Here is a 57,671-nt window from a genome sequence, read left to right on the forward strand (position 1 = left end):
TCCGGTGGCGCATCGCCGAACAGGCGTTCAAAAACCGCACTGGACTCTTCAGGGCGTCCGGCGGCGGCCAGCAGACGCGCTTCTTGCAGTGCTTTCTGGTTCTGCGGGTCTTGCAGCTTCATCAGGCTTTGCGCCTGGCGCAGGGCTGCTGAGTCGGGTGCGACCTGTTGCAGGTGAGCCAGACGCTCACGGGCCAGGTCCGGTTTTTTCTCCAGCAGCGCCTGACGAATCGACGCCACCAATGCCTGCGGGTTATCCGGGGCAATCAGTTCCAGCCGCGCCAGGGAGTCACGCACCAGGTCTTCGCGGTACATGGCTTCGCCGATGCGCACTTGTTCCAGCAGCCATTGCTGCTGGTCCTGAACACTGGAGGGTTGCGCCATCACGGCGGTGGACAGGCCACTGAGCACAAAGGCCCATGTTTTTATTGTTCGCATGTGTCAATCCAGGCCGGTAATAACTGTCCATTCTTGTCGAAGCGGTAACGCTGTTCATCCCAGCCCTGACCAAACAAGGCCAGCGACTGGTTGTAGTACGCATCGGTGGCCAGCGGCTCTTGCTGCACACGCTGTTTTTGTACCGCGTAGGCAGGTGAGCCTGCGCTGGCCAGCAGGGGCAGCAACGCAGCGGAGAACCCTGTTGGCCCTTTCCCTTTGTAGGCGCCGGTCACGGCGTCCACTGTTTCGGGAGGATAGCCCAGGGTTTGGGTGAGGGAGACCATGGGCGCGAAATGCTGCTGCAAGGTGTGGCGGTTGGCGGCATCCTCCGCCAGCATGCCCACCCACAGATAGACCCGGATCGCGTCGTAGTCACCGGCGCTGCCGTTCTGCGTATCGGGCGCCCAACCACTGCCGGATTTCCACATCAGCCAGTCCGGGGCAAACCCCTTCGGTGATCCTTCCAGCAACATACGCTGCTGATTGTTCGCCACTTCAGCCCACACCGGCGACAACTGGGCAAAGCGCGCCATCAATTGTGGCGGCGTGTAGCTGGGGTTGAGGCGCCAGCCATCAGCCTTATCGAAGCCCACGTCACCGGGCAACATCATCAACCCCAGCTTGGGCAGTTTGCGCACACTTTGCGCTGCACTGCGCCAGAGCATGTTTTGCCCCAGCGTGCTGTACCTCGGCTCATCCCACAGGCGACCGGCTTCGAGCAGTGTGTAGGCGATCCACAAGTCCGAGTCAGTGGCGTTATTGGCGTCCAGCACTTGCCACTTGCCGTCCTTGGAACGCCCCCACAACCAGGCAGGCAGGTTGGCTTCCAGATTGCCACCTGCCAAATTGTTGCGGGTCCAGTCAAGGATGCGTTCAAAGCTGGCTTTGTCATTGGCCAACAGGGCAAAAAACAAACCGTAACTCTGGCCTTCGGAGGTGCTGATCAGTTGTTCGGTCGAGCGATCGATGATGCGCCCGTCAGGACTCATCATCGCCGCTTTGTAACTGTCCCAGGCGGGCCAGTCACAGGTGACCGCGACCGCTGAAGCGGGCAATCCGATGGACACGCTCAGGACGAGTGCCGCCAGTGTTTTCATGCCTTATTCATCCTTGTGCAGACGACGGTCCGCAGCCCAACGCAGGGCACGCCACAACAGGAACGCTGTCAGCAAAATGCTGATGACGGCCAGGGCTGCCAGCAACACCGGGTGCTCCGACAACTGGTACCACAGCAGCAGCCACCAAGGCAGGCTGCCCACGTAGTAGGTATCACCCACCAACTGGCTGTACACGCCGCTGTTACGGATCAATGACACGGAACCGGCCACGGCGTTGAGCTTGCCCGAATCGCCCAGGGTTTCACGTATCAGGCTGTAATCGGCGTCGTCGTTGCCCAGCAGCGCGACGACACTGCGTTGGTTGTGGTGCGGCGACTGCATGCCCATGATCGCGGCAATCGGCGCCTGGGCGCTGACTTCAACCCGATTGGCAGGCTGGTTGCTGTCGATATCCGCCGGTCCGCGACGGTTGCTCTCTTTGATACCGCTGTTGTTATAAGGCTGTACCAGCATGTCGCGCTGGCGTTGCAACACCACATTCAAGTCCGGGTTGTCGCGCAGGTCTGGCGCCAGTTGCCCCAGCAGCAGCAAGTCGGCGTCTTCTTTGGACGCGCTGTTCCAGTCGTCGCTCAGGCGCAAGCCAAAGGCCGGGTAGCCGGAGCGTGCAGAAATGCCCGCCACCGCCTCCAGCAACGTGCTGACCAGTGTCGGGGTGGTGTGCTGGGGTACGACGACAATGGATTCGGACATGTCCGCCATGCGGCTGAACGGGAAACCACTGCGGGCAAACGCTTTGAGGTCCGGCATGTTGATGTAGTGGTGGTAGCCCGACAGGTCAATGGTGGAGTCTTCGTCAATGATTGCCTGGGTGTTGGCCGGCAAGATGGTCTGGCAACGGTCGCGTTGGGCGCTGCCGACGGTGCTGGCGAAGTTGAAGTCAAAGCGCAGGCGGTTACGGTCACCGATTTTCAGCGACGGAACGATGAGTTTGTCCGTGGCGTTGGCCGAGTCGTTGGCCAGCACAGCCAGGCGTAATTCTTCCAGGCTGCTGGTGCCTTTGGCCTGCAACGGCAGGCTGGTGATGAACTGGTCGTTGAGGCTGATGTTCAGGCGCGAATCATCGTTGGCCGACGGCGCGGTGTAACGGTATTGGGTGCGCAGCGGGATGCCCTGGTTGCGCCATACGAACAGGTCCGGTGGCAGGTTGACGTCCAGCGTGATTGGGCGCGGTTGCAGGCCACTGACTTGCAGTTGTTGCGGGTAGGTAATCAACTCGGCGAAGCGAACCGGGCGGTCCGTGCGCATCCAGGCCGGGGCATCGTACGGTTTGCGCGGCTGCAGGGTTTCGACCTTGTCGATGGTAGCCCGTTGCCCGCGCAGCAGGTGCCCGCCCAATGCCAACGCCTTGGCCGCGGTGGCGAGGTCTTCTTCATTACGGCCCATGACCAGCAGGATTTTGCTGTAAGGCGCCTCGGGGTGATCGATCAACTGCACCACCGGCGCTTGCACGGCCGGGAATTTCTCCAGATCGCTCATGAACGCGGGGCGGTGCTCATTGGTGGCGAACACGATGGAAGGCTGAGTGGCTTCCTTGCTTTGCACGCTGGGCAGCGTGTCAAAGAGGACCGGGAATTCGGCACCGCGCCAGTTGGACTGGCTGCCGAAATAAGACGCCAGGATGGCCGCCGCCTTTTGTTCGCCCAACGTCGGGTTCGCCGCGAACACAAAGGGCAGCACCAGCTTGTTGGAGTTGCGTGGGTCGAAAAACGGTAACGGGAAGAAGGCGAGGTCGTTTTTCAGGCTCAGCGCCTGTTCCTGCAAGGTGATGCTGCTGGCCCGGCTGATGTTGATCCACAGGGTGCTGTTGGCCGGGTCTTCACAGATGTCGGTGTAGTGGCCCACGAACTCAAGGCGCAGCCGGTTGAAGTCGGCGATCAGGCGCGGGTCGAGTGCCACCTGTTGAGTGGTTTGACGGCCCAACTGGTCTTTTTCAATCGGAACGACAGCCGCCAGCACATCGTTCAGATAAATGCGCAGATGGGAAATGGTCGGAATCAGCGACGGCGAAGGCGTGTATTGCAATTGCAGGCGGGCATCCGTGGCAATCCGGTCGCGGCGCAGGCTGAACTCGACCTGCTCGGCGTTGTTAATCCCCAGCAGCAAGGTATCGCTCAAACGCCCCAGTTGCTCAAACGTGCGCGTGACCGTCCAGCTTGGCAAGGCCTGTGCGGTAGGCTCGGGCGTTTGCGCCAGGGTCGCCGGGGCCGCGGCAGGTGCCACCGGCAGGGCCAGGGTGGCGGCCACCAGCTGTGAAGTGAATGTCATCAGCGCGAGGCTGGCCAACAGGTTCTTTTTAGAGAAACGACTCATGATGTGCTCACTGGCCGGGAGTTAAGAGGGGTGGATGCTTTGGGCATGCGCGGCAAAAAGCTGCCCAGCCACTGAAGAATTCGCATGAACGGTCGTGCAATGTGTCGCACCCAGGCAGGCAGGTATTCGTAAAGGCGGTAATAGCCTTTGACGCCGAGCGCCAGAATTTCTCTGAGGCTCTGGATGGGTTTGTCGGCTTCAAATTCGCTGTTGTGGTCGAGCCAGGCATCCGCCCGGCCAAAGGTGCATTGAACGAACTCGACCCGCTGCTGTGGCGTCAGTTGCGACAGGCTCAACCCCATGAACAGCCCGCCGGAACGGGTCAGGGTGCCGGGGAACAGAAATTCCCGATTGCCACGCTGCACGATCAGCGACACTGGCGTGCCCACCGGCAGTTGCAGCGGCTCATTGAGTTGCAGCCCGGCGCCGCCATCGGAGTAGTCCACCAGTTCGCAGGGGTAGCTGTGCCCGTCGCTGAGTTTGATAGCGCCCGGCAGTCGGGTTTGCACCCGGTGGGTCTGGCGGACCTGACGCACTTCCGCGGCAACAGCCACGGCAGCCCCGATAATCAACAGGTTGTAAATCACCCACAGCACACTGACAAAAATAGTGATGATTTCGTCTTTGGGCCCGGTAAAGATCCGCCATACCGCAAACCCCAGGCCCAGCATGTTGAGGGCTGACAGCACCAGGTAAGGCCGTGCGGTTCGCCAGTCGAACTGGTTTTCCTCCATGATGCCGCCCTTGGCCGTGACGTTGAACTTGCCCCGAGACGGACTGAACAGGGCGACGGTGGTCGGCCGTGCGATGTACCAGGCCAGCACTGTTTCGTAGACCTCGCCCCAGAAGGTCTGGCGGTAGGCCCCCTGCATTCTGGAGTTGGTCAGGCTGGCGTGAATCATGTGCGGCAACACGTACAGCAGGATCATCACGGCCGGGGCATAAATGATGTAGGCGTGCAGCAACAGAAACGCCAGCGGCGCGGTGAGGAACACCAGCCGAGGAAGGCCCACCAGAAAGTGCATCATGGCGTTGGCATAGCAGATGCGCTGGAACAGGCTAAGGCCCTTGCCCAGCAAAGGGTTGTCGGTGCGGAAGATCTGCACCATGCCTCGGGCCCAGCGAATACGCTGGCCGATATGCGCCGACAGGCTTTCAGTGGCCAGCCCGGCGGCTTGCGGGATGCGCAAGTACGCCGAGTTCCAGCCCTTGCGGTGCAGACGCAACGCCGTGTGGGCGTCTTCGGTGACGGTTTCGACGGCAAAACCGCCGATTTCCTCCAGTGCCGAGCGCCTCAGAATGGCGCAAGAGCCGCAGAAAAACGCCGCGTTCCACATGTCGTTGCCATCCTGAACCAGCCCGTAAAAGAGCTCCCCTTCGTTGGGACGGTTACGGAAGGTGCCGAGGTTGCGCTCAAACGGATCAGGCGAGAGGAAGTGGTGCGGGGTTTGCACCAGTGCCAGTTTGGGGTCGGCCATAAACCAGCCGACCGTCAATTGCATAAAGGAGCGCGCGGGCATGTGGTCGCAGTCAAAAATCGCCACCAGCTCGCCGTCGGTAAGCGTCAGCGCGTGGTTGAGGTTACCGGCTTTGGCATGGCGATTATCGGCACGGGCGATGTAGTTGATGCCCACTTCTTCAGCAAAGGCTTTGAAGCTTGGACGATTGCCGTCGTCGAGCAAGTGAATGCGCAGTTTGTCTTTGGGCCAGTCGATACCCATGGCCGCATAAACCGTGCCCCGGGTGATCGCCAGTTCTTCGTTGTACGTCGGGATCATCAGATCGATCACCGGCCATTCACGCGTGTCTGCAGGCAGGGGCGCAGGCTTGCGGTTGAGTGGCCAGGAGGTTTGCACATAACCCAGAATCAAAATCAGCCACGAGTAAGTTTCGGCGGCCAGCAAGATCAGACCGCAGGTCAAGTCCAACCCGTCGTTCCAGTTCAGTGTGGAGGTGTAGCGCCACCACAGGTAGCGGCAGGAAACGATGATCGACAGCACGATCAGCAGCAGTGTCGGGAAACGTCCCGGCATCCTGCGCACCAGCATGGCGATGGCCCATAACAGGATCACGAACACCAATTGGGCCAGGTAATCGAACGGTTCGGTGACGCAGATCAGAATCAGCACCGAGGCCACGATCCCGATCCCGATCGCGATGTACAGCACCTTGCGCGTTTTCCAGCGCATGGCGCTCCATTTGCGCGAGCCTTCATCCAACTGCGGGCTGATGGTCGAGGGCAGGCGCGCAAATGCATCGGACAGCGCATTCCACGGGCGCTGCACGACTTTGAGGAGGTCGAAAAGGCGCGCTCGGAAGCGACGTCGCGCCCGTTGGCGGCGCTGATGGTTTTCGTCAATCGGGCGTACAAACAGCAACCACACGGTTTGAATCGCATACCGCAGCGGGTCGCCAATGGACGGGCGCTTGTTGGCCAGATGCGGGTACAAGCGTTTGTGTTGTGCCTGCAGTGCCTGCCAGTTGGGCGATTCCAGGCGCAAGAAGATCCAGCCCAGTGCTTGCAACAGCGCAAGGATAAAAGCGGTCACGCGCGTGCAGTTCTGATCGCGGCGCAGGCGGGTGTAAGGAAACCACTGACCGATCATTCCAGCCTCCGGCCACGCACCAGGCACCAACTGGCGAAGCTGATGATGTCTTGCGTGATCAAGCTGGCGGGCGCATAGCGGCCTACTGGCTGACGACAGGCCAGCGCCTCACCCATGGCTTCATCGCTGTGCAGGTTGATGGGGATCAATGAAGCGGTGTAGCGGTTTTGCCAAATCAGGGTCAGGTCGCGTTGCAATTGACTGCCGGGATCAAAACGGTTGACCAGCAGCCAGTTGCTGTCCTTGGGACGGGTTTGCAACAGCACATGGCAAGCGGCATCGGCGTTAATCACGCTGAAGGCGAAGTCGCACGGTGGATTGCTCGCATGGCCCGGCAAACGTTGCGGCAAGTCGAACAGCACCCAGTCAAATGCGTCACCCAACGCGGCCTGACGCTGGCGCCACAATTGAGGGTGTTGCAACAGCCAGGCATCCAGCTGAACGTGTTCTGTTTCTGTGACGTGCCCGTAAGGCAGCACGTACAACCGGTCGCTGACACACCAGGCTGATTCATTCCAGGGCTGCTGATCCAGCGTGGCCCGCGCCCAACCGCCGTGGGGTGCAAGGTCCAGATTGAAGTGCAGGCCCAAGGTGTTCTCCGGGCACATGTCCACCACCAGCACTCTCTGCTCCATGGCATACAGCGCATACGCCAGGGCTGCCAGGCTGGCGCTGGTGCCCACGCCGCCACGAATACCGCGAAAGCTGGCGGCGATCATGGCTTTTTCTCCAAGCGTGTTTGCAGACCGAGCGATTCAGCGCCGGGCGTCGCCTTGTACTGTGCTTCCAGATGGGCCAGCAAGGGCCAGCGCTCCAACGACTGCATAAGCTCCATTTGTGCAGAGACGTCGACATAGCGCAGATCAGGCAAGTCCATCATCGACTTGAGCCGGGCGATGTCATCGGCACGCTCGTTGCGCGTGAGGATATCGGCACTTATTTGAAACGCTGTGGGTAGGGCAGCCATCCGCCGTTCTCCTTGATACGCACATAGGGCTTGCCGTTGTAATCCAGTACAACCGTCCCCGAGTTTTCAGACACTTTTGCTGTTTGCGGCAGATCGGCCAGCACCTTGGACCAGTCGATGCGCTGGCCTTCGCTCAGGGCCGGGTCGGCGTACAAGCGCGCAATGATCTCGGCAATTGCCAGGTAACTGCTGGGCTGGGTGACGTGCACGGGAGACGTCTGCTTATCGTCGCCCATGTTGATCAGCTTGATGCCCACCGGCACATGGGTGATCGAGTCGCTGGGAATTTCGCGCATGCCGGAAATCTGCATGCGGTCGCCGTGCAGGGCGGCACCGTGCTCGGGCACGATCATGACCACTACGCGGCGTCCGCTTTTTTTCAACTCATTGATAAAAGCGTCCAGATCATCGAGCAGCACTTGCGCCCGGCTGCTGTAATCAGCGCGTTGAGTGCCGCCATCAGCCGTGACCATACGGTTACCGTCGTGCAAGGTGGTGGTGTTGTAAAACAGCGCGGCGTGGGGGGTGTTCTGCTCCAGACGGTGTTTCCACCACTTGCTCAGTACATCGCGGTCGCGCCAGATCGGTGAGCCATCAAAGCTCACGTAAGCACGCGGCACACCGGGCGAGGTGCCCAGCGCAGGGGCGGGTAAATGACCCTGATCGCGGACTTCCTGCAAGAAACCGTCAAATTCCCCGGTGTGGTTAAGCATCAGCTCGTTGCTGAAGCCCAGCTTGCGCAGGTCTTCGAAGAGCAGGCACTGATCGGGCGTGGCTTTATACAGCTGGGCATGGGAGACCTGACCGCAACTGGCGCGCAGCAAACGGATCGCCGCCGGGCCGCTGTAAGCGGTGGCCGAGTTGAAATTGTCAAAAATCACGTCCATCTGATTAAGCAGCGGGTTGTCACGCATACCCACTTCATCCAGGTCGTCCCAAGCCAGCGAGCAAATGTTCAGCACCAGCAGGTCAAACGGCGGTGGCTCGACGGCGGGCGTCTTGAAATCGACTTTGCGCTGGGCTTCGGTCTGGTAGAACTTCTCCAGGTAGGCATTAAGCGTCGCATCGTCTGGCTCGCTGGTGACCACGGCAGGCGCTACAACGCCGGGCGTTACGCTGGCCACCGGTGCTTCTGTGGTTTGCAGGGTTTGGGGCAACAAGGCTTGTACGTTGCCCACACTCATCCAGCACAAACCGAGCAAGGTGAAGGTGGTCAAGCGCAGCCATTGGTTGAGGAAGGCATAGCCGATGATCAACAGCAACAGCAGGGCACAGACTTGCCAGTCGATGAAACGCCCGAGCAGCTCGACGATGTAATCCACCGAGAAGTCGAGCACGCCGGGTTGCGCCAGCAAGCGACTGAAGGGTGGAAACCAGGTGTCCTGATACAGCAGCGCCACCGCCACCGGGATTGCAATGAGCGTACGCACCCGGCGCAGGAGCGGATGGGCGAGTGGAATCAGCAACACCAGGGCAAATATCAGGTTAGGCATCACCTGAAGATTCAGGTGGCCCGTCCAGGCCAACAAAAACTTGGCCAGGAAGTACAGGTTCCAAAGCCCCAGCCCTTTCCACTTTCCGGAGATTCTGGCGGGGGCGGGGGATGACTTAAACAGACTCATCGGGCGTTCTCGAAGACGAACTGGCAGGTGCACGGCGTCGTACGCCGCGAGATTTCAGGTAGCGGGGACGCAGGTACTGCTCAAAATAGATTTTCAGACGCAGGCGAAAACGGCGTGACAGCAGTGTCAGGACTACCGTGACGACACTGGTCAGCACAATGACTTCGAGCAACTCAAGAAAGGTCATGACGCAGGCTCACTCAGGGGCAACGCGACGCTTTGCGCAAGTAACGGAGGGTGGATTTGAGCAACCTGCGGCGCCATCACGGCATGTTCAGTGGGGATCGACAGCCCTTCAGGTGTAACGGTGGCGTTCAAGAAGGCTTCTTCGGGCAAGTCGGTCATCCCCGAGAGCACGTGCCGCTGATTGAACAAGTCGCGCCAGGGCAGTCGGCAAATGTTGCCCAGCGCCGGGTCCAGACCATCAGCGCGGCAGGCGAACAGGAACAGGTAAAGCTCGCCATTGAGCAGGCAAGCCATGTCACCGAAGCGGCGCAGACACATTTGATTCAAAAACAGCTCTGGCGCCAAACCGGGCACCGGCTGGAATTTGAGCAGTTGATGGGTGACTTCGCCGGAACTGTCGGTGTAGATCTGCTCCACGGTTTCGTAAAATTCCCGGGGGCTGACCAGTCCCCGGACCTGCGGCGGCCGCTGGCGCTCGAGCAGGGTTTCAAAGTCACTGTTCTGGCTGTATTGCCAGCGTTGGCCCTGAACACTCTCGATCATGCTCAAAAAGCGCGACAGCACAGTGCCTTCCGGGACAATCAAATTGGCGCCGCAGGCCAGCAGCAGGCGCTCGTCGCGATAGCGCACGGCCGGTTCCATCTCGCGAACCACGATTTTCAGTTCCGGGCCGCACTTTTCCCGCAAGTCGTGCAGTTGCTGCGCCAGCTCCAGCAGTTGGTGGCTGTTATCGATGGCCACAATCACGGTTGCAGCACGGGCGGACAGGGCTTGCTCAAGCAATGTCTGGCGGTTCTCGAACAAGTACCAGTGTTTCGATAACGACGGCGAGCCCTCAAGCACCGCGCGTTCTGCGAGGTAGACGTGCTGATCGTCCGCCACCCGGGGCTGGGTATCGACGGTTGTCTGTGGAATCAGGGTGAAACATTGGTCAGCCACCGACAGTTTGAATTCTTGGCCGGCGCTGACCCCCAGCTGGTTGTGCCAAAAATGCAGTTGATAGCGGATTTCGCCATTGTGCCGATACAGGCGACAGAGCCCCGATAACGTTTCGTTGAACTGCAACAGTTCGCTGTGCAACGGTTGGGCGTCGCCATGGGCGATGACCAATAAGGTGGCCTGACGCTCGACCAGCTAGGCACGCAGACGTTTGAGCCATTGGCCCAGACGATGCGCTGCGACCTTGTTGCCCCAACTGCTGGCGGGCGCCACCAGTACAATCTGGCAGGCAGGGCTGATGCCTGCGCGATTCAACTCACGGGTCAAGGTGGCCAGGGCCTGAGCGATGTCGTTTGGCGCAATCTCAAACAGCTTGAGCTTGGTCGGGCCGCGGTCGGGCGCCAGATCGCTGATGATGCTTTGCGGGGTGTTGGCGCTGGAAATCAACGATGAAGGGCTCTGGACTGGCAGCGCCTCAATAAACTGGCGGGCCAGAATTTTTGCGTCAGGTGCTTGATCGACAGTCACCCAGTACAACCCGCCCGTACGCAGCGCGATTTGTTGATCCAGCAACCCTCGAATGGCCAAGGTAATTAGAGCCAAGCGATACGCCCCCCATGTAAGCGTACAAATAAAAATGCGCACTGTTTTCAGGTACTGCCATGCCTCTACGTTCGGTGAAAACGCATCGGGCGGACACTCTTTGGTGTCAAACAAATGGCGTATCCGTTTAACAATCAGCGTAGACGATTATTCGTACACATCCCTGTAAATAAATCGTGCACGGAATTAGAAATAATCTTTCAGGCACGGCGGAAAGGAATGCATCCTATCACCGGAAAATGGGCATTGCTCATGATTTAGAACAACTTTCGTCAATAAATTGCTGTCAGAGAAACATCAGTCATTTAATTGACGATTAGGGGTGGTCTGGACTGTCAGCCCGGTTGGAATTGAGCGGGTAAAAAACCATGAGGCACAGGGTGTGAACTTGCGTCGTGCGCAGGAGCCCAATAGAGGCTTTCCCGCGTCAGGCGGTGTGCTGGGCCGGTTTGCCTTGGTTCAAGCGCAATGCCCCTAAGCAGAATGTCATCACGCGGCTTTCTGTGTGAGGCACAGCGTGCTATTGCTTAGAGGACATGAGAGCTGACGGGCAGGCTGATACAGTGAGCCTGCTTTCCTACTGCAACTTACATGAGGTACTGAGCTATGCCGGTTAAACATGATTTGTATCAAGACCTGGGACATACCAAAGAACACGTGCAAAAGTTGCAGGCGCAAGACCCTCATCTTGCAGCGTTGATCAAAAAGTATGAGGAAGCCGATGTGCATGTGCTTGAGGCCGAAAAGAATGAGGCCATTGGCACTTCCGACGACACATTGATCCTGCTCAAAGATAAACGGCTTAAAGTGAAAGATAAAATCGTCGATGAACTAAAGCGGTTGAACCCCGCTCAGCACGCCCAATGAATTGACAGGAATCTGACATGTCCAATGCCATCAAAGTGGTTGCCATTCTGCTGGCCAAGCCAGGCAAGGGTGAAGCCCTGAAAAATGCGCTGCTGGCCTGCGTACCGGATTCACGCAACGAGCCAGGCTGCCTGTTCTATCACCTGCATGTCGACCGGGCAGATCCGCAACGGTTTGTGTTTATGGAGGGCTGGACGGATCAGGCCGCGATTGATTTTCACCAAAAAACTGATCATTACCAGAAAATGGCCGCCGCCGCGGCCGATTTGGTCGAGCACCGAGAGGTGCTTTACTTGGATGAAGTGAGCCTCGGATGAAGTGAGCCTCTGAACCACTGACGGCGGCCTTGAACAGGCCGCCGTTTTTTTGGGTCAGAAACTGGCAGCGTCTAGCTCAAACAGAGGTTCGCTTCCCGCGCGTATCGATTGCTCCAGGCTTAAGATGCGCGGCAGCAAGCGGGTGAAGTAAAACCGTGCGGTTGCCTGTTTGGCACGGTAGAACGGTGGATCGGCGTCCATGGACGTTTGGGCCACGTCGGCCATGCGCGCCCACAGCCAGGCGTAGGCCACATAACCGAACAGGTGCAGATACTCCACCGACGCCGCCCCGATTTCGTTGGGGTTACTCGCGGCCCGAGTCAGAAGCCAATCGGTCACGTCTTCAAGGCGCAGCACCGCGTCGGTCAGTTCGGGGCCATAAGGCTTGCCGGGCAGGCTGGCGAACTGTCGAATCTGGCCAGTGAACAACCGCAAGGCTGCACCGCCGTTGGCGACCACTTTGCGCCCGAGCAAATCCAGCGCCTGAATGCCGTTGGTGCCTTCATAAATTTGTGCAATTCGCACATCACGCACTAGCTGTTCCTGTCCCCATTCACGGATATAGCCGTGACCGCCGAACACTTGCTGGCCGAGTACGCAGCTGTCGAGCCCGGTGTCCGTGAAAAACGCTTTGGCGACGGGGGTGAGTAACGCCACCAATGCGCTGGCTTGCTCCTGTTCCTGTGGGTCATCCGAAAACTTGGACAGGTCCAGTTGCTGACCTACATAGCTGGCAAAAGCCCGGCCGCCCTCGGTCATGGCCTTCATGCTCAGCAGCATGCGCCGTACGTCCGGGTGGACGATAATCGGGTCGGCCACTTTGTCAGGCGCCGTTTTGCCAGTGGGAGCGCGACTTTGCAGGCGCTCACGGGCGTAAGTGCGGGCATTCTGATAAGACGTTTCGGCACAGCCGATGCCTTGAATACCTATCGACAGGCGCTCGTAATTCATCATGGTGAACATCGCGGCCAGGCCTTTGTTGGCCTCACCGATCAACCAGCCCGTTGCGCCATCGAAGTTCATCACGCAGGTGGAAGAGGCTTTGATGCCCATCTTGTGTTCGATCGAGCCGCAAGTGACGGCGTTAGCATCCCCGAGGCTGCCATCGTCATTGACCCGTATTTTGGGCACCAGGAATAACGAGATGCCCTTGGGGCCCGGGGGCGCGTCCGGCAGCTTGGCCAGCACCAGGTGCACGATGTTTTCGGTCAGGTCCTGATCGCCGCCGGTGATGAAGATCTTGCTGCCGCTGATGAGGAAGCTGCCGTCGGGTTGTGGCTCGGCGCGGGTACGGATGATGCCCAAGTCAGTACCGGCATGGGCCTCGGTCAGGCACATGGAGCCCGCCCAGCGGCCTTCGTACATCGGCGGCAGGTAGATGTTTTTCAGGGATTGAGTGGCATGGGCGTCAATGGCCAGGCACGCGCCGGCGCTGAGCGCCGAGTACAGCGCAAAGCTGGAGTTGGCGGCGTAGAGCATTTCTTCAAATTGTACGGCGAGCATTTTTGGCATGCCCAGGCCGCCATATTCCGGGTTGCCGGACAACCCCACCCAGCCACCTTCTATGTACATGCTGTAGGCGGCTTTGAATCCGCTCGGTGTGGTGACGTTGCCAGCGTGCCATTGGGCGCCTTCTTCATCGCCGCTGCGATTGAGCGGCGCGATCAATTGGCCGGTGACTTTGGCGGCTTCTTCAAGAATCGCGTCCGCCGTGTCGGCATCGACGTGGTCAGCCAGCGCAGGCAAACGTGCCCATAGGGCAGGGGCGTCAAACACTTCGTGCAGTACAAAGCGCATGTCGCGCAGTGGAGCATTGAATTCAGGCATCACGAAACCTCGTTGCAGCTCATGGAATGGAAGCGATCTGCGCCTGACTAAAGGGCTTTGGCCATGTCACGCAGCACGTACTTCTGGACTTTACCCGTGGACGTCTTCGGCAACAGGGTGAAGATGACGGTACGCGGCACCTTGAACCCCGCCAGGTGTTCACGGCAAAAGCCCATAATGTCCGCTTCGCGCACATGGCCATGATCGGCCTTGAGGGTGATAAATGCACACGGGGTTTCCCCCCATTTCTCATCCGGGCGCGCCACCACGGCAGCTTCCATCACGCCGGGGTGGCGATACAACACGCCCTCGACTTCGATGGTGGAGATGTTTTCACCCCCGGAAATAATGATGTCCTTCAAGCGGTCCCGGATTTCAACATAGCCGTCCGGGTGGCACACCGCCAGGTCGCCGGTATGGAACCAGCCACCCTCAAAGGCTTCGGCTGTGGCGCTGGGGTTTTTCAGGTAGCCCTTCATGACGGTGTTGCCGCGCATGAAAATCTCGCCCATCGTTTCGCCATCGCGCGGTGTTGGCTCGAGGGTTTTCGGGTCGGCCACCATCAGCCCTTCGAGGGTCGGGTAACGCACCCCTTGGCGCGACTTGATTTGGGCGCGTTCTGCCAGGGGCTGCTCATCCCACGTGTCATGCCAGGCGCAGATGGTCACCGGCCCATAGACTTCAGTCAGGCCGTACACGTGGGTGACTTTAATGCCCATTTCTTCGACGGCGCCGATCACTTTGGCAGGCGGCGCCGCACCGGCCACCAACGCGTGCACGGGGTGATCGATAGCCGCCTTGGCCGATTCCGGCATGTTCACCAATGCATTGAGCACAATAGGGGCGCCGCTGAGGTGGGTAACTTGGTGCTCGCGAATCAGGGTGAGGATTTTTTGCGGGTCCACCCGGCGCAGGAACACATGCACGCCCGCCAAAGCCGTAATGACCCACGGGTAGCACCAACCGTTGCAATGGAACATCGGCAAGGTCCACAAATACACGGGGTGGTTGCCCATAGCCCAGATCATCTGGTTGCCCAGCGAGCTCAAATACGCGCCGCGATGGTGATACACCACGCCCTTGGGATTGCCAGTGGTGCCGGAAGTGTAATTGAGGGCGATGGCGTCCCATTCGTTGTCGGGCCATTGCCAGGCGTAATCCGGGTCGCCCTCAGCCAGCAGCGCTTCGTAATCCAGCGCGCTGACCGGCTGGCCCTCGCCGTATTCCGGGTCATCGACATCAATGACCAGCGGCGGGTGATCGAGCATGGCCACGGCGGCATGCACCACGTCATGGAATTCCCGGTCGGCGATCAGTACCTTGGCTTCGCCATGGGCCAGCATGAAGGCGATGGCTTCCGCGTCAAGGCGTACATTCAGTGCATTGAGCACGGCGCCGATCATGGGCACGGCAAAGTGGGCTTCCAGCATCGCCGGAATATTGGGCAGCATCACGGCCACGGTATCGTTCTTGCCAATACCGCGCCCGGCCAATGCACAGGCCAGACGTCGGCAACGGCTGTACGTCTGCGACCAGGTACGACGAATCGAACCATGGATCACGGCAGGGTAGTGGGGGTAGACGCTGGCAGTGCGTTCGATGAAGCCGAGCGGGGAGAGGGCAGTATGATTGACAGCGGCAGGCCCGAGGCCTTGCTCAAAAATCGACATATGGGTCATTCCGGTGGCTGATTGTTAGCTCTATGGCTGCCCGCTCTGCCAGTGGCGAGTGGGTCAGTTTGATGTCCGGCACGATTTATAGCCCACTCCGGGTTTGATATGGAAGTAATACCTAAGCAATATAGTAGTTATTCTATATAGATGGTGTTCAGGGAATCCTATGCCTGTGTCGCTCATGCTGCATGATCCGCAACCTTCTGTGATCCTCGACGCAGAGGGCTCGCCGCTCACCGTCAACCCGGCGCTGGACGCCTTGCTGGCGGGTGCGCCACGGGAGCAGGTGCGCGCCTGGCTGCCCAATAATCTGCCCGAGCTGGTGCGCGCGTGCCTGCAACAGCAGCGGGCGATTGAACACGTGGAAGCCCAATGCCAGGAACACGTATGGCTGTGGACGCTGATTCCGGACATGGCCAGCCACTGTGTGCTGGCGCGTGGTCGGGAGGCCAGTCAGGAATGGATGGCCGAACGGGAGGCCGCCAAAGCAAGGCGCTTGTACCGGTTGATCACTGAAAACACCACCGACCTGATTTCGCGTCATACCCCCGACGGGCGCTTTCTGGATGCCTCGCCAGCCTCGTGGACGCTGCTTGGTTATTGGCCCGAAGTCCTGCGCGGGACCCGGGCGCAACGCCTGTTTCACCCTGACGATTTGTCGGACGTGATTCATCAGGCACGGGATGCTTTGCACGCAGACGGTTACTACACCATGACCTACCGCATTCGCCATCAGGGCGGGCATTACCTGTGGTTTGAAACCGCGAGCCGGGCCATTCGTGAAACCTATACCGGTGCGGTGGTGGAAGTCGTCAGCGTGTCCCGTGATATCACCGCCAGGGTTCAGGCCGAAGAGAACAAGCGACGCCTGGCCGAGGTGGTTGAGGCCAATCCGGACCCTGTGCTGTTCATCGACCCGCAGGGCGGGGTGTCCTACCTCAACCCGGCGGCACGCCGAATTTTGGGGCTGGCGCCCTCGGCCGGGATGCCTGCGCTGAGTGCATTCTTGAGTCGGCAAGATGTGTTGCAGCTCGATGCTATGGGTTGGAGCCGCGCTGAGCAGGAGGGCCTGTGGAGCACTGAAACGCGTTTGCTGCCTTTGAATGACGCCCCTTCCGTGCCGGTATCGCTGCTGTTACTGGCGCACCGCTCAACTGCCGGGGAGCGCTTCTTTTCACTGGTGGCCCGTGACATGCGCGAGCGTGAGTTGCGCGAAGCCCAGCAGCGTCAGCACCAAGAAGAAATGGCGCATACGGCACGCTTGGTGACACTTGGCGAGTTGGCGTCCGGCATCGCCCACGAGATCAATCAGCCGTTGGCCGCCGTGGTCAATTATGCGAGTGCCAGTCAGCGTTATTTGCACGCGTTGAACAGTAATCCGCAAGCCGCTGAACGGGTTGCGCAAGGGCTGGAGCGCATCACCCTGCATGCCAACCATGCTTGCGAAGTGATTAAGCGCTTGCGCAGTTTTTTGCGTAAAGGTCGACGTAACGTGCAGGCACTGGATGTCAGTGAGGTGATGCGCCGGGCTGTCAGCTTGTGTGCCTGGGAAGCCAGCGCCCGCAAGGTGACGATTGAGCAAGAAATACCGGCTGATTTGCCGCGGGTGTATGCCGACCAGGTTCTGCTGGAGCAAGTGCTGCTCAACCTGCTGCGTAATGCCATCGACGCCAATGGCGAGCGTCGTCCCACAGAGCCTTCGTGCATCCGCTTGCAGGCACAACCTTTAGGGGCCTCACGTTTGCAAATCAGCGTGCTTGATCAGGGGCCGGGGGTCAGTGAGGCGCAGTTGCAGCACTTATTTACCCCGTTTTACACCAGCAAGGCCGACGGCCTTGGCCTGGGCTTGTCCATGAGCCGCAGTATCATCGAGGGCTTGGGTGGGGAGCTTGAAGCGCATCCGCAACCTCACGGCCTGTTGATGTGTTGTAACTTGCCGTTGATGGGGGCGGCCCAGCCACCCGAACAAAAACAAGAGAGTGACTGAGCAATGACAACTTCAATGCAGCCCATGGTGTATGTGGTCGATGACGATCAGGGCATGCTCGATTCCACCGTCTGGCTGCTGGAATCGGTCGGCCTGCACGCGGTGCCGTTCACCAGTGGGCACGCGTTTTTGCAGGCCTGCGACCCGAGCCTGAACGCGTGCGTGTTGCTGGATGTGCGCATGCCGTCCATGGGCGGACTGCATGTGCAGCAAGCCCTCAGGGAACGCGGCATCACGATGCCAGTGATTTTTGTCAGCGGGCATGCTGACGTGCCGATTGTGGTACGTGCGTTCAAGGCAGGTGCCCATGATTTCATCGAGAAACCCTATAACGAGCAGTTGCTACTCGATAGCGTGCAGCAAGCGTTGAACGCCCGTACCCCGCAACAGGTCGCCAGCCAGGAGCTGAGCGAGGTGCAAGCGCGCCTCAACAGCCTGACCCCCAGGGAGCGTGATGTGTTGATGCCGTTGGTCAAGGGCTATACGACCCGCGAAATCGCCGAGCTGCTGGCTGTGAGCGTCAAGACCATCGACCTGTATCGGTCGCGGGTGATGAAGCGCATGCAGGCGCACCATTTACCTGATCTGGTGGGCATGGCGATCGCTGCAGGGTTGGTCGATCCGCTCAATCTGCGGTGAATAGCACCGATTGCACGGCGGCCATGACCTGCGGGTCGTCGGTATGGGCCACGTTGAAGCGCAGGCAGCGTGTCAGCTGCGGCCCATAGCCGAACAGCGTTCCCGGGGCGAGTACCAAGTCTTGCTTGAGCCCGGCCTGGGCGAGCCTTTCGGCATCCAGACCTGGCGGCAACGTGGCCCAGATAAACAGCCCGCCCGTGTAGGGCACACTCAGGCTCATTCCGACCTGTTGCAACCCTGCTGCAACCCGTGCACCGGCGCTCATTAGCCGGTGCACAACCCGCTTTCGGTGTTTGTGGTAACTGCCATCGGCGAGCATCGAATACAGCGTCTGTTCCAACATTTCGCAGGTAATACCGCCACACATCAACTTCATGTGCGTGAGGTTGGCAGCCATTTGCGGTGAGGTCACAACGAAACTGACTCGTAGATTGGCGCTGAGGGTTTTGGAGAAACCGCTGAGGTATGTCACGTGGTCTAACCCCGCCAATGTCGACAAGCGCGGCGGCGGCTCGGGATGCAAATCGCCATACAGATCATCCTCGATGATGTGGCAGTTGTAACGTTTGGTCAGTTCCAGCAGTTCGTAAGCCTGAGCGGGTGTAAACGAATGGCCGGTGGGGTTTTGCAATACGCTGGTGGTCAGGTAGACGCTTGGTCGGTGTGTCCCCAGCAGCGCTTCCAGTGCCTGCACATCCAACCCCTGAGCCGTGCGTTCCAGTGTGACAACACGAACCCCGTGTAACGCCAGATTGGCGTGGAAGTTGAAGTAGCAGGGCGTGTCCAACAACACGGTATCACCCGGCCGCAGGCGCAAGCGCAACACCATGTCGAGCGCCTGCACCGTATTACTGGTGGTGATGATCTGTTCAAGCGCAACGTCCAGCCCCTGTGCTGCCAGCTTTCGCTGCAACGCCTGGCGCAGTGGCAGATAACCCGCGGGGTCGCCGTAACCTGTTAACCGCAGCAGCGGGGAGCGGCTGACGGCGCGCAGACTGGCGCGCAGCGTGCTGGCCTCAAGCCATTGTTCAGGCAAGTGCCCGCCGCCGGGTCGCAAGGCTGCGCTGGCGCCGATCAGTGAGCGTCGCAGGACGCTGGTCAGATCGTTGGGTAACAGGTCAACAGGCGCCGTGGCGGCGGTCATCGGCCTGGACGCTACAAAATACCCTAGGCCCTGGCTGGAGGTGATGCGTGCTTGTCCGCGCAGGCGATCCAGCGCCTCGATCAGGGTGAATTTGCTGACGCCCAACACGAGTGTCATTTCGCGCACAGATGGCAACTTGCTACCGGGGCTTAGCAATCCTTCATCGATGGCCTGGGTCAGTGCGCTAACAATTTGCTGCACTTTGGAAGTGCCGGGTTGGAATTCGATACGGGAAATGGACATAACGGCCTCGAACTTAGCCGGTCATGCTACCAGTAAAGACCGGTAATGTTCGCCTCGGCTTTACCTGTCCTCAGCGCTGGCGATTGCACACACTGCCTGACCGCCCGCACACGTTCGGGCAATGTGTTTAAGGGTGAAAAACGCTGTATGGCTACTCAATTGACCTTGACTTCGTTTGCCTATTTTTTGGTTTTTTGCGCGACCATGACGTTCAGCCCCGGCCCCATGACCCTGTTGTTGATGGGGTTTGGCATGCAGGAGGGGCTCAAGCGCTCTATGCCAGTACAGTTGGGCGCCAGTGCCGCGTATCTGGTGTCGATGTTGATTTTCGCCGTGGGGTTTGCAGAACTGGTTAAGGGCAATGTGTTAATAACGCGTGCGATTCAATACATCGGCGTCGCTTATTTGCTGTATCTGGCGTATCGGCAATGGACCAGTCACGGGGTTTCACTGCACGACGCGCATGCACCATTGGCCAGCGGGTTTGCGGACCGTTTCGGCAAAGGCCTGCTGACCGGCTTTTCGAATCCGAAAACCATCGTCATGTTCAGTGCAGTATTTCCGCAATTTGCAGGGCAGGGGGGCGAAATTCGGGTGCTCGACGTGGCCGCACTCGGGTTAGCCTTCTTGTTGCTGCAATTCGCCAGCGGGTGCCTGTATTGCTATTTCGGACAGCGTATTCGTCAGGTCCTGCGAAGCCCGGAACGCCAGCGCATCGTACAGAGAGTCACTGCCATCCTGCTGCTGGGTGTGGCAGCCCTGTTGGCGCGGGGATTTTAATCGGCGAGACACCGGGTCAGAAAAACGCTGTCGATGCGGTATATTGCGGGCTTGTTTCAAACCGTATCGAGATTGGTTTTGTCGACTTCCGAACCCGTAACACCGTTGGTTAACGTTAGCCCTCTACATGATGTTCAAGCACCCGTGGTGCTCTACCTTGAGCGCCTGGCACCGTCCAGCCGGCAAACCATGCGCTATGTGTTGCAAGATGCGGCGGACCGTTTGGGTGTTGAAGACGTCACCATTGACGAGTTCCCCTGGCACCATTTGCAGCCTGGGCATATCACCGCGCTCGTTGCTGCGCTGCGCGCCGATGGCTATGCGCCAAACACTTCTTCGCTGTACGTCAATACTATCCGCGGGGTGATGAATCAGGCGTGGCAACAAAGCCTGATCACACAGGATCATCTGCTGAAAATCCGGGCAGTGAAGGCGGGCGGGGGCACACGCCTGAGTAAAGGGCGTAACTTGCGCCGTACGTTGATTCGCGAGTTGATGGACGTTTGTGCTGCCGATCCGCGCCCGCAAGGGTTACGCGATGCAGCGATCATTGCCATTTTGTACGGCTCCGGGATGCGCAAATCAGAGTCCGTGAACATGGACCTGAGCCAGATCAATGTGGCCGAGCGCAGCTTGCAAGTGATGGGCAAAGGTAACAAGGAGTTGATCAAGTTCGCACCGGCCTGGGCGTTTGAAAAACTCGAAGCATGGTTGGCGTTTCGTCGCGCACATTTGCCGGAAGGCGTAAGTGACGACGACTTCCTGTTCAACCGCATTCGTCGCGGCAACCACATCACCCGCGAGCGCATTACCAAGCACGCGATCTACTACATTGCCAAACAGCGCGGCAAGCAAGTAGGGGTCAACATCATGCCCCACGACTTCCGTCGCTCCTTCATTACCCGTGTGATTGAGGAGTACGACGTATCCATTGCACAAAAACTGGCGCACCACGCCAACATCGCAACCACCGTCAGTTACGACATGCGTGATGACAACGAGCGCCGTAACGCCACAGATCGCTTCATCCTGTGAGCACACGCTCAACGTGAATTTAATGAACCCTCATGCGCATCAGCCGCCTAATGCACAACAACTTGGGAGGTTAAGCATGCAAATTGAATACATCTGGGTGGCATTGGCAGTCGTCGTTCTCCTGTTGGAGTTGTGGGCAATCAAGAGCGTCCTCAAGAGCGGTGCCAACGTGAACAGCCGTTGCATGTGGGTTGCAGTATTGATTTTCGTCCCGTTGCTGGGGTTACTGGCCTGGCTGATCGCGGGACCAAAGCAATTGACCAACGATGGATCTTCGCATTCTTGAGGCGTGCGGATAGCTAGGTTATACGTATTGAGCGCTGCGTTGTGTGGCGTGTGTAAGGGTGGTGGAGGCAGTAAATTCCTCCGCCATATATATAACTAAACTAAACAGACATTTAGTTTAGTTATATTTTTAAGTTATTTTCTCGGGCGAGGGAGAACTAAACGCTCCTTATACCTTTCGCGTCTGCGAAAATTCTTTCATATATAAGCATGAAGGCTACCAGCTGCGCCTGGTGATCTTTGCTTCTATGGATGAATAGTGTTTTCCGGACTCGTTAACTGTGACTTTGCCGCCAAGATTCAGGTTGCTCGTGTTTTGCCAAACATTCCATACCGGTGTGTTGTGCCCCCATAGCTCGATAGTATCGTCATTGTGCGGGTCGGCTTTGATGATGAACTTATCATCGGAAGTCTGGTAACCAGCGTAAGCCTTAGCTGTTCCTCCATTGAAATCACTGAGGCTTTGAGGTGCTGACTGAGCATCGATTTCCAATGTGTAGAAATCAGATTCCCGTGAATCATTGGCATTGGGATGCATGAATGTCAGGCTGTATTTCATGAGTAACTCATCCTTGTAATTGAAAGGTTTCGACGACCAAAGTTGAGCTGGACGTCTGAGGGTTATAAGCGTCGCACGGTTGATCGAAGGTTTGAAGCACTGCGATCTAGTAGGCTGCAAATTTTTCAACGGCCAGCGTGTCATCGTGAAGAAGACCATTTTATTAAGTTGATCATTGGGCAACCAGCGGCAGTGGATTGGCAGGCGAAAGTCCAACGTTGGTTTCCAGCACCTGAAATGCTTATCTGCCTGTTCAAAAGCAGCCTCCACTGACCCTGACACCCAATACTTAGGTTCGCATAATGTATATTATGTTAAATCACGTATCAGGAAGTCTTTCCGCTGTGCAGGTTTCTTGCCCGGGTCCGGTGATTAGCACTCCACGATCCTTCTGCTGCGCCTTACACGGTGCTGACAGCTTCATTGAATCCCTTACTTAATTAACGATCAGTCTGAGGAATCAGAACGGTGCTGTCTGACCGAGCGCTTTAAACGTCGATGTTAGCTTCAGGTCGCGCTGTGGATCCCCCGCAGAGCCTCCTGGAATTTATTGATATGTCAGATACGACCGACGCTACTCCCCATAATCAGCCTACGGATTTACTGCTTTCACTCGCGGGAATTCCAGGTCTCTCAGCCAGCAGCAAGGAACGCTTTAAGGCCAAAATGGCAGGCGCCAACCTGCTTTCAATTTTCGACGTTGTCCGACTTTCCAAGATGGAGTTCGCCGAAGTCTTGAATGATATTGGCGAGAAAGAATCGGGTCAGATATACGACCAGGCGCTCAGCCATGTTGTGCAACTGGAGTTTCTCCATCGTGAACAACGCGATTTACTCTCAGACGAAGAACGAGCCCAACGTGCTGCTGCCCGTCACAACATGGCGCTACCTATACGTCATTGTTCCCTCAAGATTGGAATAATGTCTGCACACCTGAATCGTTAGCTGCAATCGATTCGCCAGCGGCCTACCTTCGCGCACTCTATATGTTTGCCCGGGAGCTGGAGAATACCGGCAAGGGTCAATTGCCGAAGACACGCTTGGCCCAACGCCGCCCCTCATTGATGAGCATGACGGTTGATGCACAGGCGGTGAATGAGCAAGTTCCGTTGCTGAACCTTGTGAACGAATTGCTGCATGGCGATATCCGCAAACACCTTATTGACAATAAAGACGTGTACAGAAGTGACGTCGTTGAAGAGGCGCTGGCGGAGCAGTATTACCCGCTGCAATTACCCTTCTCTCTTTCCCATCAACAATGTTTGTTGGGGTTGGGGGGGGATAAACCCATGTTGGGTGAGTTGAGCTATGCAATTAGTCTGACCCTTCCCCTCAGTCAACAACCAAGCACCGTGTATGGAAAAGTTCAGCAGGAAAGCTATGAAGCCCAACGATTACTGGCAGCGCTTAGTCCGCAGCAGCAATCGTTGATCACGGCAGAGATGGCCAATGACGATACGCCCCAGGGAAGAAACAGATTGGCAAGAACGTGTTTGGGAAGTGAGTTTGAATTATTAAAATCGCTTCCCCATTTTATGGCGCAAACAGAACTTGACGACGAACACATGCAGGCGCTGTTCTGTTTGGGTAACTTTACCCCCCTGCTCTCGCCGCATGTTGTAACGCCTTTGACAGCAGTGCCCGCCAGGGTGGGGATAGATATCAAAGACAAGGACACCGCACCGGTTATTGATTTTGTTAATGTTGAACAACTTGATCGATTGCAGCGCATTATTCGTTTGCAACGCTGGACGAACATCCCTTACACGGAAATCAAAACCTTCGTGCACTGTGTAGCAAGTGCCGGTGCTGAAGTAAACACCTTTACCATAAACGACAATACGCTTCGGGCCTTGGGCGTTTACCGATATTTGAGCCAGCGTTACACCGTGTCCGTTGAGGAGTTTTCAGCCATGGTGCATCACCTGTCGGTGCATCGTGTCGGGCAGGCACCTGCCTTGTATGACCGGGTCTATAACAGTGACCGTCTGTTCAATGATGCGCTGACATTGGACGGCAGCCTCTTCAAACTTGATGCGCGTGACGACTCGGATTTAATCGCTGTACATAAGGTCTGCGCCAGTTTAGGTGTTCTCAATACCCCCACTTCATTCGGCGCCATGTCCCAGCGTATACAACAGTATTTGACGCCGAAAAAAGACCTCGCGACGTTCAGTAGTTTCTATCGACAGGCCCGTCTGGCGCGATTGTTCGGACTTTCTGTGCTGGACATGTATCAGCTGGCCGAGTTATTGGGCGGCACTGATTATATCAAGCAACTGGTTTCTCCCTCATTGCGGGCAAGTGGAAGTAATGCGCCCGCTGATTTCCTGGATGTGCTCATGCAAATGGATTGGGCCGTCCAGTGGTTCAGTGACGCCGGCACATCGCTTCAGACAGTGCGTCGTCAACTGTTACTGGACGCCGTAGAGGCAGAAAATGGCGCCCATGCCTACCTACAACCATTTATAGAACACTTGAGTGCGCTGGAAACATACGCGTTGCCCGACGAATCATTCCCTACGCTGTCTCAGGGAGAGGAAGAAGAGTTAAAAAAACTGAGATTCACTAAAAGTCATGTACTGATTAAAACAATTCTGAAGACCTACCCAGTGCTGCCTGAAACTGCAGATCTTGAACGGCTGCATAAAATGCTGAAAAAGTCCGTCAAGAGTTATCTCACGCCCCTGAATCAGGATGAAGACCAAGACAAGGTAGTCGAGCGAATCACTTCAATCCTTTCGCCTTATTTAACCTCCGCTTACACGCAGTTATTGCCCTGGAATAAACAGCTGGTCAGCACGTTCAGTGAGCATTCAACCACGATAGAGTCTTCGTTGATCATTGATAAAAGGATTAAAAACGCCATTCAGAGCATGGCGGTTGCGCTGGGGCAAAAAGACAGCAAAAAAGCCCTTAAACACAATGTGTTAGTGGCGCCGAACGCGAGCAGCTTATTAGCCTTGAGCGTGCGTTCGGACGCGTTGCAAACCTTTGTGCTGCATCCGCACTGGCTCGACTCCAGTAATGGCGCTGAAAATTTTCTGAAGCTGTCCTTGAATACCCTGTACTTATTGCAGCAGTTTCAGTCCCTGCTGGTTCATTACCGCTTAAATGAGTCCGACCTGTTAAATTATTTAAAGCGGGTGAATGACAAGAGTGCGGACAATGAAGCCGAGTTGATTGTGCACCTCAGCGGCTTATTGGGCTGGAGCGCGAGCGAAATAACGGCTTTGCTGAAAAATACTGCGTATACCCGCGTTCAATCCATTACCCAACTGGATTGGGTTGCCCGCTGCCACCGCGCCTGCCTGCGTACCGGCTTGTCTGCGTCTGTTTTATTGACTGTTACCAATCTCAACTCTCATATCCCGGGCCCTCAATGGACGCAGGTGGGTGAAGCCGTCATGGCGGTTCATGCCTGAGTTGTCTGTATCCATTAGCGTGTCGCACAAGGAATTATCATGACTCCCCTCATCAGTCAGCAGCTCAACGAACAATTACGCGACGCCATGTTGGCGTTTTATCTGCATGCGTTTAATCCGCTGCACAGCCATGACCCCGCTGCTCAGCATGCACCGCGTGCATCACTGGATGATTTATACGGCTATTGGTTACTGGATGTGCAAGTCAGTCAGTCAGTGATCACCAGTCGGGTGGCGAGTGCTATTGGCAGCCTGCAGCAATACATCAACAGCATTGCGTCAGGCTTCGAACCGGGTTACGACCTGCTCGCCATGACACCGTCCCAGCGCATGCGTTGGGAAACTAACTTGCACAGTTACTCGGTTTGGCACGCGCATCAACAATTGCGCTACTTCCCTTCTAACTTTCTCAATCCTGTGTTCCGGCTGGACAAAACAGAAAGTTTTCAGCAACTTGAAAATGATATTAATCAGCCTAACTTGCAACCTGATCATATTCGCTCTGCGGTCAACCGCTATTTAGGTCGCGTAGAAGAGGTCGCTCAGTTGCAGGTCATCAATGGTTATATTGATGGATCGTCCAAGGCCATGGCGGACAGCCATTATTACCTGGTCGGCAAGTCCAATGGAGAAAATACCTTTTATTGGCGGACGCTGGATATGGCCAAGCAAAGTGCGTTGCCGCTCACGGACGCTCACCCGACGCTTCCTGCCAGTTATTCAGTGCCTACAGCGTGGACGGACTGGAGAAAAATCCCTATTCCCGCTTCTTTTGATATTCCGGTGCAAAGTATTCGTCCCGTTTACTTCAATGATCGTCTATTTGTTGTCTGGGCGCAGTGCACGCAGCCTCCAGTGGGGCACGACGGGCCTTCGACCTCACCTGCGAACCTGGACATTTTCAACCCTGAGCATTTACGGCACTTCATGAAGCGTTACGTGCGCATGCGCCTGCATTATGCGTACTTGAAAATTGATGGCAGCTGGAGCTGTCCGCACGTGTGCATCGACGAGTATGCGATCCATAAAGGGCTTAATGAATTATCAGGGGATGCGTTGAATGCCACCGTCACAACGGTTGCGGTGGTGGATCCGCATACATCTCCTGCCTCTCTGTATTTTGGGCTGACGGCTACTGCTCCCGGTCGTTCAGACGCCACCTCAACGTTGACGCGCAGTAAGTTCAGCTTCTCCCATGCCGTACGTCTCGATAATCAACTCAATGTTCACCACCTGCAATCAACGTATTCCTTAACAAGTGAGTTGGTCATATTCCCCAATAACATTGCGCAACAAGCCTCGCGCTACCTGGATATTTTTGCAAAACATAATCAGCGCCGTTTCGGATTCAAAGCACCCAGTATTAATACGGTCGATATAAAAATCGATAATCCGACAGCGCACCACCCCGGCACTGACAGATGGGATTTTCAAGGGACTCAAAAGAATATTGCTGATGCTCAGGCACCGGTGAAAGCCACGTTTAATAAAACCACCTCCAGCCTGGAAATCACATCGGCCGTCGACAGGCACTTCCCATCATTCAAAAGTGTTGAATTGGTCGTCCAGCAAAGCGAATACTGGTTCTTCTTAAAATTCACCGTCCTGTGGACAACGCGGGCGGGAGGCGCAATCATCGCCTTGGACAGTGATTCCTACCTGAACTTGCACCACCCACAACCGTCGCGCCTGCTCCACGATGTTTTAAGTCTCGAATTAACGTGCAATAAGACGGGCACGGTGTTTCGTGATTTTATTCAGCACGCTAACAAGCCGCTCGACAGCGAGGGCTTAATCGTCAAACCCTTTGGCCAGACGTTGTTTTCAGAAATGTATAACCTCAAGGGTTTTAGTCTGTCTACCGAGGTGTTCGATTATTTATTTCAAACCCCGGACACCACCTATTCTGCGAAGTTAGCGGTCAACGCCGTATCGCGAAGTACTGACACAGCAATCGACAGCCGCGAACTGTTGCTGGAGAAGGTTAAGTTGTCGCGTCTGGAACGGGTGTATAAGCAAGTCATTATGACCCTGGACGCTCACGATAAAGATCAGGTCGTTCAGTACCCGGTTAATATTCATATTTCAAACACTCACTTGGTGGGCGATAGCCAAGTATTGCGGCGTAATCTTGAAGGTGGCACACCGGAACTCATTGCAGGCCAGACCTTCAGCGCGTCACTTGGCTTAACGGCTGAGCGCCTCAACGACTACATCAGCCATGCAAAAAAAATCCCCATTATTCATGGGGTGCTGATCAGGGAGCAGAACATAGATGACATGCGCTTCACGATTTTGGGCTATGCGCTCAAAGCGTATGAAATCACCTTAAACGAGAACAATGTGGCCGACATTCCGATGGCCCCCTTCATCGATCGCCAGGAATCGTACACACGGGGCATCGCTGAATTCATCAACTTTAGCGGTTCTACGATTGCTCTCTCCAATGGGGCCGTCGCACTACCGCGCGCGCCTATCCGCCTTAATACGACGCTGGGTGACAAGCTCATACCGGCAGCCTCTGCCGGCATGGATACCCTCTTCGCTTTATCACATACGCACCGCGAGCCGCCGCTGACAGGTGCAACCGGCCATCAACCGCTCGACTTTCATGGCGCCGTCGGCAAGTACCATTGGGAGTTATTTCTCTACCTTCCCTGGCTTATTGCCCATCGCTTGAACCTTGAACAACGTTATGGCGAGGCCGAGGCATGGCTTAATTATCTATTTGATCCAAGCCGCAAATCCAAAGGTGCGTCCTCCGCGTCCGACTATTGGGGTTTATCCGTATTAACCGCTGGCCATACGGAAATGAGTTATGTCCTTGATAACCCTCAAGACCCCAATCAAATCGCACTCAGTGCCCCCATTCATTTTCGGCGTGCATTGTATGCGTTGTATGTCGATATCCTGGTTAATCGGGGCGACGCGGCGTATCGCCAGGCAACACCCGAGAGTTTGAACGAAGCCAAACTGTGGTATGTACGTGCCAAATCCCTGCTCGGGGCTAAACCGACCCTGCGCCTTATGGATCCATGGACGTCCATTGGTCTTGATACCTTCACCACGCAAACCGATGATCACCTGCGCGTCAATGAACGCAAGGCCTTGCGACCGGACTCGGGGTTGCCGCTGGTCTCGAACCACCTGCGCGCCGCACAACGTTCCCACCGGGCTAACGACTCGCAGTATCTGTGTGTGCCGCTGAACAGCACGTTACTGGCGCGCTGGGACAAAGTAGAGGCGCGTTTGCACAATCTGCGTCAGCACTTGGACATCACCGGCAAGCCACTACGGGTATCGCTGTACGCCACCCCTGCTTCGCCTCAACACCTCTTGCGCCTGTATGCCAGCCAGCGCATACCGGGAGACGCCGTTTCCGCCCGTCGACAACCGGCGCATGCCGGGCATTACAAGTTTCAGGTGATGCATGCCTTGGCGATGGCAGCCGTAGACAACGTTGTGCAGCTAGGCAGCACCTTGCTGTCGATTATTGAACGCAAGGCACAAGCCGAACAGGTTGAGTTGCAACAGCAGCAGGTGTGGCAGATGGCAGGCTTGTCGCTGGAGCAGCAAGCGCAGAGTCTGATCATTGATGAAAAAAATGAAGCGGCCTTGCAGGCGGGTCAAGAAATTGTAGAAGGACGAATAGCGCACCTGGAACGTCTGATTAAAGACGGCGTCAGCCCCAACGAACAGCAGGCTACCCAGGAACTGCAGGCCAGTGCCGCGCTGGAAAGTGTGGCATATGGCCTGCAAGGTGCTGCCGGCCTGGCCATGCTGGCCCCCAACATTTTTGGCACCTCAACAGGCGGTTGGCGGCTTGAGGGGGCGTTCTACGCGGCACAGGCAGGCGTGCAATTGCTCGCCAATGAAAAGCGTGCCAATGCCACTCACCTCGATCGTAATGAGGCATTCAATCGCCGCACTCAGGAGTGGGAGCACACATTGGCTCAGTCGCGTCTCGAACTGGCGCAAGTGAAGGCTCAACTGCGCGTCCAGCGTGAGCAGGCCAACAGCAGTCGACTGCAATACGCGTCGGCAGAAATGGCGCTCAGGCAGGCAAGGTTGATGTTTGATCTGCTGGAAAAACGATTCACCACGTCGCAACTCTATCAATGGCTCAATACGCAGTTTTCGTCGTTCTATTTGCAAGCCTACGACATGGCCCTTTCCTTGTGCCTGGACGCTCAGGCCTGTTGGCATTACGAGCGCGCGGAGTCGGATCGCACGTTTGTGCATGCCGCGCAGTGGAACAGTCATCGCAGCGGGCTAAGTGCGGGTGAAGGGCTCAAACTCAGCCTCATCAACATGCAAGCGGCCTACTTTCACAACCATGCAAGGCCAATGGAAATCACCAAAACCATTTCCCTCAGACAGTTGAAAGCCAAAGACCCTAACGCCACGCGCAATGCTGCCTGGGAGGAACTCAGTGCGTCCCTGAAAAAAACAGGGATTGTTGAGTTTGAACTGACTAAGGCGTTGTTCGATGCCGATTACCCGGAACACTATCTGCGACGCATCAAAAGTATCAGCGTGACACTGCCTGCAACGCTGAGCCCTTATGAAGATATTCGCGCCACGCTGACGCAAACCCATCACACGATTCATACGCCGGATAAAGGCGAGTTCGAATACTCTAGCCATCGCATCAATGAACAAATCGCCCTGTCGACGGGGTTGAACGACAGCGGGTTATTTACCCTGAACTTTGATGGCGGAGATCGATACCTGCCCTTCGAATTCACCGGTGCCGTCTCAGGGTGGAGGCTTTCGTTCCCTAACCCGAGTGCCCAGCAAGCGATGTTGAACTCACTGACGGACATCATCATTCATGTGCGTTATGTTGCCAAAAGCGCAGGAGCACAGGCATGACGACCCCTCCCGAGCACACTGTGGCAGACGCTTTTACACCGTCGCTGCCCAAGGGCGGTGGCGCCATCCAGAGTATCGGCACCGGGTGGGGGGCTCTCGGCATGACAGGCGAGTCGTCTTTCAGTGTCCCCCTGCCCATTTCACCGGGGCGCGGTTTTACCCCTTCATTGAGCTTGAATTACAGCAGCGCGCTGGGTAATGGCCCGTTTGGCATCGGTTGGGCCGCCTCCCCCGGCAGCATCCGGCGTAACACCCAGACCGGAGTACCACGGTATACGGCCGCGGATGAGTTTCTCGGGCCTTCGGGCATGGAGCTGCGCGCCGAAAAAAATCAGCAGGGGGTGATTCAGACCACCACCATTCAACAGTTCAACGGTTTGCCACTCGACACGGCGTATCGCGTGACGCGCTATTTTCCACGGGTGGAATCAACCTTCGACCGGGTTGAACACTGGACGTGCAGCGCTGACCCCGCCGGGTTCTGGCTGATACACAGTGCTGATGGCAATCTACATGTATTCGGTAAAACCCCTGGCGCACGCTGCGCTGATCCTCACACGCCACACCACGTCGCACAGTGGCTGCTGGAAGAAAGCCTGACCCCCTCAGGTGAGCAGATTTACTACCAATACAAGCAAGAGCAGATCACTGCGGACACGGCCCCGGTGCGTGATTTCAGTGCCCAGCGTTATCTCCAACGTGTGTGTTATGGCAACCGCCAACCCCGTACCCATCTGGCGTTATGGACTGCGCCGTCCCTGGCACCTCTTCAGTGGCACTTTGAGCTGCTGTTTGATTATGGCGAGCGCACCACCGACCTGGCTCAAACCCCGAGTTATGCCGAACGCGCAGTCTGGCAGGAGCGCCCCGACCCTTACTTTAACTACGCGTATGGCTTTGAGCTGGGCAGCCGGCGGCTGTGCCAGCAAATCCTGATGTTTCATTACTTCCCCGATGAAACAGCCATGGGGTCCGAGCCCGTGTTGGTGCGTCGCTTATTGCTTGAATACGGGACCAGCGAACACCGAGGCAGTTTTCTCAATGCTGTTCACAGTCAGGCCTTTGATGCGTCGGGGGTGGCCAGTCATTGGCCACCTGTCGAATTCAGCTACAGCCCGTTTACGCTTTCAAACACGCCAGCCCAGTACGCGGCCTTCGACGCGTTACAGGGCCCGGGCGACGGGCAGCACTATCAATTGGTGGATTTGTATTGCGATGGCATGCCGGGCGTTCTGTACAGCCAGGACAGGCTTTGGCACTACCGCGAACCTGTCAGGGACCCTGCCGGGCTCACCACCGATGCGGTGTCTTATGGGCCTCTGCAAACGTTACCGGAGATGCCGGTGGCCACTGATCGCGAATCGCTGCGCCAAACCCTGGCTGACCTCAATGGCGATGGGCAGTTGGAGTGGATCATTGCGCAGCCCGCCCTGGGCGGATTTTTTACGCTAAACGCCCGTCGGCGCTGGTCGAGTTTTGCGCCGTTCGCGGCGCTGCCGACAGAGTTCTTTCACCCCCAGGGGCAGTTGGCAGACTTGATGGGCAATGGCGTGCCCGACCTGTCCTTGATCGGCCCTCGGAGTGTCCGGTTGTATATCAATCAGCCTGAGGACGGTTTTGAGCCGGGGCAGGATGTGGCGCATGACGCGGACGACGATGATGGGTTGCCTGTGCTGAGCCGCTCCCCCGGTACGGAGGTGGTGGCCTTCAGCGATATTCTGGGCAGCGGGCAGCAGCATTTGATCCGCATTCGTCACCATGAAATCAAGTGCTGGCCCAATTTGGGCAGCGGCCGTTTCGGCAAAGGGTTTGTGTTTGCCACCCTGCCCTTCAGTTATGCCGAATTTGACGCCTCACGGGTATTGCTTGCGGATCTGGACGGCTCCGGCGCGACCGATGTGCTGTACCTTCAGTCCGAGCACGCATTGATTTTCATGAACTTGTTCGGCACGGGCCTCGCGCCTTCGCCCACTCAGTTACCGTGGCCACAAAACCTTCGCTATGACCGTTCATGCACGGTCAGCACCGCCGACCTTCAGGGATTGGGCTGTTCGAGCCTGATCGTGACGATGCCGCACGCGACGCCGCCTCATTGGCGCTATGACTTTGTCCAGGCCAAACCGTATTTGTTGGTCAGTACCGACAACAACATGGGCGCCAGCGGCTCACTCACTTACCGCAGCAGTGCCCAAGAGTGGCTGGATGAAAAGCACCAGCGCGCCCTGGAGCGTCGACCTGCCATTTGCGGCGTCCCGTTTGCGTTGCATTTGGTGACCCGGCAACAGCAGACGGACGCCATCAGCGGTAATCGCCTGACCCAGCAGGTGAAGTACCGAGAAGGTTTCTATAACAGCGTGGAGCGCAAGTTTCAGGGGTTTGGCTTTTTGCTGGAGACGGATACAGAGGTGTCGGGCAGTGACACACCGGACAACCGCCACACGCAAACATTGCTGCGCAAAAGCTGGTTTCACACGGGCAAGGCCACCGACATGCTGCGGCGCGACTATTTCAACCTCGATACCCGCGCTCAGCCGTTGGGCTACACGCTTATCAGTCGCCTACAGCCGGGTGACACCGACGATACGTTGATCGCTGAGGCGGTGACGCCCGCTCACCGCCAGGACATCAATTACGCCCTCAGTGGTTCGCTGATGCGCCAGGAAATTTTCGCGGCCCGCGATCCGGCGCCTACTGCCGTGCCGTATTCAGTCAGTCAGAACCGGTTTCTGGTGCGTCAGGTCAATGGGCGGTCGTCGGTGTTGCCCTTGTTGCTGGAGTCCATCAGCTACCGGTATGAGCGCGAACCCGAGGACCCGGGCTGCCAGCACACCCTCAATTTGCGCTGGGACACGTTTGGCGGGTTGACGCATAGCGTCACCGTGCATTACGCCCGTCGTAAAACCCCTCAAGACAGTCCGCCGTTCAGCGAGCCTCATCACATCCAGTGGTGGCAGGACACCCACGATCCGGCGCAGCAGACGTATTACCTGACAGAGTCGCGGGCTCAGTACATACACCTTGATCAGTCGCAACGCTGGCGGTTGCACCTGCCCTATCGCCAGCGCGCCAATGCACTGGTGTTGGCAAAAGGCACCACAGCCCACACATTGGCCCCTGACCGGATCAGCTATGAGCGGTTTATCGATCAAAGCGCCCAAAGTCCGTTGGGCGCAGATGCACAACGGACACTGGGCGGGTTGTCGACGCAGTATTACCAAGACGTGCAAACAGCTTCGCCCTATCCCTTGGGTACGGCAGATTTTCTGGCATTACCGGACCACACCGAAACTGCCGAGCTGGATGAACAGGCCCTTAAGGCGTATGAGAATCTGCCCGATTTGCCGGGTGCCGAGCCATTTAATCTGACCCAGGCCCTGACGGCGGCTCACTATCATCCAGCCTCAGCGTTCTTGCCAGACAGTGCGGCCCCGATCAGCCTGTGGTCGATCAAAAAAAACCTTACGCAGTACCGCTCGGCTCAAGGTTTTTACCGGGCACGCAGTGTGCGGCCTACCGAAAGCCATGGCGTCACCACGTTGGAGCACGATCCGTATTACTGCCACATTGCCAAGGTTCAAACCGCCGATGGCTGCACCACCCGCGCGGTGTATGACTACCGGTTGCAGCTGCCAGTACGCGTCACCGATCCCCAGGGCACGGAGCAGCACGCCCGTTATGACGCTTTCGGGCACTTGCAGGTCAGTAGCTATTTTGGTCAGGAGCAAGGCGTGCCGGTGGGGTTTGCGCCGTTGTCGCAATACCGTCGACCAGCGGATGACAGCCCTGACAGCGCGATCAAATCCCCTCAAGCAGCGCTTAACAAAGCCGCCAGCGCCAGCTTCTATACCCCCTTCAGTTGGATGGGGCAGATCGCTGTGCCGGCCCTGCGTCCTGAATGGGTGGCCCAGGGGTATGTCCTGCCCAGCGGGCATATTCGCGCCAGGGCACGTCAGGCCACGCTGAACCTGGGCGATGAGAGCCAGCGGCAGTTAAGTGAACTGATTCAGCGCGCGCGACGCGAACCTGTGCATGCCGTGGTGTTGCAAGCCGATCGTTACCCGTCCGCGACGGAGCCTCAGGAGGCGCTCATTAGGATCAGCCTGACCTGCAGCGATGGGTTTGGACGCAGCTTGCAAACCAAGCAATTGGCGCCGGGGGGCATGGCCTATAGCGTAAATGACAACGGCGCGCTAAACGTTGACACGGACGGCAAGCCGGTCAGTGAGTACAGCGAAACCCGCTGGCGAGTCAGCAGCCGGGTGGAGTACAACAACAAAGGGCTGGCCATTCGCAACTATCGCCCTTACTTCGCGAATCACCATCGCTATATAAACGATGCGTCGTTGCGCGTGAGCGGTTACAGCGATCAAGTGTTTTATGACGCGTTAGGGCGCGCCACTCATACGCTGAATGCGCGTGGGGATTTAAGCCGTCAGACGTATTGCACCTGGTACACCATCACTGAGGACGAAAACGACACCTACGGACTGGAGCAGGACCTTCCTGCCGATTGACGGATGCTCAGGCCTTGCACATGCGTTGGCGCGACGCATGTGCAAGGCACTGGCTTAGTGCGGGTCGCGAATACCGGCAATCCGGTAACGGCGATCACCCAGATGCTCAAACATCAGTCGGTACGCGCCTCGTCTGCGGCTGCCCTGATAGCCATGTATATCGGCGGACCAGAGCAAATCAGCGTGCTGATGCCAATTCACGGCGCGGAATCGCCCTTCCAGAACATGGCTGATGGTCAGCGCAATACTGGTCCCTTCAGGCCCCTGAAGCGCAGATGCCACCGCGGTCTCATCGACACTGATCGGCGGCGCTGCTTGAACAGGTGCTGGCCTGGCCGTGACAGGCGGCTGGCGACGTGCAGCGTGGGATTTTTTTGCCGTCGGTAGCCGGCTTAAGGCGCCTGCCGCAGGGACATCAGGCGTTGTGACGGCGTGTTGAACTGTTGGCGCAGCAACAGATGGCAGGTGACGACTGCGAAGCAAAATACTGTGTACCCCCATTTTTCGCGATTCACGCGAGGGCGGACGCCCTGTATCGACGAGACCCTTTATCGCGCCAATGGCGCTGGCAGGCCCCACATAGCCATAAATCTCGCCCCCGCTCGTGGTTTGCGCTCCCAGCGAGATACCCACTTCCTCATGCAGTGGGGCCAGCTTGCTGTAGACAAAATTGAACATCTTGACTGTTTCAGTGGCGCTCAGGTGCTGCGCTTGAGTGAACTCCAAAACCTTGGCCGTCACGGCTTGCGTAAACACGTAGAGGTCCTCCTCAGAGTGAGGTTGCTGTGAAAGACGTTCGCCTCTGAGCGCCAGCGCCAGCAGCGACGTCATCAACATGGCCCCGAGTGCGGCACCGAGGAGCGGAGCATTGTGCAGGTGCCCAATGGCTGCTCCCAACAAGGCAACCACCACGATATAAAAACCAAACGCGACGCGTCGTTCGGGCGACAAACCCTCAGCCTGCAGGCCTTGCCGGTCTATGTGGCTCATGGGGTTGTTCAGCAGCATGGCGTAGAGGTTCAAACCGTCGACAATTCCCGCAGGGTCAGGGTTGATCCACCGCAGCATCCAGGGCGCGTAATAACGCATGCCGTAATAGTAAAGACCCGTAGCATCTCGCTCCTTGCCGCCGTAGCGCAGGGTTTTGAACGTGGCTTCAAGGGCGCTTTTTGCCGCCCACCATGCCGTGGCGCCAAAGGGATAGAACCCTTCCTGGCTGAGCAAGGCGGCCTGTTCGTCCAGTTCCAGCACGCCGCTGCCCAGATGGTCTGACAGGCTGAAGCGGATTTGTTCATCCCTCACCGCGTCAGGTAAGCCGTGCTCCCATTTAAGGGCTCTGACGTGGGTGTGACCGGCTTGCACAGCCGCCACCCATAACTGCTCGCCGGTGACGTGATTCCACTGCAGCTCCAGGCCAGGCAAATAGCGCACTTCGCTGAGGTGCATGACGCCCTTGGCCAGGCTTGCCCTGCGTTTGAGGGCACGCGCTGCCTGCCCGTCGTAGGCGTAAAATTCCTCATCATTGCCTGCGTTATCACGGCTGATCAGCGTCACGCGCTGTAACTGGTTGCGCACATTCCAGTCCATACCCTGACCGCGCACGAGCATCGTCAGGTTACCGCAAGGGTCGAACACCTCTCCCTGGGCAGCGCTCGCCATCAACTGGCTTCGATTGCTGCCAGGGGCTACCCGCATCCGCTGGGAATAACCTTGCCCGGATGAGGGGATATGCTGCATGTGCAACAGGTTCGCGCCTGCGTCGTAGTGATAATGACGCGTGTAATTGCGCCATCGGAGGTGATCTACGCCCATCAGCATCACATCAGGCAGCAAGCGCCCTCCTGTCGGGCGCGTACTCTCACGCCCGGTGGCTTTGACCAACTGATACAAGGTGTCGTAGCTGTAGGTATTCAACGCCTGAATGCGTGAGTTGTGGGTCCAGGTCGTCGGTTGCGCGCTGTCGAGGATGCTCACGACATTCCCTACCCGGTCGTAGGTGTAGGCAAGATCCTGTAACGGCGTGCGGTGTAAGCCAGGGCGGTGCGCCGTCAAATGCTGCAAGCGGCCATCCGCCTCCGAGTAGGACGCCACCATCAGCACGCCATTTCCCGCCCGCTCGGTTGTCACTTGGCCTGCGGCGTTATAGGTCCGCTGATCCATTAAGACCGCGTGCTTGCCACTGGCCATGTGTAATTCAATCTGTGTTTGCTCTCCCGCGATACCGTACCCATAACGTTGACGATTACCGTGGGCATCGACCAGTTCGAGCAAGTCGCCCTGTGCGTTGTACTGCCATTGAGTGGAATAGGTGCGGGTTTCCAGTAGATCACTGCGTTGAGTCACGTCCTGCGGCCAATTGACCGCATCAGGGAAGCGCGCAAAGCAGCGGGTTTGACGCGTCGAGGCGCCCGACAAGGCGTAGCCCTCATACAGAACCACGCCTGCCGGGTCGTCGTGCCGCACCAGGCGACCACACAGATTGTGAACGTCCCCCCCTGTCCGGGCAGTGGCATAAGTGAAACGTTCGGTGCAGCGCGGGTTCGGGTCGTCGCTGCGTTGTTCGTGAATGGCGGTAAGCCGGGATTGATTGTCGTACTCAAACCGTTGATGGCTGCCACGGCCATCCCAGGTGTTGAGTGGCTGGCGTGCGGTGCCAAATAGGGTGACGCGCCAGCCGCTGTCCACACTGTCGCTGCGCACAGAGTGCCCTGACAGACTCGTGAGGTGGCGCAGATTGGGCTGCGCATCACTGTTACTCACCCGCAGTGCTTGCAAGCGCGGATCCCACTGCCGGGTCAGAAACCCGGTGGCGCCATACATGGATTGGTGAATGCGGGCCTCGGGAGGTTGTTGCACCGTCAGCCGATGGTAATTGACTGTACGTACGCTCAAGCCTCTGGGGTCCAGCGCCGTCAATGACGGCGTGTATTGATGCAGATATGCCATGGTTGCCGACCTGTTTAATGCCATAGAGCAAAAAGGCTATTACTCAGGTCGGGCTGGTAGGTGGTCACATAGTAGTGCGGGTGACTCAAGCGGCTGACGGCCGCCAAAGCCGGCCGATATTCCCGAACCCGGCGCGGGCGGTTTGCAACAGTAAACCCCGCACTTCGGTCAGTGCTGACACCACGCCGCGTGCCACGCTGACCCAGGTGCGCGCCCTTGCGCTCTGGGCGGCTGGGGACGCGCCGGTCACCGCGCCAGCTACGGCCTCGATGCCGACCCCGACCCAATACGTCCAGGTCTGATTGAACATTCTGCTGATACCGCCGTGCAGCGTATCCATGGCCGGCGGCAGTTGCAGCGTCTGCTGGTGAACGTCATGGCGAACCGTTCGGTGACCACTGCGCAGTAAGGTCCCTGCTGCGGCATCGTAGGCCTCAATCAGCGGGCCGATATTGGGGGTGATCGGGCCCGGCACATGGGCGGCGTACATCGCGTTGGGCACAGTCGCCACGGCATAGACGGCAGAGGCCAGCAGCGTTCTGGGCACTCTGGCGGTCAACGGCGTTTGCCCCCAGGAAGCCGTGTCTCCCAAGCCGCGTAACACTTGCTGCACGATCTCTCTGGAAAACGCGCGAATGTGTCCCCCCAGACGCATACGGGCCACCGGGTCCCACTCCAGCTCGGTCTCTGACCCTTCGGTGAGGCCCTGCATCATAAAGCCTCGGTCAGCAGCGGCGGCCACGGCGAAACCGATCAGCGGGCTCCAGCGCCAGATATTGCCCAGCAGGCCGCTGCTCATGTGCATCATGGCCAGCGCATCAAGCGCGGCCACGGTATTTCGCAAGGCAGTGTTCAGTGCCGCGGTTGGCTGTCGCCCCTCGAACAGCGCAACGTCGAGCCCGGCGCTCAAGGCGTTGCTGATGTAGGTCGCCAACGCGTCTCGAATAGCAGCCGAGCCTGCCAGTTGCACACGCGATCTGACCCGGTTTGCCATATGCGTGGTAATGCCGCGCAACGTGGCAAACCGGGCCTTGGGCGCCTCCACCGGGTTGCTTTGCAATCCGTCGGCATCGACACGATTGATCGGGTTGCCTCGTGCGAAGGCATAGCGATTGAGCCCATCAACGTCGCCTGCGGGGTCTGCACTGATCCAGCGCATCAACCAAGGTGCGTAGTAGCGCAAACCAAAGGCGTAAAGGCCGCTGGCATCGCGCTCTTTGCCCGAGAAACGCACGGTCTTATACGTCGCCTCTATTGCCGTGTGAGTCGCCCACCAGGCCGTCCCGCCATACGGGTAGTAGTGCTCCTGACTGAGCAGGCGTTGATCCTGATCCAGTTCCAGCGTGTGGTTACCCTGGTAATCGGCCAGGCTATAACGCACTTGCCCGTCCTGCATGCCAGTGGGTCGACCCTGTTCCCATTGCAAGATGCGCACGTTGATGAACGCGTTATTGACGACCAACACATTCAGCCATTCGCCGGTCGCCGTATCGCGTCGGATCTCCAGCCCCGGCAGATAGCGGACCTCACTCAGGTGCACGGCGTTATGTGCCCTGGAGCGGCGAGCCTTGTACACGCGTTGACCGTTACCGTCATAGCGGTAGATCTCATCATCGTTATCAGCGTCAACGCGCACGATGTGGGTTACGCCCAGAAGTTGATCGCGTGCATTCCAGTGCAGGGATTGCCCCCGCTCAAGGGCCAGTTGATTGCCTTTGTGATCAAACCCCCTGCCCCGGCTGGGCCGCTTGACCACACCTGTGACCTGGGCCACGCCATGATTACTGGTGTTCGACAGGTTCAGGTGCCGGGTGTAACCGCTGCCTTGAGTGGGGGTATGGCGCAAGCTGATGAGATTACCGGATGCGTCGTAGCGGTAATGTTGATGGTAGCCCCGGCGCCGTTGGGCACTGCCTTGGGCAAAATCCTCTTGCGGCGGGAGCGTCGCTCCCCCTGTATGCCTCGCATGCTCGCGGCCGGTCGCTTCGATCAGTTGATAGAGCGTGTCGTACGCATAGTGGGAGGAGGCCTCTATGTGCGTGTTGTCCGACCATTCAACCGGCTGTGCCCCATCGTTGACACTCACGATCAGGCCCGCTCGATCATAGGTGTAGGTCAAATCTTGAAGGACTGTACGAGGGTGGCGACTGCGCTGGGTTTTGCACCGTAACAGACGCTCATCCATCGGGTCGTAGGTCCAGGTGCTGCGCACGCCATTGCCTGCCTGCTCGGTTTCAACGTTGCCACTGGCCGTGTAGCGACGCTCTTGCAGCAGCAAGCGTTGCTGGCCTTGGTTGAAGCGAATGGCCATCGACGACAGGCTGCCGTCGATGCCGTACCGGGGCAGTTGAACATTACCCTTGGCGTCATGCTGAGCCAGCAATTGGCCCAGCGCGCCATATTGCCATTGGGTCATGTAAGGAAGGGCTTCTAACGCCGCATGGGGCAGCGCCGGGGGCGGCGCATGCATCGGCGCCTGTGATAAACCTTCAATAAACCGCCGAGCTTGAGCGACAACGTTAGCGTTGATGTCATAACGCTCGAACGTCAGGACACCTGACGGGTCCTCGTGCTGCCATACACGCCCGCAGCGATTGAGGGCGGCATCGCCGGCATTGGCCCCGGCATAACTGAAGCGCTCCGTACACCGGCGCGGGCCAGGATTGGGCCCCTGCTCAAACACTGCTTTGAGGCGCATCAAGTCGTCATACTCATGGCTATGGCGTATGCCCGATGCGTTCCAGGTATCGAGGATCAGATTGCCTGCGCCTCTCCAAGTGATGCAGTGCCCGCTGTCGACATTGTCAGTGCGTAACACGCGCCCGCTGAGCGTGAATTGCGTACGCTGATTGGGCTCAGTGGTAGGGACACGTTGTCGGCGCTCATACAGACGCGGGTCCCATTGCTCGTGTAAAAAACCGGTAGCGCTGTACACCTGACGCGTGATGCGCGCCTCGGCTGTCTGTTCAGGTGAGCGCCGATGGTACGCCACCTCGCGCACCGTCAACCCCCGTGGATCTTGAGCGCCTAGTGTTGGCGTGTGGTGATGCAAGCGTTGAGGCATGATTACGGTCCTGACTGCAGATTGAATAAAAAGTCTACAAAGCAGGCCCTTTACTCATGCCGTAGCCGGGTCTCGCATCGTCATCAAAATGCGCATCGCCCCTAGATTCGCCCTCTTCATCAGCCTGTCAGCGAATGCCCCTACGCGTACATCCGAAAACATTAACGTGCACCGCACTGCAGGCGCCAGAGAGCGGGCCGCTGCAGACAGCGGCCCGCTTGCGGGGGATTACTGACTCACAACAGTGCCTTTAAGCGTACGAATTTGCTCGATCACCGAATTGGTGCGATTAACCAGCACGTAATGACCACTGAACTGCACCCATTGGGAATTTTCGCTGGGTTGCGGCAACCCCTTGGCTTTCCAGTTCTTGATGGCGCTTTCTTCACGGGTGTACTGATCGGGTGCCTTGTCCCCGCTGGTGTAGCAGGTGTGGTGATCCATGGACTTGGCCAGTATCGCGTTGTGCTTGCAATCACTGGCGTTGTCGTCTGCGGCCTGCGCTGCATAGGGCATTGCACATAAAAAACCGGCAATGAGTGATGCAGAAATAATGTTTCGCATGATTGACCTCTTTAAGACGCAATGGACCGATTTTGAAACCTGAGCACACGATTGAGCACCCTGGCTGTGGGAATAGACCGTGTACGCGTGTGAGAGTGCCCTTCACCTCATGCCAATGCGTTTTTGCCTGACGCCTGTGCAGCGTCAAGCATGCTTTCCAGAAACATGGTCAGTCCGACTTCTTGCACGTTCAAGCCTTTGCGCACTCTGGGTAGTGGTACAGAAAGGCTTTTTAAGCGCTGATACTTTGGTTTCGCGACCTACCCACTAACAGACCAGGCCAGGTTGTTCGCGAAGCCCCAGTAGGTTCCACCAAGTTCGAAATATTTCGTATAGCCATTCAGAAATACCCTACAACACACCTGAAATTTTTGAAATACGATGCTCGGCTTATAAAAAGGAGTGTCACATATGGCTAATCACGGTTATATGACCATCACCGGCAAGGCTCAAGTTCTGATTTCGGCGGGTTGTTCGACCCAGGATTCTGTTGGCAACAAGTGTCAGTCCGGGCATGTGGACGAAATTATGGTGCTGTCTTACTCTCATAATATGGTCAATACCGGAAATATTAATAAGCCGACACACAGTCCAATTATCATAACCAAAAATATTGATAAAGCCTCGCCACTTCTCGCTCAAGCGCTTTCAGCCAGAGAAGAAGTAAATTGTACGATTAGCTTTTATCGAGTGTCTTCTTTTGGTATGCAAGAAAGAATCTATTTAATCTCGATCAATGGCGGGATTATTGCTGACCTGACACTTGAAATGCCTCACTCTATTTTTCAGGCCGATGCCGAGCCGCAAGAACATATAGCTATCCGTTATCGAGACATAACTTGGACTCACCATACTGCGGGCACCAGCGGATATAGTACATGGGGCAATCACGAATGAAGCGAATGAGCGAGCGTTGCGCGCCTGGTAGCTGTGACTATTGGATGGTCAGTGCCGCCGCTGGAAAACTCGGAAGCCAAGCCAGCACATTAGGTGTTAGACACATTAAAGACGGTACACTGCGTTTGCAGTTCAACCGCGAAGTCGCTTATTACGCCAAAGGCATTGTTGATGACGTTTCTCAGGGGAAAAAAACGCCTGAGCAGGGATTGGAGGAGTTAAAAAACGAACACAACAGTTTGCTTATTCAGTCATGGGAGGTCGCCAAAAAAGGGGCAGGTGTCATTGCTGGTGCAATGCAGGTGATCACGGGCGGTGGTATATGCTATGTCTCAGTAGGTACGCTATGTCTCGTAGCAGGTGTGCCATTGATGGCCCATGGTGCTAATAACATTTATGAAAACGGGCGCAATCTTTTAGTGGATCGATCTGATACAGAAGGTCCCGTCAGGAAGGGTTATCAAGCAATAGCAAAGTCGGCGGGCTATGAAGACCGCGAGGGGAATTTAGCCTACAGTTCCGTTGACTTAGGCCTGTCTGTCTATGGCCTTACTCGACACTTATTAAAGCCAGGTGCCTGGCGTTTATTTAGATATGTCAGAAAGGACTATGTGCGCTCTTATAAGGACATGGGGGTTGGCGCATGGGGCCTTGAAATACAGACTGATTTCCAAACAGGAAAGCAGATCTATCAAGAGTTCAAAAAATGATTATGTGGGTTTTTCCTGCGCTGGCCGTGTGCGGCATTCTTTTTGCCTACTCCCTTAAAGTTCATCTTTCAGGGAGTGAGTTAAATAAACGTAAAATTTTTTCCTGCTTGCTCTTCAATGGCTTCTTTGTCGTGCCCTATATAGAGATTATTGAGAATAATTATTTCCCGTTTTTAGGGTATAGACCCGACATCATGTCAGAACACCCATTTATCGGTTGGTTGGCTTTTGCTTGCATTTTTATTCATTCCTTTTCACTGCCTGTTAAGCGGAACGTTAAATGGTTGTTTTCAAGGACGTGAACTCACACCGTATCAATTCCCATTAAGGAGGATTTTCATAGACGCGTCCTGGTTATCCTCACTGGATTACACAGTGGCTACAGCTCATCTCGTGCGACTATCACTGCATTGCTGAACAGACCGCGCACTAGGGTCTGTACGAAATGTTTTCGAGCGAAGGTTAGGCAAGGCGAAAACTGGCGAGGAAGCGGAGTTTACGGGGTGTAAATGAGCATTCCGAGCCTGTTTTCAACGCGGCATAACCGAGCGCAGATACATTTCGTACAGAGCCTAAGGCTTCCAGAACTTCCCAGGGCATCGTCATGCACAGTTGCCTCCTGACAAGGCGTAAATCGCCATTGGTGGGATGCGTCCTTTCACGGGTGTCAGCGCAAATCCACACGTCCTTATAAACCGCAGGCAACCCGAGGGTATTCATGCGGCACAAGACAGCGGAGGGTGTTCAACCAAGCAGTGGATGTTATAAAGTAACCATTGGTGCAGGTATTAACCTGCTGCCATCCCGACTAATCCTTGCTTGCGATCCTTTCAATGCCCCACTCGTCCCCTGTTGCGCCGCTCCAGTCACAACGCTTGCTGTCCATCGACGCCCTGCGCGGTCTGGTGATTCTGTTCATGCTGCTGGACCATGTGCGTGAAACGTTCTTCCTGCACCGCCAAGTGGCCGATCCGATGGCGATCGACAGCACCGACCCCGCACTTTTTATCAGCCGCACCCTCGCCCACCTCTGCGCACCGGTCTTTGTGTTGCTGACGGGGCTGTCGGCCTGGTTGTACGGGGAGAAATACCACGGTAAAGCCGATGTTGCGGCGTTTCTGTTCAAGCGTGGTCTGTTTCTGGTGGTACTTGAATTCACGCTGGTCAACTTCGCCTGGACCTTTCAACTCCCGCCCACTGTGATCTACATGCAAGTGATTTGGGCCATTGGCGTGAGCATGATCGCGCTCTCGGTGCTGGTCTGGCTGCCCCGCCCTGCACTGTTTGCAGCAGCGCTGGTGATTGTGGCCGGGCACAACTTGCTGGACAGCCTTCATTTCCCTCAAGGGTCATTTCTGCATGTGCCGTGGGCGATCCTGCATGACCGAGGCTGGATCGACTTCTCGGGCAGCCTGCGCCTGCGCACGTCGTACCCCGTGTTGCCGTGGATCGGTGTGATTGCGCTGGGTTACTGCATCGGCCCATGGTTTTCGCGTGGCGCCTCAGCCCACGTGCGTCAACGCAATTTGTTGCGCGCTGGCGTGGGGTGCTTACTGGGTTTCCTCGTCCTGCGCCTGTTCAATGGCTATGGCGAAGCACCCTGGGTCCATTACGAGCAGCTGTCACACAGCGTCATGAGCTTTTTCAATATCACCAAATACCCGCCTTCGTTGCTGTTCCTGACGCTGACCCTCGGTGTTGGGTTGCTGCTGTTGCTGGCCTTTGAACGCGCGCAACAAAGCCGCTGGATCAGCACGCTGGCGGTGTTTGGCGCGGCGCCGATGTTTTTTTACCTGCTGCACCTGTACGTGCTTAAAGTGCTGTACTTGCTCAGCAGTGCCGTGTTCGGGCTCAATCAGGGTGCATGGTTCGGGTTCGATCACATCAGTGCCATCTGGCTGACCGCCATCGCACTGACCGTCGCACTGTATTGGCCGGTGCGCTGGTTTGCAGGGCTCAAGGCACGTCGCCGCGACATCACCTGGCTCAAGTATTTTTGAGGGCGCGAAGAGCCTGCGCGTGAGCACCCTTTGAACGGTTTATGGATAAATGACATGCAACGTAATTCAGTGCTACGCAACCGATCAGCGTGGCTGATTGCACTGGTCAGCCCTTTGGCTATGGCCGAGTCGGCCCAATCGCAAAGCCAGGGGGTTATCGAGGACAGCACCTGGAGCGTGGTTAACCGCACGGTTTATGACAGCCGCGAATACCGGCATGGCGCGCGCAACAGCGGTTCACGTAATGCCTACAAATCCCGGTATGCGCGTAATGGCTATGCCGAGGAATGGGCCTACGGGCTGATGAGCTCCCTGCAATCGGGATTCACCCAAGGGCTGATAGGTGTCGGCGTCGATGCTCACGCGTACCTGGGGGTCAAACTCGACAGTGGCGGCGGACGTGCGGGTAAAGCCCGCTTGCTGGGGCTGGATAACGAAGGCTATCCCAAGAACGACTTTAGTCGCGGCGGGGCCGCGTTGAAGCTGCGCCTGTCCAATACCGTCGTGTCATGGGGCGAACAGCGGGTCAAAACGCCGGTGTTCAGCTCTTCAGACAGCCGCCTGCTGCCCGAAACAGCAACCGGGGTGTTTCTCAGCAGCAGTGAATGGGAGAACGTGAGGATGGTCGGCGGGCATTTCACTGAAAGTACCGACCGTAATGCCAGCAGTCATCATCAGGGGTTCGTGGTCAATTACTCCAATGCGATCAAGGGCAATGCATTCGACCTCGCCGGGGTGGTCTATACCCCTAGCAAACAAGTGAGCACCAGCGTGTATACCTCGCGCTATGAGGACACCTGGAACCAGCAGTACCTGGGGGTTATCGTCAGCCAGCCCCTCGATGAACAGCGCGCACTGGCGTTCAATTTCAATCTGTACCGCACGACCGACACAGGCAAAGCCCTGTCCGGCGCCCTGGACAACACCACCTGGAGCCTGCTGTCCAGCTACTCAAACGGGGCGCACCGCTTCAGCCTCGGGTATCAAAAGGTGCATGGCGCTACACCGTTTGACTATGTGACCCGCGGCGCGATCTTTATCACCAATGCTGTGCAATTATCTGACTTCAATGCGCCGAATGAGCAGTCCTGGCAACTGCGCTACGACCTGGACATGTCGCCGTGGCACCTGCCGGGCCTGATGCTCAGCGCTGCGTATGTTCGGGGCAGCGACATTGACGGCAGCCACGTCGACCCGCGTGGCGGTTACGCCTATCTGGGCTATGGCAAAGACGGGAAACACTGGGAGCGGGATCTTGAGGCGCGCTATGTGGTGCAGAGCGGCGTCGCCAAAGGCGCAGTGGTGTCACTGCGCCATAACGTACACCGCGGTAACACCGCACAGGCAGAACTGGATACGGATCAGATCCGCCTGGCCCTCGAGTATCCCCTCAGCGGGCGTTTCTGAAGCTTCACGGGCAACAACCGCACGCTGTCATCGCCCGACCGAGCCGTCTATCAGTGCATGTTGCCGTGGTCATGCATGGCGTCGTGACCGTGCATGCCCTTGTGGTTCATCGGCATGTTATTCAATGCCCGGGCTTTGGCCTGCACCCCAATGGACGCTTTGGTGCCCTGTGTATCTTCAACCGTCAGCGTGAGCGGAACGGTATCGCCTTCTTTGATTTGACCTTTCAGGTCAATGAGCATGACGTGATAGCCCTCGGGCTCGAGCGCCACGGTCTCGCCAGCTGGCAAGATAACGGCCTCCACCGGGCCCATGCTCATCATGTCGCCATTCATGCTCATCTGGTGGATCTGCACGGTCTTGGCGACGGGGGACGTGACGGCCAGCAGCTTGCTGTCTGTAGTCGAGGTGATGCGCATAAACGCACCGCTTGACGGCTGCCCCGGCACGGTGGCGCGCACCCACGCATCATCCACAGTGGTTTGGGCCGAGACATGCAGGCTCATGCCCAGCAACGACAACATCAGGTACTTGACGGGTTTCATAGTGTTGGCTCTCAAAGATGCGTTGAATCAGCAGACGGACATCACGGTAAGCAAATCTTCGGTGCACTGCTTGGCCGACAACGAAGGTGAAAGCCCCAGGCGCAGCACGCCCCGTGAGTCAAAGACAAAACTGGTGGCGGTGTGCGACAGCGTGTAAGTAGCGCCGCTTGGCACCTTCTCGTAGAAGACTTTGAACTCCTTGGCCGTTGCGGCTGTTTCTTCCAGCGTGCCGGACAACGCCATGAAGGTCGGGTCAAAGGCCTTGACGTAGGCATCCAGCACCGCCGGGGTATCACGCTCGGGGTCCAGGGTGATGAACACCACCTGCAGCCGGTCGCCGTCCGGGCCCATCATCTTCTTGATTTGCGCCGCCCGCGCCAGTGCGGTAGGGCACACGGCCGGGCACTGGGTGAAACCGAAGAAAATCATCGGCATCATGCCGCGAAAGCTGCCCAGCATCACGTCGTTGCCTTGAGCATCGTGGAGCTTGAACTTGCGCCCCAGAATCTCGTTGCTTAAATCCTTACCGTACTTGTACGACAAGCCACTGCCGGGGTCGCATCCGGCAAGTACGCCCAGACTGAGCAAGCCCAGGCCCTGAACAACACGGCGGCGAGTCAGTAAATCATTCATGTGAAGGTTCCTTTGGCTCACGACAGATCACCGATTCAAACCACGAACCGGTGAAATTCGGCGTTTTGGCGTTACAACAGAGGATCGATATCAGGGTGACGAGTTTCATGGGCGCAGAATTTACCACTCTCAGCCCTCGGGAGCACGTGGCGTTAGACAAGAGGTGGCAATGCAATGGCATTGATGCCTGCCGGACGCACATTTTTTTCACGTCAATTTCATACCCGGCACGCCATTGTGCGCGCAGCCCGGGAGGACGTTTATGCAACCGATTCAGCGACGCGTCAGGTTCTGCCGTTTAGCATCGATCGCGGCCAAACGACGCACCTGTCAGCGGCGATTTTCATCAGGATTGAGTCCGGACTGCGATGAACCACAGCAAACACACGTTTCAGGCCTTAACACCCCTGTTGCTACTGCTGGTGACGACCGCATTACTGCTGTTGCTGGGGCTAGGTGCGCGCGAACTCTGGGGCCCTGAAACCCGCTGGGCCACTATCGCTTTGCAAATGCTACAAAGCGGCGACTACCTTGATCCCTACCTCAAGGGCACGCCTTACTACGATAAGCCATTGCCCTCTTACTGGCTGATCACGGCCACTGCGGGCGTACTGGGGCGCCTGGATCACTGGGCGTTGCGTCTGCCTGCAGTGATTGCCGCCTGGTCAAGCGTGTGGTTGCTGTATTTGATCGGTGAACGCCTGTTCCGCAAAGGCACAGGGCTGATTGCCGGCTGGATGCTGGCCACAACCTTTTATTTTCTGTTTTGGGCACGTGTGGCCACAGCCGACATCCTCACCGTCTGTGGGGTGCTGGCTGCTGTGTGGTGGTATTGGCGCGCACCCGATGACACGCGCTTGAGCCGTTACTGCGTATTTTTTTTGTTGCTGGCCCTGACGTCGCTGTTCAAGGGGCTGATTGGCTTCATCTTGCCGGGGCTGCTGTTATTGCCGCATCTACTGGGCGAGCAACGCTGGAAGCGCCATTTCAATCTGCGCTTGTGTGCCGCCCTGTTGCCGGCCGCGGCCATGTACATGCTGCCGTTCATGCTTTCTCACCTGTATGGCGCGCCGACCTACGGCGAAAGCGGCCTGGGGCTCGTTCTGCGGGAAAATGTGGTGCGTTTTTTCCAGCCTTTCGACAACGTTGGACCGATTTATACCTACCTGATTTATTTGCCGGTCTACACCTTGCCCTGGGCACCCTTCTGGATGATCGGCGCGTGGGTGGCCGTGCGCCACTGGCGGCAGATTGAACCCGAAGCCCGCTGGCTGGTGGCAGGGCTGGGCTTGCTGTTTCTGTTCTTCACGGCCAGCGGCAGCCGCCGCAGTTATTACGTGTTACCGCTGGTGCCCTTCGCACAGCTGCTGGCCGCCTGGTGGGTGACCCGCAGGCTGGCGCATGGCAAGGGCCAATGGCGGCGCTGGGGCATGGCGTTTGCAGGCACGTCTATCCTCATGCTGGCCGTGCTGGGCGTGGTTTACCCGTGGACTAACAGCGGGGGTGGGATCATGCAGTTTGGCGCTGATGTCAAAACAGCGGCAAGTTACCAAGCCCCCTGGGAGAAATGGCGCATGGTGATGGTCGACGTCGACAACAAACTGCCCTTGTATGTGCAGAACGATGGTGCGCCGTTCTATTTCATTGGGGGCGCGGCGGATTACCCCCACGACGGCAGCAGCGCTGATTTCATGGCCTGGCTCGACCACTCCAGCGGCCAGCACTTTGACCCCAGACGCACCCTGATTTTCGTTCAGCACGGTCATGGCAAACCCCTGCCGCTGAGCTTCTTACAGGCCGACCATCAAACCGTTACGAGCCAGCCCAACATGGGGCAGCGACTGCTTCATCAGCACGGCGATGAAAGCGTGGCGTACGTGCCTGTGTCGCCTTGAGGCAGCATGGCACGTTGCCCGGCAGCGGGTTAAGACTCAACGCGAAGCGTCAACGCCAAGCCCTCGCAGATCTTCAAAGAATGCCTTGCCCTTGGGCACTCGATCAGAGGCTTTGGGGATCGCCGGCCCTTGCGCCTCCTTACTCTCCACGTACCAGTAACAATGCGTGATCGCCCGTGTAATACCGACGTAAGCCAAGCGCAGCACTTCATCTTTTTGCGCGGTGTCGTAGGCCTCAGGGTCGCCTTCATTTCCCAGGCCCGCCATGCGGTAGACCTGATTTTTGTAGGGCGATGAGGTCAGGTGCTGACAGTCTCCAAGCAGAAACACAGCATCGGCTTGCAAGCCTTTTGCGCTATGGAACGTCAATTGTCTCAGCCTGCGCGCTTCAGGTGGCAATCTAGAATCCACATTAACAATCGACTGAATATCCTTTTCAATCAGTGCCTTATCGCTGCTTTTTCGAAACAGCATTAATACCCGATCACCTGCGTTGTAATGCTCGGTCAATTTCGCCACCAAAGCGGCATCGTCCCTGTCCAGTACTTGGACGGGGACCAGCGGTTTAGCTTCGCCACAGGCCTTGGCCCGTTTACCCGGTATGGAAGGCGCGGCACGGACGATATGTTCTGCGGCATCAATGATGTGCTGCTGGCTACGGAAGTTGTCACTGAGCATGACCCGCGTCGTGGACGGCGAGACAAACGTTTTGTCGAAGGCCATGAAGTATGTGGGCGAACTGCCCCGCCAGCCGTAGATCGATTGCCAGTCATCGCCCACACACAACAAGGAAGAGCGTTGCGCAGCCCGCCCCACGTGCATGGCGGGGCCACGGCTGCGAATTTCGCGCAGGCTGGCGCGCAACCACGAAACGATTTGCGGCGAGACATCCTGAAACTCATCGATCATCACGTGCGACAACGGACGCAACTGCTCGTGGCTGAGCAGTTTGAAATTCTGCGCGGTGTGCTCCCCGAACAATGAAAACATGCGGTTGTAGGTCATGACCGGAGGCGTTTGTGCCAGCAGATGGCTTTCGAGCGCGCGCCAGAACAGGCTCAGCGCCTCGAAGAAAAAGCGGTCAGGGTCGTCTTTGGCAAACCGCATGTCGCCCACGGCAGATGCGACGTCCAGCCCCAGGTTCTCGATAAAGCTGGCGGCGGTCACAAAACAGTCAAGGAGCGGCGCCGGACTCAGTTCACCCTTGAGCTTGTATTCAACGCCTGGCCCGGCGCTGGTGTCCCCGGACAACGTGGACAATACGCGTCTGGATTGATCGTAAGATTCGAGCCATATCAATGGCTTATCGCAGAAAGCTCGAAACAGCGTTCGCTTGACTGCCCACTCTGCACGCACGCTCAATTTGGCATTGGGCCTGCAAATCTGAGGATTTTCACGGGGATCGAAACCCAGCACCACCCACGCATCCAGTTGCGCAATGTAACCGTGGCAATGGAACGTCGAACCGTTGATGGTTACTGTTTCACGGCTCGGCTCGATGCCTTGAATCGGCCAGGCACCGGCGGCAAACCACAAGTCTTCGAGGGTGTCGCACAGTTCCTCATCACGCTTGGCCGCCAATTCTGTCACCGCCATGCGTTTTTGCACGTCCGGATGATCCCGCTCCAGTTCTTTGAGCTGCAACGCATGCCGGCACAACGCGCCCATCGTCTCGCGAAAACGCTCATTTTGGCTGTACAGGCCGTGATAGCAGGCATTCAGCTGTTGGCGTTGAGCATCATTGATACGCAAATCAAACGGGTTGCTGTCGGCGTCATCATCGCTAGTGCCTCGGTTGCTGAGGGTTTCGAAGGCCTGCAGCTGCGCGTAACCCGGCAGGCTGCGCACCATCGGCAAGATCCGCGAGTGGAAGGTGCGCACCACCTCCCGGGCTTCCTTAAGGCTAAGCGTGCGCCCCCATAAGGCGAAGATTTCCTGCAGTTTGGCGATGAAATCCTTGCGCGATTCGCGGGTGAAAGTCACCACCGTCATGGAGCTCAATTCAAAACCGAGGTAGTGACTGAGCAGCAAAATGCGCAGTACCAGCGACGTCGATTTGCCCGCCCCGGCGCCTGCCACCACGGATGTGGAAGGTGTGTCGCTGAAGATCATCTTCCACTGCGCCGCGCTGGGCTGTGCAGAGGCCGATAGCCGCGCCGAGACATCGGCTTTGATCTGCTTTTTCAGTTCCGCGCCCAACGGCAGCCGCCAGTCATCGAACATGTTGTCATCGATGCCCGGGGCACGCAGCACGTGCGAGCGGGTGTCATTGATAAACAGCACCTGACGGCCTTCTTCCAACCCGTCTGAATGCCCCTCTTCATAGCCGTAATCCACACCGGCACTGTGCCCGCTGCGAAAACCGTCCGCCTGCCCCTGCAGCCAGGACGCAGCATGTTGGGCGCGCAAGCGACTTAAACCGCTGCCAAACAGGCGTGCTGCCAGACGCTTGAGCAGCGGCAGTTGAGTGACCGGGGAAAGGGGTTCGGGCAAATCTGATGTGTGTTGCGGCACGCTGACTCCAGGGTGTGAGGCTGTCCGGGCGGATGGGCTATGGTCGCTCCATTGCGCCGGGAGTTCTAGTAATTGCTTGATCATCAGCTGTTTAGCAGCCGTTTCGACCATCAAGGTTGAAGATTACGCGTCGATAAGTATCGATTTAATTGATTGGTTTTACGTATTTTTTAAACTTTTTATCGATGATTCAGAGGCGCACACTTTCTCCATTCTCATTCGGGACACCGTTCATTCCCCCCCCGACTGACCAGAACAGGAGAGGCATCATGCTTGAACTCAGACCCTTCAACACCTTGGGCGGCGCTCACCACGGCTGGTTGGATGCGCACCACCACTTTTCGTTCGCCGAGTACTACGACCCGCAGCGTATGGGATGGGGCAATCTACGGGTATGGAATGACGACATCATTGCGCCCGGTACCGGTTTCCCGAAGCACCCCCATCGCGACATGGAGATCATCACGTATGTGCGTGAAGGGGCCATCAGCCACGAAGACAACCTGGGTAATAAAGGCCGTACTGAAGCGGGCGATGTACAGGTCATGAGCGCCGGCACCGGTATAGCCCACAGCGAATACAACCTGGAGTCGACAGCAACAAAGATTTTCCAGATCTGGATTATGCCGAATCAGGCCGGGGACCCGCCTTCATGGGGTGCCAAGCCGTTCCCTAAAGGCCAGCGTGAAGGCTTTGTGACATTGGCCAGCGGTAAGGACGGGGATCAGGAAAGTTTGCGCATTCGCGCCGACGCCCGATTGGTGGCGGCCAACCTGAAAGCAGGTGAAACCGCGGAGTATCAGCTCGATCAGGGGCGACGCGCCTATCTGGTTCCTGCCACCGGCCTGATTGAGGTCAACGGGTTGCAGGCCAGCGCACGGGATGGTGTTGCGATCGTCGATGAGCGCGTGCTGCGGGTAACGGCACTCGAAGACAGTGAGATTGTGCTGGTCGATGTGGCCTGAACAGGGTTACTCACAGGCCGTATTCCCACCCGGAACTACGGCCTCTTCTGCGCGCGCGGTGTATCAGGTCAAAGGGTTATCAATCTGGATATACAGCGAGAAGGCCCCTAGCACCATCCAGAAGATGGCAAACAGCCACGGGGAACGCACTGAAAACATCAATGATTTCTTGTACCCCTTGTGGGTGGATTCCATTTCGCAGAACAGCGGCGACTCGTCGTACGCCATCCCCATTTGCGGTTCACTGCTCAGCAGCTCACTTTGCTTGAAATGCCAATGGTCAATGATGTCGTACGCTGCGCGAATGCCCGGCCAGGCATTCAATGAAATCATCAGCCCCAGCACAGCCAGTAGCGGCGGCACGGTCAGGGTGAAAAACTTGCCCCACTCCGGGTTCAGGTTGGCCATGCACGATGCAAATGCAATCACCAGAAATGACTGGGCGGCCAGATAGGCGTCCGTTCGATGGGACAGGATGCTGGTTTCGTACTGTATTTCACGCCGGTAAAAATCCAGCCGGTCCTTGGGTGATCCGAACATTTTCGCATCATGTTCGGAATGCACCTGTTCAGGGGTTTCAGGGGTAATGATCTGGGTCATCCAACACGCTCACAGTGCAACTCGATGAGGTTTGGATGCCCCCGTTCGCGACAAAGTTCAGCGCGTTGCAAGACGTTCGGCAGTGGCCCTGCGGCGTTGGATCAGGTAACCGAGCACCGCCACAGGCGCCGAAGCCAGCATCACCTCCACCGTAATGTCCAGGGGGTGACTGATGTACGCCGATACCACCAGGCTACCGAGAAAGCACAACCCCAACTGCAGGGTGTTTTGTAGCGCTGCGGCCTTGCCGGAGTTTTCCGAAAATGGAAGCAGTGCATTGGCCACCACAATCGGGTAACTCGCGCCGTTCACCAGTGCCATCAGGCAAAACGGAATCAGCAATGTGGCCAATGTGGGTTGAGTCTGTGTCGCCACCACGTACAGCCCTACCATGCTTGCGCAGTAAGCCAACAGCAGCCATGGCAGCAAAGTGCGGCCTTTGATGTGTTGCAACGCGCTGCGGCAACTGTAGCCGCCGATCAAAAAGGCCAGCGTCGGGAAGGCGTAACTCAGGCCAATGTCATTCGGGCTGTAGCCCATGTCGCCCAAAATGAAAGGCGATGCCGTCAGCCAGGCAAAGAAACTCGCGGAACAGGCTGCAAATATCATCACGTTGCCGCTAAACGTTGATGAGCTGAGCAGTTGCCAGTAACTCACGCGCACGATGTTGTGTTGCTCAAGGCGCGGGCGCACTTTCTCTTTGAGCAATAACGTGGGCAGCAACAGCATCACGGCGATGCCAAACAGAACAGTGAAGATCGCCTGCCAGCCCAAGTGATTAAGTACCAGCGCGCCCAATAAGGGCGCCAGCGCCGGAGACAGGCCCATCAACGGCATGATGCCTGCGAATACGCGGTTGGCTTTGTCGGCCGGGTAGCGGTCGATCACCAGTGCTTGCCAGGTAACCGCCGCGGCGCAGATGCCGATGGCCTGAATAAAGCGCAGGCTTAGCAGCCACACAGCATCGTTGACCCAAAGCATGCCCAGACAGCCCAGGGCAAACATCGTCAGCCCGGCCAGTAACACGGGTTTTCGTCCCAGCCGGTCCGACAAAGGCCCCCACAACAATTGGCCCACGGCAAAGCCGGCGAGAAAAATACTTAAACTGGCGCCGACAGCGCCTGCGGACAATTGCAGTTCAGCGCGCAATGTGCCGAATGCCGGCAGGTACATGTCCATGGCCAGATAACCCAGCATGCTGAGCCCGGCCAGATAAAGCGTGAATCCCAACGAGTTTTTCATGTGCACCTAATACTTCCCATCAAACAATTTGTTGACTGGCGCGCATTATCCGGCTGAGGATCTGCTTGTGAAGCGATAATATTTTCTATTTAGCATCAATTAATTTGAAGGCAGCGCTGTGTGGTCTGAATACTCTCTGGATGTCATCGATGCCGTGGCCCGACATGGCAGCTTCAGCGGCGCAGCTCAGGAACTGCATCGCGTGCCCTCTGCCGTGAGCTATACCGTGCGCCAATTGGAAGTGTGGCTGGCGGTGCCATTGTTTGTGCGTCGCCATCGCGATGTAGAACTGACCGCCGCCGGGCAGCTGTTCGTGAAGGAAGCCCGCGATGTGATGAAAAAAATGCTGGGCACCCGGCGCTTGTGCCAGCAGGTGGCCAATGGCTGGAGCGGTCAGTTACGCGTCGCTGTGGACTCCATCACCAAACAGCCGTGCTGCCAACAGATGGTTCTCGACTTTTACCGCCACTTCCCCGATGTGGAATTAATCGTCCACTACGAGGTGTACAACGGTGTGTGGGATGCATTGGTGGACGGTCGAACCGACCTGGTGATTGGCGCTACCCGCGCCATACCGGTCGCGGGTAGCTTTGCCTTCCGCGACATGGGGCTGTTGCACTGGATCTGCGTGGCAAGCCCGGATCACCCGCTGACGGCGTTCGAAGGGTTGTTGAGTGACGAGCAGCTACGGCCCTATCCATCCTTGTGCATGGACGACACATCGCGCAGCTTGCCCAAACGTGACACCTGGACGCTCGACAACCAGCGGCGGATGATGGTCCCGGACTGGCCATCGGCCTTGGCCTGCTTGAGTGAGGGCCTGTGTGTCGGTATGGTGCCTGCCCATCTCGCTCGCCCGCTCATTGAGCAAGGGCGGCTGGTGGCCTTGCACTTGCAACGGCCCTTCCCTGCCAGCCCGTCCTGTATTGCCTGGGTCCAGAACAATCACTCGCCCGCCATGAGCTGGCTACTGGACTACCTGGGGGATACCGACACGCTGAGTCAGGAATGGCTCAACGACGCTGAAGAACAGGATCAGTGATCAAACACAATCGGATACAACGACAGCACCAGCAACAGCGCCATGCTGAGGTTAAACACCATGAGCCATCTGGGTTGGCTCAGTACCGAACGTAATGCGCTACCAAAGCCGGCCCACACGCAGACGCTGGGTAAATTGATGATGGCAAACACCAGTGCAATCACAAAGACGTTGGTGATGTAGCCCTGCGAGGGGGTGTACGTAGTGATCGCGCCCACCGCCATGACCCACGCTTTTGGATTGACCCACTGAAAAGCGGCTGCGCCCCAAAACCCCAGTGGTTTGCCGTGCGCGGTGTGTGTGCCGGATATCGGCCCGGAACTCGCGACTTTCCAGGCCAGATACAGCAAGTAGGCCGCGCCGAGGTAACGCAATACGGTGTACGCCATGGGCACAGCCTTAAAGACGCCTCCCAACCCAAGCCCCACTGCCACGACTAAAAACATGAAACCGAAGCTGATACCCAGCGCATGAGGAAGGGTGCGACGAAAGCCGAAGTTGACCCCGGAGGCCAACAGCATGGTGTTATTGGGGCCAGGCGTGATGGACGAAACAAAAGCAAACAACGTGAAAGCAGAGATCAACTCGAGGGAAAGCGGCATGAAGACGTCCGGCTGGCAAGGGAGAGATGAATGACACCCTAGCGGATCGCCTGCTGCGCCTTGCGCTACAGCTGAGCTGTATTTTTACCGAACACTTTGCGGGTCTTTACTGTTTTGAATACATGCATTTCACATGGTATTCACATTCCGGGGTCTAGATTGAACTCACTCCTTTAGTGAATCCCTCTTGGCCCGCTTCCCCCAGCGGGCCTTTTTTTGGCCGTGACTTCAGTCTTCCAGCGGTTTGGCAGGTTTAGCGGGTTTAACGTGCTTGCCGGACTTGTCAGGCTTGCCCTGAGTGCCAGGTGTGACCGACGTTTCAGGCCCCGTTTGGGCTTGCAACGTTTTTTCGGCAGGCGGCAAGGCATCGACGGTTTTAAACAGCGTTTCGAGGTCCGCGTCACCTTCAGACTTGAACTTGACCTCGCCGTCCTTACCGATCAGAAACACTTTGGCCTTATCAATGATCATGCCCGGTTTGAGTCCCCGGATCAGCGACATGGTTGACTGCGGCTCAAGGTCTTTGCCGTCACGCTTCCCGGTGATGCCAACAATGGTGTACAGCACCAGGTTGCGCTCATCGAAAGCCTTTTTTTGAGCCGGGTCTTCGAGGGATTTTTTCAGAGTCGATAAGGTGGGGTCAGCCTCTGTGCGCGCCACAATCACCAGTGGTCTTGCCTTTGCGCGGTCCTGTTCGAGGGGGTTGGGGACTTCAACGGCGTGCGCCATTCCCGTGACCAGCACACTGGCGAGGATCATTGAGCGTATCAACATGCGGACCTCCTTTCTTGTCATCGGACCGGCGCGCAAAGGTCGTGAACACGGCATGAAAACCTCGGCTCAGAGCCGCTAAACAAGAGTCTAGGCCAAGCGGTTCATCACGCAACCGGGTTGCCGGACTTTGCCTTTCAAGCGTGATTTTTGCAACCACACACCCTTCATGGGCGCTACAGGCTACGCACCCAGCCTGGCTAAATGGTTTTGCGCGTTGAGCTGAAATGGCGGATCAGTCCCACGACCAGCACCAGGACGACCACCCCCAGCGCAATCGGCAAGCGATAAGGTTTTAAATCCCCTAACAGATGCT

Annotated in this window: 42 protein-coding genes and 1 pseudogene (2 of these 43 cut by a window edge); 19 read left to right on the top strand and 24 right to left on the bottom strand. The window is 57.2% G+C overall.

Features of this window, described 5'->3' with window-relative positions:
* The 9 genes and pseudogenes from bcsC to bcsE all read right to left on the bottom strand — a co-directional run.
* Nucleotides 1-437, bottom strand: the 5' portion of a protein-coding gene (gene bcsC, locus HBN68_RS04335; protein ID WP_169962842.1) for a cellulose synthase complex outer membrane protein BcsC. 3,094 nt of this gene lie to the left of the window's left edge; only the first 437 of its 3,531 coding nucleotides appear in the window; its start codon is at nt 435-437; the stop codon falls past the left edge of the window.
* Complete coding sequence (gene bcsZ / locus HBN68_RS04340) at nt 425-1,534, bottom strand: cellulose synthase complex periplasmic endoglucanase BcsZ (RefSeq protein ID WP_169962843.1); 1,110 nt, start codon at nt 1,532-1,534, stop codon at nt 425-427. The genes bcsC and bcsZ overlap by 13 nt, the downstream gene beginning before the upstream one ends.
* Before the next feature lie 3 nt (nt 1,535-1,537).
* Nucleotides 1,538-3,865 (bottom strand): cellulose biosynthesis cyclic di-GMP-binding regulatory protein BcsB, encoded by a 2,328-nt coding sequence (bcsB, locus tag HBN68_RS04345; RefSeq protein WP_169962844.1) that lies wholly within the window; start codon nt 3,863-3,865, stop codon nt 1,538-1,540.
* Entirely contained in the window at nt 3,862-6,471 is a 2,610-nt protein-coding gene (gene bcsA, locus HBN68_RS04350) for a UDP-forming cellulose synthase catalytic subunit (protein ID WP_169962845.1), read from the bottom strand. The genes bcsB and bcsA overlap by 4 nt, the downstream gene beginning before the upstream one ends.
* Nucleotides 6,468-7,190, bottom strand: a complete 723-nt coding sequence (gene bcsQ / locus HBN68_RS04355; protein WP_169962846.1) for a cellulose biosynthesis protein BcsQ — start codon at nt 7,188-7,190, stop codon at nt 6,468-6,470. Before bcsQ ends, bcsA begins: the two co-directional genes overlap by 4 nt.
* On the bottom strand, nt 7,187-7,438 hold the full coding sequence (gene bcsR, locus HBN68_RS04360; RefSeq protein WP_094994387.1) for a cellulose biosynthesis protein BcsR: 252 nt from the start codon (nt 7,436-7,438) through the stop codon (nt 7,187-7,189). Before bcsR ends, bcsQ begins: the two co-directional genes overlap by 4 nt.
* Nucleotides 7,408-9,060 carry a cellulose biosynthesis protein BcsG gene (gene bcsG / locus HBN68_RS04365; RefSeq protein ID WP_094994386.1) on the bottom strand — a complete coding sequence of 551 codons (1,653 nt, stop codon included), beginning with the start codon at nt 9,058-9,060 and terminating at the stop codon, nt 7,408-7,410. Before bcsG ends, bcsR begins: the two co-directional genes overlap by 31 nt.
* Nucleotides 9,047-9,247: a cellulose biosynthesis protein BcsF gene (gene bcsF / locus HBN68_RS04370; RefSeq protein WP_094994385.1), complete on the bottom strand. Its 201-nt coding sequence runs from the start codon at nt 9,245-9,247 to the stop codon at nt 9,047-9,049. Before bcsF ends, bcsG begins: the two co-directional genes overlap by 14 nt.
* Nucleotides 9,244-10,830 (bottom strand): annotated as a pseudogene (bcsE, locus tag HBN68_RS04375) (cellulose biosynthesis protein BcsE). Before bcsE ends, bcsF begins: the two are co-directional and overlap by 4 nt.
* 564 nt (nt 10,831-11,394) lie before the next feature.
* Here bcsE and HBN68_RS04380 point away from each other — a divergent pair.
* Both HBN68_RS04380 and HBN68_RS04385 read left to right on the top strand, forming a co-directional pair.
* Complete coding sequence (locus HBN68_RS04380) at nt 11,395-11,655, top strand: DUF465 domain-containing protein (protein WP_094993576.1); 261 nt, start codon at nt 11,395-11,397, stop codon at nt 11,653-11,655.
* 17 nt (nt 11,656-11,672) lie between these two features.
* Nucleotides 11,673-11,972 carry a putative quinol monooxygenase gene (locus tag HBN68_RS04385; protein ID WP_169962847.1) on the top strand — a complete coding sequence of 100 codons (300 nt, stop codon included), beginning with the start codon at nt 11,673-11,675 and terminating at the stop codon, nt 11,970-11,972.
* Between the two features lie 54 nt (nt 11,973-12,026).
* Here HBN68_RS04385 and HBN68_RS04390 read toward each other — a convergent pair whose 3' ends face one another.
* Nucleotides 12,027-13,799 carry an acyl-CoA dehydrogenase C-terminal domain-containing protein gene (locus HBN68_RS04390; RefSeq protein ID WP_169962848.1) on the bottom strand — a complete coding sequence of 591 codons (1,773 nt, stop codon included), beginning with the start codon at nt 13,797-13,799 and terminating at the stop codon, nt 12,027-12,029.
* A gap of 47 nt (nt 13,800-13,846) precedes the next feature.
* Nucleotides 13,847-15,469, bottom strand: coding sequence for an acyl-CoA synthetase (locus tag HBN68_RS04395; RefSeq protein WP_094993573.1), 1,623 nt, complete (start codon nt 15,467-15,469; stop codon nt 13,847-13,849).
* Between the two features lie 169 nt (nt 15,470-15,638).
* On the opposite strand from HBN68_RS04395, the gene HBN68_RS04400 reads away from it, so the two are divergent.
* Nucleotides 15,639-17,459 (top strand): PAS domain S-box protein, encoded by a 1,821-nt coding sequence (locus tag HBN68_RS04400; RefSeq protein WP_169962849.1) that lies wholly within the window; start codon nt 15,639-15,641, stop codon nt 17,457-17,459.
* Between the two features lie 3 nt (nt 17,460-17,462).
* Nucleotides 17,463-18,098 carry a response regulator gene (locus HBN68_RS04405; RefSeq protein WP_169962850.1) on the top strand — a complete coding sequence of 212 codons (636 nt, stop codon included), beginning with the start codon at nt 17,463-17,465 and terminating at the stop codon, nt 18,096-18,098.
* On the opposite strand, the gene HBN68_RS04410 is transcribed toward HBN68_RS04405, so the two are convergent.
* Nucleotides 18,085-19,485: a PLP-dependent aminotransferase family protein gene (locus tag HBN68_RS04410; RefSeq protein ID WP_169962851.1), complete on the bottom strand. Its 1,401-nt coding sequence runs from the start codon at nt 19,483-19,485 to the stop codon at nt 18,085-18,087. The two genes, HBN68_RS04405 and HBN68_RS04410, sit on opposite strands and share 14 nt — an antisense overlap.
* A gap of 147 nt (nt 19,486-19,632) precedes the next feature.
* On the opposite strand from HBN68_RS04410, the gene HBN68_RS04415 reads away from it, so the two are divergent.
* The 3 genes from HBN68_RS04415 to HBN68_RS04425 all read left to right on the top strand — a co-directional run bounded on the left by HBN68_RS04415 (nt 19,633) and on the right by HBN68_RS04425 (nt 21,586).
* The gene (locus HBN68_RS04415; protein WP_094993582.1) at nt 19,633-20,265 is read left to right on the top strand and encodes a LysE family translocator; all 633 of its coding nucleotides are present in this window, start codon (nt 19,633-19,635) and stop codon (nt 20,263-20,265) included.
* Between the two features lie 189 nt (nt 20,266-20,454).
* A complete protein-coding gene (locus HBN68_RS04420) occupies nt 20,455-21,300 on the top strand; it encodes a tyrosine-type recombinase/integrase (protein WP_262373446.1) in 846 nt (281 codons plus the stop codon).
* A 76-nt stretch (nt 21,301-21,376) separates the two neighbouring features.
* The gene (locus HBN68_RS04425; RefSeq protein WP_169962852.1) at nt 21,377-21,586 is read left to right on the top strand and encodes a PLD nuclease N-terminal domain-containing protein; all 210 of its coding nucleotides are present in this window, start codon (nt 21,377-21,379) and stop codon (nt 21,584-21,586) included.
* A 216-nt stretch (nt 21,587-21,802) separates the two neighbouring features.
* Here the strand turns inward: HBN68_RS04425 and HBN68_RS04430 are convergent, their stop codons facing one another.
* Nucleotides 21,803-22,144 carry a hypothetical protein gene (locus tag HBN68_RS04430; protein WP_169962853.1) on the bottom strand — a complete coding sequence of 114 codons (342 nt, stop codon included), beginning with the start codon at nt 22,142-22,144 and terminating at the stop codon, nt 21,803-21,805.
* A gap of 555 nt (nt 22,145-22,699) precedes the next feature.
* Between HBN68_RS04430 and HBN68_RS04435 the strand changes: the two genes are divergently transcribed.
* The 4 genes from HBN68_RS04435 to HBN68_RS04450 are packed head-to-tail and all read left to right on the top strand — an operon-like array spanning nt 22,700 to nt 34,958.
* Entirely contained in the window at nt 22,700-23,089 is a 390-nt protein-coding gene (locus tag HBN68_RS04435; protein WP_169962854.1) for a Tc toxin subunit A, read from the top strand.
* Nucleotides 23,044-25,569: a Tc toxin subunit A gene (locus tag HBN68_RS04440; RefSeq protein ID WP_169962855.1), complete on the top strand. Its 2,526-nt coding sequence runs from the start codon at nt 23,044-23,046 to the stop codon at nt 25,567-25,569. Before HBN68_RS04435 ends, HBN68_RS04440 begins: the two co-directional genes overlap by 46 nt.
* A gap of 39 nt (nt 25,570-25,608) precedes the next feature.
* Complete coding sequence (locus HBN68_RS04445; protein ID WP_346010196.1) at nt 25,609-30,444, top strand: neuraminidase-like domain-containing protein; 4,836 nt, start codon at nt 25,609-25,611, stop codon at nt 30,442-30,444.
* A complete protein-coding gene (locus HBN68_RS04450) occupies nt 30,441-34,958 on the top strand; it encodes a SpvB/TcaC N-terminal domain-containing protein (protein WP_169962858.1) in 4,518 nt (1,505 codons plus the stop codon). Before HBN68_RS04445 ends, HBN68_RS04450 begins: the two co-directional genes overlap by 4 nt.
* Before the next feature lie 54 nt (nt 34,959-35,012).
* Here HBN68_RS04450 and HBN68_RS04455 read toward each other — a convergent pair whose 3' ends face one another.
* The 3 genes from HBN68_RS04455 to HBN68_RS04465 all read right to left on the bottom strand — a co-directional run bounded on the left by HBN68_RS04455 (nt 35,013) and on the right by HBN68_RS04465 (nt 41,532).
* Nucleotides 35,013-37,904 carry an RHS repeat-associated core domain-containing protein gene (locus HBN68_RS04455; RefSeq protein WP_262373420.1) on the bottom strand — a complete coding sequence of 964 codons (2,892 nt, stop codon included), beginning with the start codon at nt 37,902-37,904 and terminating at the stop codon, nt 35,013-35,015.
* Nucleotides 37,905-37,989: 85 nt separating this feature from the next.
* A complete protein-coding gene (locus HBN68_RS04460) occupies nt 37,990-40,968 on the bottom strand; it encodes an RHS repeat-associated core domain-containing protein (RefSeq protein ID WP_169962860.1) in 2,979 nt (992 codons plus the stop codon).
* Nucleotides 40,969-41,196: 228 nt separating this feature from the next.
* Complete coding sequence (locus tag HBN68_RS04465; RefSeq protein WP_262373422.1) at nt 41,197-41,532, bottom strand: RcnB family protein; 336 nt, start codon at nt 41,530-41,532, stop codon at nt 41,197-41,199.
* Between the two features lie 411 nt (nt 41,533-41,943).
* On the opposite strand from HBN68_RS04465, the gene HBN68_RS04470 reads away from it, so the two are divergent.
* From HBN68_RS04470 to HBN68_RS04490, 5 genes are all read left to right on the top strand, one after another.
* Nucleotides 41,944-42,429, top strand: a complete 486-nt coding sequence (locus tag HBN68_RS04470; RefSeq protein WP_169962862.1) for an Hcp family type VI secretion system effector — start codon at nt 41,944-41,946, stop codon at nt 42,427-42,429.
* The gene (locus HBN68_RS04475) at nt 42,426-43,139 is read left to right on the top strand and encodes a DUF4225 domain-containing protein (RefSeq protein ID WP_169962864.1); all 714 of its coding nucleotides are present in this window, start codon (nt 42,426-42,428) and stop codon (nt 43,137-43,139) included. Before HBN68_RS04470 ends, HBN68_RS04475 begins: the two co-directional genes overlap by 4 nt.
* Nucleotides 43,136-43,441 (top strand): hypothetical protein, encoded by a 306-nt coding sequence (locus tag HBN68_RS04480; RefSeq protein ID WP_169962866.1) that lies wholly within the window; start codon nt 43,136-43,138, stop codon nt 43,439-43,441. The genes HBN68_RS04475 and HBN68_RS04480 overlap by 4 nt, the downstream gene beginning before the upstream one ends.
* 531 nt (nt 43,442-43,972) lie before the next feature.
* Complete coding sequence (locus tag HBN68_RS04485) at nt 43,973-45,139, top strand: DUF1624 domain-containing protein (RefSeq protein WP_094993558.1); 1,167 nt, start codon at nt 43,973-43,975, stop codon at nt 45,137-45,139.
* A gap of 54 nt (nt 45,140-45,193) precedes the next feature.
* On the top strand, nt 45,194-46,546 hold the full coding sequence (locus HBN68_RS04490; RefSeq protein WP_169962868.1) for an OprD family porin: 1,353 nt from the start codon (nt 45,194-45,196) through the stop codon (nt 46,544-46,546).
* Nucleotides 46,547-46,596: 50 nt separating this feature from the next.
* On the opposite strand, the gene HBN68_RS04495 is transcribed toward HBN68_RS04490, so the two are convergent.
* Both HBN68_RS04495 and HBN68_RS04500 read right to left on the bottom strand, forming a co-directional pair.
* The gene (locus HBN68_RS04495) at nt 46,597-47,091 is read right to left on the bottom strand and encodes a copper chaperone PCu(A)C (RefSeq protein ID WP_169962871.1); all 495 of its coding nucleotides are present in this window, start codon (nt 47,089-47,091) and stop codon (nt 46,597-46,599) included.
* 27 nt (nt 47,092-47,118) lie between these two features.
* Entirely contained in the window at nt 47,119-47,724 is a 606-nt protein-coding gene (locus tag HBN68_RS04500; RefSeq protein ID WP_094993555.1) for an SCO family protein, read from the bottom strand.
* 368 nt (nt 47,725-48,092) lie between these two features.
* On the opposite strand from HBN68_RS04500, the gene HBN68_RS04505 reads away from it, so the two are divergent.
* Nucleotides 48,093-49,619 (top strand): glycosyltransferase family 39 protein, encoded by a 1,527-nt coding sequence (locus tag HBN68_RS04505; protein WP_094993553.1) that lies wholly within the window; start codon nt 48,093-48,095, stop codon nt 49,617-49,619.
* Nucleotides 49,620-49,655: 36 nt separating this feature from the next.
* Here the strand turns inward: HBN68_RS04505 and HBN68_RS04510 are convergent, their stop codons facing one another.
* The gene (locus tag HBN68_RS04510; RefSeq protein WP_169962874.1) at nt 49,656-52,133 is read right to left on the bottom strand and encodes a UvrD-helicase domain-containing protein; all 2,478 of its coding nucleotides are present in this window, start codon (nt 52,131-52,133) and stop codon (nt 49,656-49,658) included.
* 269 nt (nt 52,134-52,402) lie between these two features.
* Here HBN68_RS04510 and HBN68_RS04515 point away from each other — a divergent pair, with 269 nt between their 5' ends.
* Nucleotides 52,403-53,098 carry a pirin family protein gene (locus HBN68_RS04515; protein ID WP_094993551.1) on the top strand — a complete coding sequence of 232 codons (696 nt, stop codon included), beginning with the start codon at nt 52,403-52,405 and terminating at the stop codon, nt 53,096-53,098.
* A 63-nt stretch (nt 53,099-53,161) separates the two neighbouring features.
* On the opposite strand, the gene HBN68_RS04520 is transcribed toward HBN68_RS04515, so the two are convergent.
* A complete protein-coding gene (locus HBN68_RS04520) occupies nt 53,162-53,698 on the bottom strand; it encodes a hypothetical protein (RefSeq protein ID WP_094993550.1) in 537 nt (178 codons plus the stop codon).
* Between the two features lie 57 nt (nt 53,699-53,755).
* Complete coding sequence (punC, locus tag HBN68_RS04525; protein ID WP_094993549.1) at nt 53,756-54,940, bottom strand: purine nucleoside transporter PunC; 1,185 nt, start codon at nt 54,938-54,940, stop codon at nt 53,756-53,758.
* Between the two features lie 118 nt (nt 54,941-55,058).
* Between punC and punR the strand changes: the two genes are divergently transcribed.
* Nucleotides 55,059-55,982, top strand: a complete 924-nt coding sequence (gene punR / locus HBN68_RS04530) for a DNA-binding transcriptional activator PunR (protein WP_169962876.1) — start codon at nt 55,059-55,061, stop codon at nt 55,980-55,982.
* On the opposite strand, the gene HBN68_RS04535 is transcribed toward punR, so the two are convergent.
* From HBN68_RS04535 to HBN68_RS04545, 3 genes are all read right to left on the bottom strand, one after another.
* Nucleotides 55,976-56,584: a LysE family translocator gene (locus HBN68_RS04535; protein WP_169962878.1), complete on the bottom strand. Its 609-nt coding sequence runs from the start codon at nt 56,582-56,584 to the stop codon at nt 55,976-55,978. The genes punR and HBN68_RS04535 overlap by 7 nt on opposite strands.
* 228 nt (nt 56,585-56,812) lie before the next feature.
* Nucleotides 56,813-57,358, bottom strand: a complete 546-nt coding sequence (locus HBN68_RS04540) for a DUF4174 domain-containing protein (RefSeq protein WP_094993546.1) — start codon at nt 57,356-57,358, stop codon at nt 56,813-56,815.
* 197 nt (nt 57,359-57,555) lie between these two features.
* A protein-coding gene (locus tag HBN68_RS04545) for a DedA family protein (RefSeq protein ID WP_094993545.1) crosses the window boundary here: on the bottom strand, nt 57,556-57,671 show its 3' end. Its footprint extends 460 nt past the window's final position; only the last 116 of its 576 coding nucleotides appear in the window; the start codon falls outside the window, past its right edge — the gene reads right to left on this strand; its stop codon occupies nt 57,556-57,558.

The sequence above is a fragment of the Pseudomonas sp. WS 5078 genome, assembly GCF_012985745.1.
In the GTDB taxonomy this organism is placed as follows: Bacteria; Pseudomonadota; Gammaproteobacteria; order Pseudomonadales; family Pseudomonadaceae; genus Aquipseudomonas; species Aquipseudomonas lundensis_A.

What these genes read in the sequence shown, in the direction of transcription:
- bcsZ (WP_169962843.1), bottom strand. Translation starts at nt 1,534, where the DNA reads ATGAAAACACTGGCGGCACTCGTCCTGAGCGTGTCCATCGGATTGCCC.
- bcsB (WP_169962844.1), bottom strand. Translation starts at nt 3,865, where the DNA reads ATGAGTCGTTTCTCTAAAAAGAACCTGTTGGCCAGCCTCGCGCTGATG.
- bcsA (WP_169962845.1), bottom strand. Translation starts at nt 6,471, where the DNA reads ATGATCGGTCAGTGGTTTCCTTACACCCGCCTGCGCCGCGATCAGAAC.
- bcsQ (WP_169962846.1), bottom strand. Translation starts at nt 7,190, where the DNA reads ATGATCGCCGCCAGCTTTCGCGGTATTCGTGGCGGCGTGGGCACCAGC.
- bcsR (WP_094994387.1), bottom strand. Translation starts at nt 7,438, where the DNA reads ATGGCTGCCCTACCCACAGCGTTTCAAATAAGTGCCGATATCCTCACG.
- bcsG (WP_094994386.1), bottom strand. Translation starts at nt 9,060, where the DNA reads ATGAGTCTGTTTAAGTCATCCCCCGCCCCCGCCAGAATCTCCGGAAAG.
- bcsF (WP_094994385.1), bottom strand. Translation starts at nt 9,247, where the DNA reads ATGACCTTTCTTGAGTTGCTCGAAGTCATTGTGCTGACCAGTGTCGTC.
- HBN68_RS04380 (WP_094993576.1), top strand. Translation starts at nt 11,395, where the DNA reads ATGCCGGTTAAACATGATTTGTATCAAGACCTGGGACATACCAAAGAA.
- HBN68_RS04385 (WP_169962847.1), top strand. Translation starts at nt 11,673, where the DNA reads ATGTCCAATGCCATCAAAGTGGTTGCCATTCTGCTGGCCAAGCCAGGC.
- HBN68_RS04390 (WP_169962848.1), bottom strand. Translation starts at nt 13,799, where the DNA reads ATGCCTGAATTCAATGCTCCACTGCGCGACATGCGCTTTGTACTGCAC.
- HBN68_RS04395 (WP_094993573.1), bottom strand. Translation starts at nt 15,469, where the DNA reads ATGTCGATTTTTGAGCAAGGCCTCGGGCCTGCCGCTGTCAATCATACT.
- HBN68_RS04400 (WP_169962849.1), top strand. Translation starts at nt 15,639, where the DNA reads ATGCCTGTGTCGCTCATGCTGCATGATCCGCAACCTTCTGTGATCCTC.
- HBN68_RS04405 (WP_169962850.1), top strand. Translation starts at nt 17,463, where the DNA reads ATGACAACTTCAATGCAGCCCATGGTGTATGTGGTCGATGACGATCAG.
- HBN68_RS04410 (WP_169962851.1), bottom strand. Translation starts at nt 19,485, where the DNA reads ATGTCCATTTCCCGTATCGAATTCCAACCCGGCACTTCCAAAGTGCAG.
- HBN68_RS04415 (WP_094993582.1), top strand. Translation starts at nt 19,633, where the DNA reads ATGGCTACTCAATTGACCTTGACTTCGTTTGCCTATTTTTTGGTTTTT.
- HBN68_RS04420 (WP_262373446.1), top strand. Translation starts at nt 20,455, where the DNA reads ATGCGCTATGTGTTGCAAGATGCGGCGGACCGTTTGGGTGTTGAAGAC.
- HBN68_RS04425 (WP_169962852.1), top strand. Translation starts at nt 21,377, where the DNA reads ATGCAAATTGAATACATCTGGGTGGCATTGGCAGTCGTCGTTCTCCTG.
- HBN68_RS04430 (WP_169962853.1), bottom strand. Translation starts at nt 22,144, where the DNA reads ATGAAATACAGCCTGACATTCATGCATCCCAATGCCAATGATTCACGG.
- HBN68_RS04435 (WP_169962854.1), top strand. Translation starts at nt 22,700, where the DNA reads ATGTCAGATACGACCGACGCTACTCCCCATAATCAGCCTACGGATTTA.
- HBN68_RS04445 (WP_346010196.1), top strand. Translation starts at nt 25,609, where the DNA reads ATGACTCCCCTCATCAGTCAGCAGCTCAACGAACAATTACGCGACGCC.
- HBN68_RS04450 (WP_169962858.1), top strand. Translation starts at nt 30,441, where the DNA reads ATGACGACCCCTCCCGAGCACACTGTGGCAGACGCTTTTACACCGTCG.
- HBN68_RS04455 (WP_262373420.1), bottom strand. Translation starts at nt 37,904, where the DNA reads ATGGCATATCTGCATCAATACACGCCGTCATTGACGGCGCTGGACCCC.
- HBN68_RS04460 (WP_169962860.1), bottom strand. Translation starts at nt 40,968, where the DNA reads ATGCCTCAACGCTTGCATCACCACACGCCAACACTAGGCGCTCAAGAT.
- HBN68_RS04465 (WP_262373422.1), bottom strand. Translation starts at nt 41,532, where the DNA reads ATGCGAAACATTATTTCTGCATCACTCATTGCCGGTTTTTTATGTGCA.
- HBN68_RS04470 (WP_169962862.1), top strand. Translation starts at nt 41,944, where the DNA reads ATGGCTAATCACGGTTATATGACCATCACCGGCAAGGCTCAAGTTCTG.
- HBN68_RS04475 (WP_169962864.1), top strand. Translation starts at nt 42,426, where the DNA reads ATGAAGCGAATGAGCGAGCGTTGCGCGCCTGGTAGCTGTGACTATTGG.
- HBN68_RS04480 (WP_169962866.1), top strand. Translation starts at nt 43,136, where the DNA reads ATGATTATGTGGGTTTTTCCTGCGCTGGCCGTGTGCGGCATTCTTTTT.
- HBN68_RS04485 (WP_094993558.1), top strand. Translation starts at nt 43,973, where the DNA reads ATGCCCCACTCGTCCCCTGTTGCGCCGCTCCAGTCACAACGCTTGCTG.
- HBN68_RS04490 (WP_169962868.1), top strand. Translation starts at nt 45,194, where the DNA reads ATGCAACGTAATTCAGTGCTACGCAACCGATCAGCGTGGCTGATTGCA.
- HBN68_RS04495 (WP_169962871.1), bottom strand. Translation starts at nt 47,091, where the DNA reads ATGAAACCCGTCAAGTACCTGATGTTGTCGTTGCTGGGCATGAGCCTG.
- HBN68_RS04500 (WP_094993555.1), bottom strand. Translation starts at nt 47,724, where the DNA reads ATGAATGATTTACTGACTCGCCGCCGTGTTGTTCAGGGCCTGGGCTTG.
- HBN68_RS04505 (WP_094993553.1), top strand. Translation starts at nt 48,093, where the DNA reads ATGAACCACAGCAAACACACGTTTCAGGCCTTAACACCCCTGTTGCTA.
- HBN68_RS04515 (WP_094993551.1), top strand. Translation starts at nt 52,403, where the DNA reads ATGCTTGAACTCAGACCCTTCAACACCTTGGGCGGCGCTCACCACGGC.
- HBN68_RS04520 (WP_094993550.1), bottom strand. Translation starts at nt 53,698, where the DNA reads ATGACCCAGATCATTACCCCTGAAACCCCTGAACAGGTGCATTCCGAA.
- punC (WP_094993549.1), bottom strand. Translation starts at nt 54,940, where the DNA reads ATGAAAAACTCGTTGGGATTCACGCTTTATCTGGCCGGGCTCAGCATG.
- HBN68_RS04535 (WP_169962878.1), bottom strand. Translation starts at nt 56,584, where the DNA reads ATGCCGCTTTCCCTCGAGTTGATCTCTGCTTTCACGTTGTTTGCTTTT.
- HBN68_RS04540 (WP_094993546.1), bottom strand. Translation starts at nt 57,358, where the DNA reads ATGTTGATACGCTCAATGATCCTCGCCAGTGTGCTGGTCACGGGAATG.